The following is a 52,582-nucleotide window of genomic DNA, read 5'->3' on the forward strand; positions in this document are numbered from 1 at the left end:
TCGGCTTGCGCGCTCGCCTCTCGGCTCCCGCGCAAGACAAAACCATAACACCACATCCCTCGAGGTCGCAATGGGCAAGCCGCATTGAAGATCTGAAGGGTTGCTTCCACTGGCGAAACCCATTGCCAAAACTACGTTTCAGTTGGAGGTCACCGCGATGCCAACGCGTTTCACCGAACAAAGCCAGCGTTTCCGCCCCAACTCAAACGAAGAGCAGGTGCTGCAAAAAGCACGGGAACACTTCGAAGCCACGCTGATTGGCGTCCAGGGGGAACTCGCCGGCAGCGTTGCCGCGATGGAACATCGCCGCGCTGACGACGCCCTCAACTACGGGGAGATCTTCCTGCGGGACAACGTTCCCGTGATGATCTACCTGATGCTGGAGGGCCGCTTCGCCATCGTGAAGCAGTTTTTGAGCGTCAGCCTTCAGCTCCAAAGCACCAACGTTCAAACCCGCGGTGTCTTCCCCACCAGCTTTGTGGAGGAAGAGGGAGAACTGGTTGCCGACTATGGCCAGCGCTCGATCGGTCGCATCACCTCAGTGGATGCAAGCCTCTGGTGGCCGATTCTCTGCTGGATCTACGTCAAACGCAGTGGGGACATCGACTTCGGTCGCAGTCCGGAAGTGCAACGCGGTTTGCAACTGCTGCTCGATCTGGTTCTTCACCCCAGCTTCGAGGGCACACCGGTGCTGTTCGTTCCCGACTGCGCGTTCATGATTGATCGCCCCATGGACGTGTGGGGCGCTCCACTGGAAGTGGAAGTGCTGCTCTTCGCAGCGCTGCGCAGCTGCGTTGGGCTGATGGAAATCTGCCAACGCCACGAGAACAGCGTTCTTCTAGGGGAACGATTACGGCTGAGCCGGCAATGGACCCATGACTTGCGGCAGTTCCTGCTGAAGCACTACTGGGTGACCAGCAAAACGATGCAAGTGCTTCGGCGACGCCCCACGGAGCAGTACGGCGAAAACCAGCACCACAACGAATTCAACGTTCAACCCCAGGTCATCCCCGACTGGTTGCAGGACTGGCTCGAGAACCGTGGCGGTTACATGATCGGCAACATGCGCACCGGACGACCGGATTTCCGCTTCTACTCCTTGGGAAATTCCCTGGCATCGCTGTTCGGGTTGCTGACCGCGCCACAGCAACGGGCCCTGTTCCGACTGGTGCTCCACAACCGTGACCACCTCATGGCTCAGATGCCGATGCGCATCTGTCATCCCCCCATGGAGGGCGTGGAATGGGAGAACAAAACGGGCTCCGACCCCAAGAACTGGCCCTGGAGTTATCACAACGGTGGCCACTGGCCGAGCCTGCTCTGGTTTTTTGGTGCATCCATCCTTCTGCACGAACGGCTGAATCCCCAGGCCGACGTGTTGCTGATGGGGCAAATGAAAACGCTGTTGGACGAGTGCTACTGGAGCCATCTCAACCAACTGCCCCGTCAGCAGTGGGCTGAATATTTCGATGGCCCCACAGGAACCTGGGTTGGACAGCAATCACGCACCTATCAGACCTGGACCATCGTTGGTTTTCTGCTGATGCACCACTTTCTCCACGTCAACCCAGACGACGTGCTGATGCTCAACCTCGACGAATCGATGGGTCACTGACGAACCACCGCAGCCATGGCACAAAAAAACCCCGGCTCTGGGAGCCGGGGTCCATCAGCTGAGCTCGAAGAACGGATCAGAACAGTCCGAGGGTGAGGGACTTGTCGATCGGAAGTGCTGCACCAATACCGAGGTAGATGGTGACAAGGGTTCCTGTCAGGAAGACAGTCATCGCCACGGGACGACGGAAAGGGTTCTGGAACTTGTTGAAGCTCTCGATGAAAGGAACAAGCATCAGCCCCAGGGGAACGAGGGTTTGCAGAGCAATACCCAGAAGCTTGTTGGGAACAACCCGCAGAATCTGGAACACGGGGTAGAGGTACCACTCAGGAAGAATTTCCAGAGGGGTGGCGAAGGGATCAGCCTTGTCAGCGAGCATGGCTGGATCCAGGACTGCCAGACCAACGACACAGGCGATGGTGCCGAGGATCACCACCGGGAAGATGTAGAGGAGATCGTTAGGCCAGGCAGGCTCGCCGTAATAGTTGTGACCCATGCCCTTGGCGAGCTTGGCCCGCATCTTGGGGTCAGAGAGATCAGGCTTCTTGAGAATGTGCATCGTTTAGTCCAGGTGTTGAGGGAACAGTAGGAACGCAGATCACAAGGGACCAGAAATGCCCTGCTTCCGAATCATCAGGAAGTGCATGAGCATGAACACCGCCAGCAGCCAGGGCATCACGAAAGTGTGAAGGCTGTAGAAGCGAGTGAGCGTGGCCTGACCAACGCTTTCGCCACCGCGAAGCAGTTCCACCATGAAATCGCCAACAACAGGGATGGCAGCAGGGACGCCGGAAACGATCTTCACAGCCCAGTAACCAACCTGGTCCCAGGGAAGGGAGTAACCGGTCACACCGAAGGACACGGTGATGACAGCCATGGTCACGCCGGTGACCCAAGTGAGCTCACGGGGACGCTTGAAGCCGCCGGTGAGGTACACGCGGAACACGTGAAGGATGAGCATCAACACCATCATTGATGCGCTCCAGCGGTGCACAGAGCGGATCAGCCAACCGAAGCTGACGTCGGTCATCAGGTATTCGACCGACTTGTAAGCCTCAGCAACGGTGGGCTTGTAATAGAAGGTCATCGCGAACCCAGTCGCGAACTGGATCAGGAAGCACACCAACGTGATGCCCCCCAGGCAATAAAAGATGTTGACGTGGGGGGGCACGTACTTAGAACCAATGTCGTCAGCAATGTCCTGGATTTCCAGACGTTCCTGGAACCAGTCGTAAACCGGTGATGAGTTCGCCATGCACAAGCGGGCTCGAGTTGCGAAAGTCTACTGAGCACGCTTCTGCCACTGAGGCGAACCCACCGCGATGTATCCAACTGTTAACGATCTTTCAGACTGGCTGCGGCGCAAAGGTTTTCAGGCGCTGAGGCAACTGATCGCAGCGTCTCTTTGCTGCTTTTTGGTGCTGGGCAGCGCCTGCACAGCCGTTGCACTTAGCGACACACAACAGCTCGTGGTGGACAGCTGGCGGCTTGTGAACCAGGGCTTTTGGAACCCAGAGCAACTTGATGCGGTGCGTTGGAAGCGTCAACGGCAGAGGGCCATGGAACGCAGCATCGAGAGCAGCAACGATGCCTATGCAGCCATCGAATCGATGCTGGCTCAGCTGGGCGACCCCTACACGCGACTGCTTCGTCCAGAGGACTACACGGCGCTGAAGAACAGCACCAACGGCAGCCTCAGCGGTGTGGGCTTGCAACTCGGGCCGGATGAAGGCGGCAAGGGTGTTGTGGTGATTTCTGCCCTCGAGGGTTCACCGGCCGGCGAGGCGGAAATCACCAGTGGAACGCAGTTGCTGTCTGTTGATGGCCGGGACGTGGTGGATCTGGGTCTGGAGGGAACCGTGGCAGCGCTGCGAGGAGACGTGGGTTCGCAGGTGGTGTTGACGCTGGACAACGGCAGCGGAGAAACAAACGAGCTGACCCTGGAACGCCGCAGCGTGGACCTCAGGCCGGTGCGCACAAGGCGCTTGCGCAGCGGCAGTCACACCCTTGGCTATCTGCGGATCACCCAGTTCAGCGAAGGAGTCCCCGAACAGGTGAAAGAAGCCCTCACAGAACTGCAGAACAAGGAGATCGAAGGATTGGTGCTCGACCTCCGCAACAACTCAGGCGGATTGGTGAGCGCTGGATTAGCGGTTGCCGACGACTTCCTTTCCGGTGGCGCCATCGTTGAAACCCGCAATCGCGAGGGCATCAATGACACCATCCAGGCCAGTCTCCAGACGGTGTACGACGGACCGATGGTCACCCTCGTGAATGGAGGGACGGCCAGTGCGAGTGAAATCCTGGCTGGAGCCCTTCAGGACAACGAACGCGCCACCCTTCTCGGAGGACAGACGTTCGGCAAAGGGCTGATTCAAACGCTGAGCAACCTCAGCGATGGCAGCGGCCTCGCCGTGACCGTTGCTGGCTATGTGACACCGAGTGGACGAGACATCCAAGGGGAAGGCATCGCTCCCGATCGTGGATTGTCAGATCCGGAACCCCTGAACCCCGGCGGTGACGGTGATCGCTGGCTCTCGGAAGCTGAGCAATGGATGGAGGCCCTGCTGGAACAACCCGCTGAAGAGACCGAGGCATGAGCCAGCGGACCTATCACGACCCTCTGCATCGCGGCATTGGTCTTGACCGCCAAGCCCCAGCCGAGGGGATGGTGATGGACCTGGTGGACACGGCGCCGTTCCAGCGCCTGCGACGCATCCGCCAGCTGGGTCCGGCCTACCTCACCTTTCACAGCGCTGAATCCAGTCGATTCACCCACTCGCTGGGGGTCTTCCATCTGGCACGCCGTGCGTTTGAGCGGATGCTGCCGTTGGCACCCGAGTTGGAGACGTATCGGGGGCTGCTCTACGGAGCTGCTTTGCTCCATGACATTGGCCATGGCCCCCTCAGCCACACCGGCGAAGAGATGTTTGGCCTGCACCATGAAGCGTGGTCAGCGCGGGTGATCCGGCATCACCCAGAGATCCATGACTGTCTGGAGAGCCATGCATCCGGCACGGCTGAGGAGGTGGCGAACCTGCTGGAGCATGGACGCAGCCCTCACCCCCTGATCAAACACCTGGTTAGCAGTCAGCTGGATTGCGACCGACTGGATTACCTCCTGCGCGACAGCTACAGCACCGGAACGCGCTACGGGCAACTGGATCTCGACCGCATCCTGGGAGCGCTGACCCTGGCCCCTGACGGGGACATGGCCATTCATCCCAAGGGTCTGATGGCTGTGGAGCACTACCTGGTGGTGAGAAACCTCATGTACAGGAGCGTCTACAACCACCGGTTGAATGTGGTGTGCAACTGGCTGCTGGAAAAACTGATCCTGACAGCACGACAACTGGGGCCTGACCAGGTGTGGGCTGATGAGGTGATGGCCACCTGGCTCTGGCAACCAGACCAGATCCGCTTGGAGGACTTCCTCGCTAACGATGACCAACGCACCGGCTACCACCTCCAGCGTTGGCAAGCCGAAGCGCCAGCAGCCCTGGCTGAACTGAGTGGGCGTTTCCTAGATCGACGCCTGCTCAAAGCAACGGCCGTTGAACATCTTTCCCCGGCGGATCAACTGCAATTGCTCGCAACAGCAAGGCGCCTGGCCGATCGTCATGGCCACGACCCGGAACTCTGCTGCGGATTGCGTCATCAACAGCTGCGCGGGTACCACCCCTATCGAGGCGGCTTGCGCCTCTGGGACGGGCAACAACTCCAAGCCCTGGAGAAAGCCTCTCCCCTTGTCGCAAGTCTGGCGACCCCGGCGGCAACCTCCTGGTTGATTCACCCCCGCGACATCAGCAACGAACTCAGGCAGGAGATGGACGTTGAATGGCCCCGAGCAGCAGCAGCGTGAAGCAGCCATGACCTTGAGGCTTCCCGACCAGCGCCTTGATCACTGGAGGGATCGTTTGCCGGATCTGCTGAGCAGGTGTTCCCAGCCGATTGTTGATCTCGATTGCGGGGACTGGGTCCTGACCTGCAGCGACCTCGCTGATTTGTGCGCCGCCGTGAGCGAGGCAGGCCATCAACTCGGACGCATCACCGGCCAGGCAGCCAAGACCGTTGTGAGTGCTTCAGCCTTGGGACTTGACGCAAGCCGGTCCAACACGCCGTCCAGCCGTGAACTCCAGCCCAATCCTGTGGCGAAAGCCCCTTCCGAGCTGTTGTTTCACCACGGAACCCTGCGCTCCGGTGACCATCTCCAAAGCGAACGCACCATCCTTCTCTATGGCGATGTGAATCCCGGAGCGCGGATCAGTTCAGCCGCTGATGTTTTGGTGTGGGGTCGCCTGCGGGGCGTGGCCCATGCCGGATGTGAGGGGTCAACAACCGCGAAAATCGTTGCCCTGCAGCTGCGGCCACTGCAACTGAGGATTGCTGACGTTGTCGCCCGAGGCCCCGAGGATCTGCCCCAGGCGGGTTTGGCCGAACAGGCCGAGCTCAAGGATGGCGTAATCGCCATTGAACCCGCCGTCATCCAGAGCTTTCAAAAACGCTGACGTCGTTGTCAGGCCGAAAAGCCAGATTATTCTGGCCGCACCAAAGCAGAACCCTGGTGTCGACGACCCGAACCATCCTCATCTGTTCTGGCAAGGGCGGTGTCGGAAAAACAACGACCACGGCCAACCTTGGGATCGCCCTTGCCCGCCAAGGCGCCAAGACCGTGGTTCTAGACGCGGACTTCGGTCTGAGGAACCTCGATCTGCTCCTGGGCCTGGAGAACCGCATCGTCTACACCGCTCAGGAGGTGCTGGCCGAGACCTGCCGGCTGGAGCAAGCCCTGGTGAAGCACAAGCAGGAGCCCAATCTGGCCCTGCTCCCTGCGGGCAACCCTCGGATGCTCGAGTGGCTCAAGCCCAAGGACATGCAGGCCATCGTTGCTCTGCTGGAACGCCAGTTCGATTACGTGTTGATCGACTGCCCGGCAGGCATCGAAGACGGGTTCAAAAATGCCGCGGCCGCAGCTCGAGAAGCAGTGGTGATCACCACCCCGGAAGTGGCCGCCGTGCGGGACGCTGATCGGGTGATCGGGCTTCTAAACACCCAGGGCGTGCAGCCTGTGCAGCTCGTGCTCAACAGGGTGCGGCCGAAGATGATGTCGAACCAGGAAATGCTTTCGGTGGACGATGTCACCGACATCCTGGCGTTACCTCTTCTGGGGCTTGTTTTTGAAGACGAACAGGTGATCGTGAGCACCAACCGCGGTGAACCCTTGACCCTGAGTGATTCCTCGTCCCCAGCGGCCCAGGCCTACGGCAACATCGCTCAACGGCTTCAGGGTGAAGACATTCCTCTGATGGACCCCTCCCAGGCCCGCCGCGGCCTCCGCGCCAGGATGCGCAAGCTGATGCAAACCCGGATTTTCTGAGGCGATGACACTCAAGGAATTCATCGACAAACTCCTGCGCCGTCAGCCCGCCAGTGCAGAAACAGCCAAAGAGCGCCTCCAGTTGGTGCTGGCCCACGACCGCAGCGACCTCAATCCTGAGCTGCTCGAACAAATGCGCCGCGAGATTCTCGAAGTGGTGGCCCGCTACGTGGAGATCGACCTCGCTGAAGGTGATGTGAGTCTCGAGACGGAAGATCGCGTCACCGCCCTGGTGGCCAACCTGCCAATCCGTCGCCCGATCGCCCAACCCGCGAAGGTGGAACCCTCTGAGCAGCAACCTGCTCAAGCTTGAAACCTCGAATCCCGGACTTCCTCACCCCCGCTGAACAGCGAGTAGTGCTGTTGTTGCTTGAAGGCCTCAACAACCGAGCCATCGCCCAGCGGTTGGTGATCAGTCATCGCACCGTTGAGTGCCATATCAGCAGGGCACTCCGGAAAAGCGGATGTCGCAATCGACTCGAGCTGGTGCTTTGGCTGATCAGCGATCAAGACCCCGCCTTGAATCGCCTGGCAGCCGGTACGATGCAGCCCATGCCGGCTTAGCTCAGCGGTAGAGCAGCGCTTTTGTAAAGCGAAGGCCATCGGTTCAAATCCGTTAGCCGGCTTGATCTGGATCAGGGCGACGTACTGCGGTCTGATTCGCCCGCCAGCAGCCAGATGAAGAACACCCCCAACAACCAGGGGAGAAGATTCAGTTGAAGCGTCCAGGTGAAGACCGCTTCGAGGGGTTCCAGAACCCAATGAAGCAAGGCCATCACCAGCAGGCAGAGTCCAAAAAGCGAGATCACTCGAGCACCTCAACCCCTGCTGGAATCACAGCACCCCGGCGCACCAGGCGCCAGCGTCCTTCCTCCACCCAGGCCAACACCGTGCTGGCCTGGCCCGAGGGTTGAGGCCAGGGCTGGGGACCCAGCTGCGCGACATCAGGGAAAACCAGAGCCGCCTCTGCTGAGGTCATGCTGGCGGATTCACCGGAGCGATTGGCACTGGTGGTGGCCAACGGCCCGCTGATCTGAAGCAGCGCGCGGGTCTGCTCACAGGCCGGAATGCGGCAGCCCAGGGTTGTTCCACCTGGGTTGAGATACCGGCCTGCACCACCATCACGGGCAGGCAACACCAGCGTGAGCGCTCCAGGCCAATAGCGCTCAGCCAACGCTTCAACCTCCCGATGGCAGGAACCCTCAACCTCGTGCAGCAAGTCATTGACGGATGCACCCATCAGAATGAGGGGCTTATCGGCTGGTCGGCATTTCAAGCGCCAGAGGGTCTGGGCTTGATCGGGCAGCACCGCCAGGCCAGGCAGCGTGTCGGTGGGAATGATCGCGGCTTCACCGGCACGAAGCCGCAGCGTCAGGTCGGAAGCGGCCAGAACCGGAGCAGGCATGAATCCTTCCTTCATCGCAGGCGTTGCATCAGCTTGATGCGGCAGGTTTGCAAGCAAGCGCAAAGCGAAGGGTCCCCTCAAGATCAGCGGCCGCTCTGACCTCCACCAAGCCGGCATCCCGCAGCAGCTGCGTCACCTGAGCGCTCTGGTCGTGGTGGTGTTCGAGCAGAAGCCAACCTCCGGGCGACAGCCCCGTTAGGGCGCCATCCACCACGCTGCGGATCGCATCCAAGCCATCTGCTCCCCCAAGCAACGCCAAGTGAGGTTCGTGGTCGCGCACCACACCCTCAAGACCGTCGACCACAGCACAAGGGATGTATGGAGGATTGCTGACCACCAAATCCAGGCTTCCCCACCAGCTCTTGAGGGGAGACCACCACGACCCGAGGTGCAGCGAACAGTTGTGATGCGGGGCGCAACGCTCAAGATTGCGTTCTGCCAACTGCAAGGCATCGGAACTGAGGTCGACGCCATGCCCTGGTGCCATGGGCCAGGCACGGGCTAGAGCCACAGCGATGGCTCCTGAACCAGTGCCGAGGTCAGCCCAACGAGCGGGAGGGGTGGCTTTGAACTGGCTCATGGCCAGATCCACCAGCAGTTCCGTTTCCTGACGGGGAATCAATGCGGCAGGCGACGACTCAAGCAGCACATCCCGCCAGGGACAGAGCCCAACCAGGTGCTGGAGGGGAACATTCCCATGAAGGTGACGCTCCCACAGCTCAGAGAGCACCTCTAGGGACTGCTCCAGGGCGACGGTGCGCGTGGGGTCCAGCAACAGCCGTTGCAGGCTGGCCCAACGAAGACCAGCGGCCAGATCAAGCAGCCAATCCAGATCTGCCGCGGTGCCACCTCGGGCGAGTTGTTGGCGCCGCCACTGCAACACATCAGTGCCGGCAACGGTTGTGCAGTCTCTCAATGCCGAGGCTTGCGCCAATGCAATCCAGATTCACACAGCAGTTCGCGCCGACACTCAAGCGCCAAAAGCTGGGGGGCCAGCTCAGCGGGGGAGCACTGCAAACGAAGCACCAGCTGATCAAAGGTCGCCCCTGAGCCAATGGCCTCCATCAACCGTTGATGCTTGCCGCGTGACTCCTCTGACCTCAAGGGGCCCTCGCCAATGGAAGCAAGCAGATCCTCAGGGTGAATCAAGGCAGTCGCACTATCCCGAAGCAGGGCATTGCTGCCCCGACAGGACCAACGGCGGGCATCCCCCGGAACCACCCATATGGGGCACTGCATCCGACTCGCCCAGCGGGCCGAAATCAGTGCTCCGCTGCGTTGCGGACACTCCACCACCACGAGCGCCTGGGCAAAGGCCACCAACCAACGGTTCCGCGCCGCGAAGTGCCCTGGGCGCACACGGCAGCCGGACCGACTCGGACTGATCAACAGCCCTTGCCTGCCGACCTGCTGTTGCAACGATCGGTGGTGGGCTGGATAGACACGGTCCAAGGGTGTCCCCAACACCGCGATGGGTGCACCGTTTCTGGCCAAACAGCCACGATGGGCTGCAGCATCAATCCCTTCCGCAAGACCACTAAGGACGGGCCAACCCGCCTCGGCCAGACCACGGCCCAGTTCTTCAGCCATGGCAAGACCATGGTCCGAGGCGGAACGCGTGCCCACCACTGCGATGGCTGTGCGGGCATGGATGTGCCGAAGCAGCGATCGATCCCCTTCGACGTAGAGCCCGGAAGGGGATGCCTGCACATCATCCAAGCAAGGAGGCCAACCAGGATCACCCGGCAAAAGGGCACAAGCAGGCACGTCAAGCTTCGGAGCAGCCCCGTGCTCGAACCTGTAACGCTCAACGTCGCGCAAACAGTGCGCCGGCCAAGCCAGCGCCTGGCCCAAGCGTTCGATCGGCCACCCCCAGAGCTGATCAGGGCCGATGGCTTGGTCGCGGCAAAGCCTGCGCAGATCAGCCATGCGGGCGTTGCCCAAGCCAAGGCAAAAGGTCCAGAGCCACCACCACCCCCGCACCAGCACTGAGCAAGTACATGTGTACTAGCACGGCAGCGGTGGCTCAGGGTTCGATTCAGAGCGATTGGCGCACCAGCTGATCCATCACCTCCTGCAGCTGCGCCGGCACGCGCCTGAGTACGCGCCCCTCACGCACCATCACCAGATTCACCGACGCCTCCGCAACCACCGCGTCTCCGCAGACAAAGCGTGAGATCCATGGCCAGCGCACCCCCTGCTGACCAGGGCATCGGCTTTCAACACACACTTCGTCGCCGTGCCGGAGCGGCTGGCGGTAATCCAGGTGAAGGGACACCACCGGCATATCGACACCCATCGCGGTCATGGCGGCATAGCCAAGGCCCGCAGCCTCGAGGGCCTCAACCCTGGCTTCCTCAAGCCACTGCACATAGGCCCCATGCCACATCACACCGGCGTAATCGGTGTGCTGCGGGAGCACACGCTTGGTAAGGGTGTACATGATCCGCGTAACGCTGTGACATCAGCTTCTCTCCATGGAGGCAACCACCCATAGGCTTCCGCAGAGGCTGCTTCTTCTCCCTGTGTTCAGGAACCTTCTGATTGCCGACTCGGGCAAGGGTCATGTCGAGGAAATGATCCGAATGCTCCAGGACATTCCCAGCTTGAAGGCCGCAAAAATCAATTTGCTGCATGTGGTCTCGGAACAAAGCAAGGCGCAATCCGACGGCCATCGCGACGAAGCAGAAAACCTCTTGAGCAGCGCAATCACGCGGATGGGACTCAGCCCATCAAGCGTGAGCACCTTGATTCGCGAGGGCGACGCCAAGCAGACCGTGCTCAAGGTTGCCGATGAGGTTCAGGCCGATCTGATCGTGATGGGATCCCGCGGACTGGGACGCCTTCAATCGATCCTGGCCAACAGCACCAGCCAATACGTCTTTCAACTGTCCACGCGGCCGATGCTGCTGGTGCGGGATGACCTCTACGTGAAGCATGTAAACCGCGTGATGGTGACGATCGACGGAACAGGCGTTGGAGACGACGCTCTGCGCACGGCCTGCGAACTGGTGCGTGAAATCCCTGGCGGAACCCTCACGGGTGTTCATGTCGTACGCCAGGAGTCCGCACCCTCCCGGGGAGGCCGCACAAAAGCAGACGAGGTTCTTGATGCCGCTGTTCAGCGGGCCAGGGGTTTCGGCGTCGACATGAAAGCCATCCACACCGAAGGGAAGGACATCGGTCGCAGCGTTTGCCAGGCTGCATCGAAGTGCAACGCCGACCTGGTGGTCATCGCCTCTCAGGATCGACGTCCTCTTGTGGCCAGAGGGCTGGTGGATTTGGACAAGCTTCTGGGCGGATCAGTCAGCGACTACATCCGAGTGCACGCACCAGCCCCTGTGCTGCTGGTGCGTGAGCCTGAACAGAGCTGAATCAGGCCTCTTTGTTCTGCGTGCCGATGTAGAGCACGATCAGGAAGATCGCCGGAACCAGGATGAACAGGAGGCTGGCGACGAATCCGAGATCGTTGGTTTCCATGGCCGTTGGAGGGGTCCAGGCGAAGGTATCACCGACAAGAGGCCTGGGGAGCGTCTGCCCTAGGCCTCGTCACCGGCGGTAGCAGCCTTGGCATCTCGGCCGTCGCCATCGCCCCCATCCTGATCGTCCTCATCCAGCTCAGTGGCCGGAGGCGCTGGCCATGCCGTGGGACCCGCCGGCAGCGGGGCCTGCCTGGCCGCAGCCAATCTCGAATCAGCATTGGCGAGCCTCACCTGAGGCCGGGTGAGAACCATGAGGGACTTCTCCACCAGGGCCTGGCATGCCAGGCGCCACTCCTGGGGCCTGCGGCGCAACTTGCTGTCTTCGACGGCAGTGCGTGCCGTCAGCGCATCGGCGTTGTCTTCGTCCACCACGGAAACGAAGCAGGTGATGCACTGACCACACCCTCCGCAATTGCCCAGCTGCCCCTTCAGGCCGTAGAGCTCGATCCCCTCGCGACGGGCCACCTCACGCAGATTCTCACCGGGGTAACACTCCACATCACGCCCTTCGCGAACAAACCGGATAACGGGCATGAGCTCACAAGCAACCAACCCCCATCATGGGCTGAAGCATTGCGTTTTGTGAACAGCAGGGTCCTGACTTTCATGTCACTGACCGTTGCGGGCAGGTCACTTTTCCCCCGCCCTATGGACTGAAGCCCTTACGATCGCCCATGTCTGACTGCATAAGCAGTCTTGTCCCCCGAACCTGACCCATGGGATTGCCCTGGTATCGGGTGCACACCGTTGTCATTAATGACCCGGGCCGCCTTCTGGCTGTGCACCTCATGCATACAGCCCTCGTAGCCGGCTGGGCCGGCTCCATGGCTCTCTATGAGCTGGCCATTTTCGATCCGTCTGATCCTGTCCTGAACCCGATGTGGCGTCAGGGCATGTTCGTGATGCCTTTCATGTCCCGCCTGGGCGTAACCGGCAGCTGGGGTGGATGGAGCATCACCGGTGAAACGGGTGTTGATCCCGGCTTCTGGAGTTTCGAGGGCGTCGCTGCCGCTCACATCGTTTTCTCCGGCCTAATGATGCTGGCCGCCATCTGGCACTGGACCTACTGGGATCTTGAGATCTGGCAGGATCCCCGCACCGGCGAGCCTGCTCTCGACCTGCCGAAGATCTTCGGCATCCACCTGCTTCTCGCTGGACTCGGCTGCTTCGGCTTCGGAGCTTTCCACCTCACTGGGGTCTTCGGTCCAGGAATGTGGATCTCTGACCCTTATGCACTAACAGGTCATCTCGAGGCGGTTCAACCATCTTGGGGACCCGAAGGTTTCAACCCCTTCAATCCCGGTGGAATCGTTGCCCACCACATTGCTGCTGGCATCGTCGGCATCATTGCCGGCATCTTCCACATCACCACGCGTCCGCCCGAGCGTCTCTACAAAGCGCTCCGGATGGGCAACATCGAAACCGTTCTGGCCAGCGCCATCGCAGCTGTGTTCTTTGCCGCTTTCATCGTGGCTGGAACCATGTGGTACGGCTCTGCTGCGACTCCCGTCGAGCTGTTTGGCCCCACCCGTTACCAGTGGGATCAGAGCTACTTCAAGACTGAGATCAACCGTCGCGTACAAACCGCGATCGACGATGGCGCTACTCAGGAAGAAGCCTTCGAAGCCATCCCTGAGAAGCTCGCCTTCTACGACTACGTCGGTAACAGCCCTGCCAAGGGCGGTCTGTTCCGCGTGGGTCCGATGGTGAACGGTGATGGTCTGGCAACCGCTTGGGTTGGTCACATCGCATTCAGCGACAAAGAAGGTCGCAACCTCGAAGTCCGTCGTCTGCCGAACTTCTTCGAGAACTTCCCTGTCGTTCTGGAAGATGAGCAGGGCATCGTCCGTGCCGACATTCCTTACCGTCGTGCGGAAGCCAAGTTCTCCTTCGAACAACAGGGCGTGACCGCCAAGGTGTTCGGTGGTGCCCTGGACGGCCAGACCTTCACTGACCCTGCCGACGTGAAGCGCCTTGCCCGTAAGGCTCAGCTGGGTGAAGCCTTCGACTTCGACCGTGAGACCTACAACTCTGACGGCACGTTCCGCAGCTCGCCACGCGGCTGGTTCACCTTCGGCCACGCCACCTTCGCGCTGCTGTTCTTCTTCGGCCACATCTGGCACGGTGCCCGCACCCTGTACCGCGACGTGTTCGCTGGTATTGATCCCGACCTCGGAGATCAGGTGGAGTTTGGCCTCTTCGCCAAGCTCGGTGACAAAACCACCCGTCGCCTGCCCGAGGGCTACGTTCCCCCCGCTGGAACTCCCCTCAACTGATCGCCCTCTAGGAACAACACGATGGAAAGCTTCGCTTACGTCCTCATCCTTACCCTCGCGATTGCCACTCTCTTCTTCGCAATCGCCTTCCGCGATCCGCCGAAAATCGGTAAGTGATTTGATCTCCCAAAACCCTGCCTCGGCGGGGTTTTTTTATGCTTTCCATCACCCACCGTCGCAAGCCGGTCTCGCCCGCGCGAGCGGATCACAGCAGTCTCACGTCAGCAACAGCCATCGACGCAATCCTCAAATGAGACTGATGTCCACTAGGCCCTTCTCAAGTCTCAAATCAGTGTCTACAGTTGGTGCAACTAATTGATGCCCTCGGGGATGCAGTGCCCCTCCTGCCAAAACACAGATAGTCGCGTTCTCGAATCAAGGGCAGCGGATGGTGGACGCAGCGTGAGACGACGGCGTGAATGCCTCAACTGTGAATTTCGCTTCACCACCTATGAACGGGTGGAGACCGTTCCGATCACGGTGATCAAACGCAACGGCAACCGGGAAATCTTCAGTCGCAGCAAGTTGCTGCACGGCTTGAATCGAGCTTGCGAGAAAACGGGCTTGGAAACCTCTCGGCTCGAATCCCTCGTGGAAGAACTCGAACTGAAACTCCAGCAACGCACCGGCAAGGAAGTGAGCAGCACCGAGATCGGTGAATTCGTGCTGAAGGATCTCAAACAGATCAGCGAAGTGGCCTACATCCGGTTCGCCTCCGTCTACCGCCAGTTCCGAGGCATCGACGACTTCGTCTCGACCCTGGAAACACTGAACGCCGATCAGGAACAGAACCATCTGGCCACTGTTCGTTGAATCGGTTTGCTGAACCAGTGCGCTGAATCGGTTCGTTGAACCCGTGCAGGGCATCGCTGCGCAAGAAAGCCGTCGGTCGTGTCTGTAAAGTCAGTAGTTCTCCGTGAAACGTCGGCGGGCGTTCCATGCGATTTTTTCGAACTACCCACCTGAGGTAGACCGCCAGCCCCCCATGTCTGCGACTCCGACAGAAGATCAGATCCAGGATCAGGTTCAGGACGCGAACGCCACAGAAGCCTCTGCAGAAACCGCCGCCGCCGAACAGGCGTTTGAGGGTGAGGACCTGAGCATTCCTGAAGACGTCCCCACAGCGGATGATCCAACCAGCCGCGCCGCCAGCCGCAGCCTGGACGACGCAGGATTCACCCTGGATGAGTTCGCGGCTCTCCTCAGCAAGTACGACTACAACTTCAAGCCTGGCGACATCGTCAACGGCACGGTCTTCGCCCTGGAATCGAAGGGCGCCATGATCGATATCGGCGCCAAGACGGCTGCCTTCATGCCTCTGCAAGAGGTGTCGATCAACCGGGTCGAGGGTCTGAGCGACGTGCTCCAGCCCGGTGAGATCCGTGAGTTCTTCATCATGAGTGAGGAGAACGAAGATGGTCAGCTGGCGCTGTCGATCCGTCGGATCGAATACCAGCGGGCATGGGAGCGGGTTCGCCAGCTCCAGAAAGAAGACGCCACCATCTACTCCGAAGTGTTTGCCACCAACCGTGGTGGTGCCTTGGTGCGCGTGGAAGGTCTGCGGGGCTTCATCCCCGGATCCCACATCAGCACCCGCAAGCCGAAGGAAGAACTGGTTGCCGACTTCCTGCCTCTGAAGTTCCTCGAGGTGGACGAAGAGCGCAACCGCCTGGTGCTCAGCCACCGCCGCGCCCTGGTGGAGCGGAAGATGAATCGCCTGGAAGTGGGCGAAGTTGTGGTGGGTACCGTCCGCGGCATCAAGCCCTACGGCGCCTTCATCGACATCGGTGGTGTCAGCGGTCTGCTGCACATTTCCGAGATCAGCCACGAGCACATCGAGACCCCCCACTCGGTGCTGAACGTGAATGATCAGATGAAAGTGATGATCATCGATCTAGATGCCGAGCGCGGCCGGATTTCGTTGTCCACGAAGGCTCTCGAGCCCGAACCCGGCGACATGCTCACCGACCCCCAGAAGGTGTTCGAGAAGGCCGAGGAAATGGCTGCTCGCTACAAGCAGATGCTGATGGAGCAGGCCGAAGAGGGCGAAGATCCGATCAGCTCCATGATGATCTGAGCCTGATGGCCCAACTACTGCTGAAGGGACATCCCATCGGCAATTTCCAAGGGGTGCTGTTCGATAAGGACGGCACCCTTTCCCATAGCGAGCCGCATCTGCTGGCCTTGGCAGACGCACGCATCAACAAAGCCGTCAAGGTTGCTCAGGAACAAGCCCCTGCGCTGCACCCCTCTGAGCTGAGCCACACCCTGCGCAGAGCGTTTGGTGTTGATCGAGGCATGCTCGATCCCGGCGGAACACTGGCGGTTGCCTCCAGGCAGGACAACATCGCCTCGACTGCAACGGTGTTCTGCCTGATGGGCTGCTCATGGCCCCAGGCTCTCTCCCTGGCCCACACCTGCTTCGACGCGGTTGACCAGGAGGGCCTGATCGACTCAACCCCAAGCCCGTTGATCAACGGGGCTGGGCAACTGCTGCAGGACCTGCACCAGCAGGGCATCACCGCAGCTGTGATCAGCAACGACACCCATTCCGGCATTGAAGACTTCCTGGCTCACCATCAGCTCGGCGCAGGCATTGCCGGCATCTGGAGTGCTGACGACCATCCGCGCAAACCCGATCCACAGGCCGTTCTGGAGCTGTGCAACAGGCTTGGCCTGCCACCCCAACGGTGTGCCTTGGTTGGCGATGCGGAGACCGACCTCCAAATGGCCCTCGAAGCCGGTATCGGCGGCGTGATCGGCTTCACCGGTGGCTGGAAGAGTGCTCCGAAACTGCCATCAGCCCAGCATCTGCTCCACAGCTGGGATCACCTCTCCGTAAGCACCAACTCGTAAAGTCGCCCGATCTGGAGCGCCGAATGAGCCGTTACGTCTTTACGTCTGAGTCCGTAACCGAAGGGCATCCCGACAAGATCTGCGACCAGGTGAGCGACGCCGTTCTAGACGCTCTGCTGGCCCAGGATCCCGCCAGCCGTGTGGCTTGCGAGACCGTTGTGAACACCGGCCTCTGCATGATCACCGGTGAGGTGACCTCCAAGGCGCAGGTGGATTTCATCCACCTGGTGCGCAACGTGATCAAGGAGATCGGTTACAGCGGCGCCCGGGCCGGTGGCTTCGATGCCAACAGCTGTGCGGTGCTGGTGGCCCTCGACCAACAGTCCCCCGACATCGCCCAGGGCGTGAACGAGGCCGACGACCACGCCGGTGATCCCCTTGATCTGGTGGGCGCCGGCGACCAGGGAATCATGTTCGGCTACGCCTGCAACGAGACGCCCGAGCTGATGCCGTTGCCGATCAGCCTGGCCCACAGGCTGTCGCGCCGCCTGGCCGAAGTGCGCCACAACGGAACCCTGGGTTACCTGCTTCCCGATGGCAAAACCCAGGTGAGCGTCGTCTACGAAAACGACAAGCCCGTCTCGATCGACACGATCCTGATCTCCACCCAGCACACCGCTGAAGTGGACGGGATCAGTGATGAGCAGGGCATCCGCGAGCGCATCACCGAAGACCTCTGGACCCATGTAGTGGAGCCGGCGACCGCCGATCTGGCCCTCAAGCCCTCCCGCGAGGCCACCAAGTATCTGGTGAACCCCACCGGCAAGTTCGTGGTGGGCGGTCCTCAGGGCGATGCCGGCCTCACCGGCCGCAAGATCATCGTGGACACCTACGGCGGCTATGCCCGCCACGGCGGTGGTGCTTTCTCTGGCAAGGACCCCACGAAAGTGGACCGTTCAGCCGCCTACGCCGCGCGCTACGTGGCCAAATGCCTTGTGGCCGCAGGGCTCGCCGAACGGGCCGAAGTGCAGCTGAGCTACGCCATCGGCGTGGCCAAGCCCGTTTCGATCCTGGTGGAATCCTTCGGCACCAGCGCACTGGCCAACGATGCCCTCACCGCCTTGGTGCAGGAGCACTTCGATCTGCGCCCCGGCGCCATCATCGAGACCTTCGGCCTGCGCAACCTGCCCCAGCAACGTGGTGGCCGCTTCTATCAGGACACTGCGGCGTACGGCCATTTCGGGCGCAACGACCTCAACGCCCCCTGGGAAGACGTGACAGCGAAAAGCCAGGAGCTGAAGCAGGTCGCCGCGGCCTGAAGCCATGACGGATTCACCGCTGGTGCTCGGAATCGACCTGGGCACCAGCGGAATCCGCACAGCCGTTGTTGCCGCTAACGGCGCGGTTCTCGACAGCAGATGCCAGGCCTACGGCGGAGACTTCACCAACCCCCACAGCTGGCGCGAAGGCTGTGGAAATCTGATCAGGGCAATCCCAGCCCAGCTGCGATCCCAGCTGCAAGCACTCGCCGTGGATGGCACCTCCGGCACGCTGCTGGCCTGTGATCACGATGGTTCCCCACTGGGGGAAGCACTGGCCTACTCCCAGAGCTGCCCTGAGCTGCAGTCAGCCCTGCAGCCTTTGGTGGATCCCGGTAGTCCAGCCGCCAGCTGCAGCGGCAGCCTGGCCCGGGCCTTGCGGCTCCTCAACTGCCATGGCGAGGCGATCCTGCTGCGGCATCAGGCCGACTGGATCAGCGGATGGCTGCTGAACGATTGGCGCTGGGGAGAAGAAGGCAACAACCTGCGTCTGGGTTGGGATCTGATCACCAACAGCTGGCCAGCCCGTTTTGCCGAACAGTCCTGGCGGCAGGCACTGCCTGAAATCCGTCCCAGCGGCAGCATTCTCGGGACGATCGCACCGGAGCAGGCGAAGGCCTTGGGCCTGGAGAACGATCTGATCGTCGTTGCCGGCACAACGGATTCCAATGCCGCCGTGCTCGCCGCCGATCCCGGTCCCGGAGATGGGATCACCGTGCTGGGAACCACCCTGGTGATGAAGTGCTTCACCGAGACGCCCCTGCACGCCCCGGGCGTCACCAGCCATCGCGTGGGCGGACGCTGGCTCTGTGGAGGCGCCTCCAATGCAGGGGCCGGTGTGCTGCGGCGTTTTTACAGCGACGAGCAACTCAGCGAACTGAGCCGCCAGATCAACCCAGACACCGACAGCGGACTCCGCCTTCGGCCGCTTCCCGCCCCGGGGGAACGTTTCCCAGTCGATGATCCAGAGCTGCAGCCGGTGCTTGAACCACGGCCGGTGAGCGATGCCATGTATCTGCATGGACTGCTGGAAGGTCTCGCCGAGATCGAAGCGCAGGGTTGGCAGCGCCTGAACGAGCTGGGTGCTGCTGCACCCAGGCGGATCATCAGCATCGGCGGTGGAGCGCGCAATCCCCAATGGCGACGGCTCCGGGAACGCCGCCTCGGCTGCGCCGTAACGAGTTGCCAAACTCCCCCTGCTGCAGGGGTGGCGCGACTGGCCCAACAGGGCCTGGTCGGGTGAGAATTCCGGCATCACGCCCCACCCCCATGCCCACCAAGCTCCGCGATGGTCTGGCCATCGGCCTTTTCGTCGTTCTGGCCGGGTACGTGGGCTTCAGTGGCATTCGCCTCGGCCTTTTGTTGATCGAGCGCTTCGCTTGAGCCGATCACTGCAAAGATTGCACTCACCTGTTTGATCCCAATGCCTGCAGACCCCCTCACTGATGCCGTCAGCACACGGATCTGCAAACACATGAACGACGACCATGCCGAAGCGGTGCTCGCCTACGCCAAGCACTACGGCGGCGTCAGCAATCCCGCTGCAGCGCGCATGGTGTCTGTGAAAGCAGAAACCATGGAACTGGAGGTGGATGGCGCCAGCGTCAGCATTGCCTTCGATCACACCCTCACCGACAGCGAAGACGCTCACCGCACCTTGGTGGCCATGCTGCGGGCGATGCCCAAAGAAGGCGCCTGATCTCGGAGCGATTCAACCCAACAGTGGAACGCTCGTTGCAGCGACAGACCTGCTGTGCATCGCGCACTCCTGGCATTTGCCCAAACCCTTCTGATCGAGCCCCTCTGCCCGATCTGCGATGGACCTTGGGACAGCCCGCTGCCGCAGACGGCTCCCTGCACCACGTGCCTCGATGCCCTTGCCGTGGTGTGCTCTCGGGCCTTACGCAGGCAATTTGCGCCAGCTGCTGCTGAAGCTGCGTCAACCGCACCAATGCAAAGCGCTTGCGGCCTTGGTTCAGCTGCGGTCTGAGCGCTTCACCCTGCCTGCAACAGCAGTGCTGGTGCCGATTCCAAGCTGGAAGCGGCAACGATCCAACCCCCTGCCGCAGCGCATTGCCCTGGGATTGGGCCGGCCGACGGCAGCGCTGCTGCACCGCACCCGTGCCGGGTTGAGCCAACACCATCTGAACAGACGCCAACGCCAAACCAACCTGATCGGGGCGTTCCAGGCCTTCCCCATGGACAAACAAGGAGCCCACAGCTCGGTCTGGCTCGTGGACGACATCCTCACAACCGGGTCCACCGCATCGGCTGCCCGTCAGGCCCTTGAAGCTGCTGGCCACCGCGTGGCTGGATTGATCTGCCTGGGACGAACCCCCGCAAGGGAGCGCAGGCGGTGATTTAAGATTCCTGTGTCGCTTCCGCGGCGCGCCGGGATAGCTCAGTTGGTAGAGCAGGCGACTGAAAATCGCCGTGTCCCCAGTTCAAATCTGGGTCCTGGCATTTCCCGAAAACGCCTAAAAAGGCACGTGAAAGCACCATATCTGGTGTTATTACGTGCCTTTTTAGTGCCTCAAGCACCCGATTGAATTTTGCCGTAACGGTAGGGGAGCACGCCCTTTCGGTCAGACGGGGAAAGGTCCCCAGATTTCCCCTACCCAAGGGCAAAAAAAGACCCCTGGAGTGCCCACACCCCAGAGGTCCCGTCCTCTCGTTCTGACGCACCATCACCTTCCTCCTGGTCTTCTCCGGTGAGGAGTAGGAGAACCGTCAGAAAAGGTGGTGAGGACCGCTCATGGTTCGGTCGTCCGTAAGCAATAAAAAAGGCGGCAGGGAATGCCGCCCAATCGGGGTATGAATGCGTCGAACCGGGAGGTCCATGACCAGCATCGCCGGTGCAAAGGAAGCGTCGAGAGCGCTTTTTACAAACTGCCAAAAAAGTGGGGGTGTTCCCTAAGCACCCCCGCGTTCGACGCATCGCCCCCTTTCACCGAAAAGGAAGCAACCAGAGAATGACGCGAGGGATGGCAACACAACGTCGCTATAACGACTAAACGACCACTTGGGTCACGGGACGCACAAAAAAGGAGGGTTCCCTAGTCCCTCCCAAGAAGACGCATTCACCCCTCCAGAGAGGGTTGATGGAATTTTCACGCCCCTGGAGTGCTGCCGCCATGCGTAGAAGCGCGCATTTAAAAGGGGGGTGCGGGACCCCCCTGAAGGTCGTTGAGACCTGGTTACTGCTTCAGCGGTCTCTGACCTCATTCCTGTTCTAAGGGGGTTCAGAGCACTGGGGCATGAGCGGAACTACCCCTTTCTGCGCCCCATAGACACAAAAAAAGGACCGGTATCCCTATCGGTCCTTCGGGAACTGAAAGTGCCGCTGGGCGGGACGACGCCAAGCGACAACCACCCTCACTGATGAAGGGGGACTGCCGTGGGTACCGTGAGCGTTTTCCAAGAAAAGACCCAGGAGTGTTTGACCTCCTGGGTTCCTCGCTCTCATGCGATGCAACTTGTCTAACACCGCCTAATAAGCATTTGTGCTTACGGGTTGCCGAACCGCTGGGGCGTCCAGTGCTCACACCTGAAGAAGCGCGAGCGCCAAGCAGGAACAATGTGCTGCCACACACGGCAAATGCCGCTGAAACCAGGTTCTCCCTGGAAGTTCTGGCAATTGACGCACCTAGCAGACATGTCAGGAAAGTGACGATCTTTGAACTGTCTAATCCCAGCAAAAGCAAGACGGCAGACGCTGCTTCAAGGTTCTTCAGCAGAAACGCCCCAGTCAGGCGTCTTCAGAGGTTTCCAACCCTGCCTCTAAAGATGCCTACCCATGAAGAAGGGCGGGAGTTACCCGCCCCTTGGCACCTAACCCCGTCCTAATGAAGTGCGGTTCCGTAGGTGTCGTGCTCTTTTTCTAGGAATGCCGCCAAGGGACGACATCCGCAAATAGACCTACTCAGGGTTCGGCAGTTGCACCCCACAGCGGTCTCGTCTTCTTCCACCCCTGCGTCTGGAGAGACCTCCACAACTGCTCTGCAGCGTCTTTCCTCAGATATCGGCGCTCCTTGAGCAGCGGTGGACCTTCGGGCATCTGACGCCCTCGGTCGATAAAGACCTTGGGATCCCTTACCCAGGCGGAGTTGTCCTGGTGAAACCGCCAGACCCAATGGTCGTTGGCATCGATCAACCATCCCTCTTGCATCACGCCACCTCCGGGCACCAACCCATTTCCGCTTCCCTACGGACCATCCAGTTGCGACACCTCTTCGTCAGGTGCTCGCCGTGTGGCACCTGACGACGCTGAAGACCACAGGTCAGCAACGTGTGGCAGTGCTGGTCGCAGACATAGGAGAAGTGCTGGCAGGTCATGCAGACGCACGAGGACCTGGTCTGCTTCAAACCATCCACAAAATCCCATTCCTCTTCCGACATCGAACCCTCCTCATGAGTAGTTCATATGTTCTACTCCAGGTTTGCGGGGATTGGTCAAGGGGGGGAAATCGGAAGATTCAGTCGCTCCAGAGGAGATGGATACGGAACCATCGCGTCAGCAATGGGGATGACGACATCGATGGTTCGTCGGATCATTCGACAACAGGGAGAGGTGCCGTGCTGAAGATCCTTTTGGGTGTTGGTCTGGGGTTCCTCCTCTTCACCAACCAAGACGCGAGGCAGATCACTGCTGACCTACTCAGGGCAACTGGTGATGCCATTGCTCCTGCAGATGAGGACAGGACGCTCGAAGACCGAATCAACGAGGTGCTGGTAGGTGACTAGTCGCCCCACTCCTCAACGACTTTTTTTTGCCTTAGGCGGCAGTTCGTACAAGTCACCTCATCAAGGGCAAACGATGAAGGCAACTGCAATGCCCTACCGCAGATAACGCATTGGGTACTGCTGACGGGATGGGCGTGATCACCTTCTCTCCAGTGCCCATCCCTCATTGACCAAAAGATGCGGTGCCCAGTCTTCGCATGACGACCGGAAGGATCTGTGCCTCAGAGCACCATCGGAGCAAATCTTGGCGTTAAGACTTTCTGTGGAAAAAGGTGTGGATAAGTGTAAAGAACATTGTAGCGGGGGTTACAACTTACGTACTGAGCATCCCAAGAGAACAGCGAATGAGGGCATTACTCCTTCTGCTTCTGTCAGCGATGCCTGCGAGTGCAGAACCACTGCCCTTGGTCTGCGAAGTAACCAGCGAAGAGGTCCCCACCATTTCCATTCGATTGGAAGAGCGAACACCTACGGCACTTCGAGGAGTTCTGATCCAGGACGCCGCCAATTCAGGCACTGCTCTGCTGTTTGAGAACGACCTTGTATGGAACCCGCACAAGCGAGACCCCAAACCCCAGGACGTCAATCGAGTGATTTTTGTTGGGTTGGACAATGCGCTCCTTTTTTGTCGAACAGAGGAGTTCGCTCCAAATCGAGAACTCCTGAAAGCAGCAGCGGGGTTCTGGACCATCTCTGCGCAATGCCTTGGTGGTCGGGTTGTGCGCGGTTAAAACCACTCCCAACCAGTTCGGTATCGCAAGGACACTCAATTCAGCATTTCTTCCGTGAATCTTCGGGGAGCATTGGCACAACAGGGATCTCACGTCCTTAGGGTGCGCACATACTTGCCATACCCCTCATGTGCCCGCCTGACCTTTCCAGTCTCAAGTAGGGCGATGACGGTGATTTGTCCCCTCACGACACCCTGAACCTGGTGGAGAGATTGACCAGAGCAGAACAGGAGTCAAAAGGGGAAGACAGAACGACTCTGAACTCCAGTCCCCTGCCGCTGGATTCAGACTCTGCGGATATTCCCTGACACCCGAGGGACCAATGGAGGCAGCGCAAACCGAAGAAACCATCCGCTCTCTCCTAACCGACTTGAAGGAGGACAAGGTGGAGTCACTCCTGGTTCAGTGCGCTGACTGGGGGATCAACATACGGATGTTCCTGAACGGAGACGTCGTCGAACTGGATTTAATGAAGAACTACGAGGGGTATGAGGTGACCTTTGTTGACGACAGGGACAAACAACCTGCTCAGATAGACGAATTATCAGACCTAATCCAACTCCTTCAGATCTCTTAAATTCAACAATGGGCGTGATCCAATATCTCTTATGAATGCACTTCCTCTGGAGGCAGTACAGGACCCAAAATTAAGCAGAAAGAACTGTCATATCCATCCCAAAGATTAGATCCATAAGTAAATCTCCCTTTATCTTCATTTACTTGCTTTTCCTGTCTCAGCAGATACTCTTCCGTGAAATCAGAGGGACTTTTATGTCTGGAGGATCAGGGTTTAACCCCTCACCTGAACAACTCCAAGCGATTATCGACACTGGAATCTGGTGGAATCACAAGGTCCAAGAACTCAGAGACGCTGAGCGGTTCGAGGATGCGTACGCTCTTCTTCAGGAGTTTGATGTAATTACATCTCGATCACTGGAAGGCAGTGATTAAAAAAGCGCCTACGGCAGATATCGGCGGTGCTTAATCACCAAAGCGTCTGCCCGTAGATCTCCATGGACCTATCGAAGATCCTTCTTGTAGTGCGATCCAAATACCTCTTGTGAATGCCTTTCATCACTTTCCCTTGGTCTTGTTTGCGTAGGCCTCCTGGATCAGTTCCTCCATCAGGTCATCTGGTTTGATCCTCTTCTGACGCACGCTCTTCTTGATCGCAGGAAACTCAGGGCAGGACAGAGCGGGGAAATCTGCCTTCGCCTCTTTGAACAGGTTGCGGATAAGGGTCTTGTATTGCCTTCTGGTCTCTTCTCCTGAATTGCCCTTCGCTTCACAGTTCTCCCTGACGAGACGGAAGAACTCCAAAAAGTCGTTGCTCGTGATCGCCTGAATGCTTTTGACCGTCGCCCAAGGTTGAACGCCTATGCCTGTGGTCCCGTTCCAAAGGTTCCTCTTGTCGCTCAACCAGCGGTTTTGGTTATTCCGTGGTTCCAGTTCCGCCTTGGCATACCAACGCTCCCAATAGACCGACAGAGCGTGTTGCTTCTCCACTTCCCGCACTTGGGACTGTGAAAGAAGGTCCTGCCACTTCTTTTGAGAGGCAGCGACCGCGACCTTTGCTGCTTCCCAAGGGTCAGTGGTGCCGCAAGTCCCCTCTATATAGATGCGCTTTCCCTGCCCCCGATTGGTTTTGCCAGCAAACGGACGAGGGTCATCTGCTTTCTCCGGCAGGAAGCGCCACTGGAGGTTCTTGGTCTTTCTGCTGTTCGCGCTGGGTTTCTGACGGACGACCGATAGAGAGGTGTGGGGGATATTCCCTTTGCCCCCCAGGTCGCGCACCACGTTGAGGGTGTGAAGGGTGCCGTCGATCCATTCCTGCGGCAGCGACCGTCCCATAGAGTTCCCCTACCGAAACACCTTCCAGGAGTGGTTCGGACCTACCGCAAATCATCCCAATGGTATGGGAGCGGTATGGGAGCAGCAAGCAAAAACGCCCATACAGGGCATTTTCAGTATCGCTGCTATACAGATTGAGCGTTTTAAGGGGCGAATTGTCGCAACGCCCCCAGTTCAAATCTGGGTCCTGGCATCACATCGATGCCAAAACTGCCGTGTCATTCATCTCTCCAGATGCAGGCACAGATCGCGTTTTCGACAACGCTGACAGTTTTGCAATGGTGTTTGACCGCACCTGGAAGCAACTGCGAAGCAGCAACAAGGCTGAACTCAGCCAGGAGGAGCATCTCGAAGCAGTGCTCGAGGCGATGGCTGATCATCCCTTTCTGATCAGTTCCCCAGACATGGCACGCCAGGTGGCTGCCTTCCGGATCAGGTTGCTGGAACTGGCCTGATCAGGCGGAGAGCAGATCGATCTGGGGATCATCCACATATTCCGTGTCATCGCTGAGGGTCTCATCACTGAAGGCCTCGTCCTCGACTCGGTCGTCATCCATCTCCCCCCCCATCTCCATTTCAGGAGCTTCTGGGCTGTCGTGATCGTGCTCTGCTGAAGCCTCGTCGGCGTGGGAATCAGCGTGAAGCTCCACCACCTCGCCTGGGCTCAGACGATCCCGAAGCATCCGCACCTTTTCTTCGCTGGCCAGGAGCAGTTCGCCGGCGTCATCACTGACCGCGACGATCTCCGCATCTTCCAGCTGCTGGCCCTCAACGGCGACCAACCGCGCCTCCAGCTCCATCAAGCGGTCCGCCAGCGTTTCCACCACCTCACTGAGACTGAGCAGATGGGTGCACAGCTGTTGCTCGAACGCGGTGCGCGGGGAGGTGGTGGTCACCGGGCTGGCCTCGTGTTGAGAAATTTCGCTGATGGTATCGATGCTGAGCTTCGTGTCCACGGCTCTGGTAGAAGCCACGACTGGCCTACATTCCCCAGGGCTTTCGAGCGGTTGAAGAGATGTCCAGGCTGAAGACGGGGCTGAAGGTCAGCGCCTGGATCGCCATCTTCATTGTTGCCGTCGTTTATCTGCAGCGATACGGCATCGCACCGCTGCAAAGCGCCGTGAATGACATGGGCATCTGGGCCCCACTCGGCCTGTTCCTGCTGCGGGGGGTGAGCATCATCCTGCCGGCGCTGCCCAGTTCGGTGTATTCCCTTCTGGCCGGCTCGCTTCTTGGCTTCAAAGCGGGCTACCTCACGATCATCCTTTCGGACCTGGTGTTCTGCAGCGCGGCCTTCTTCATTGCCCGCCGCTGGGGACGCGGACCGGTGAGCCGTCTGGTGGGGGCCAGCGCGATGAAACGCATCGATGGCTTCAGCAAGAACCAGCTGGCGGGCAACTTCTTCTTGATGACAGGCCTGCTGATGACCGGGCTGTTTGATTTCCTCAGCTATGCCATCGGGATCAGCCGCACCCACTGGCGTCTATTCGCTCCGGCACTGCTGATCAGCGTGCTGATCAGCGATTCGATCCTCGTGGCCGTCGGAGCAGGCGCCGCTCAGGGCGCCAGCCTCACCTTGGGCTTGGCTCTACTGGCCATGTTTGCTCTGGCCACCATCACCGGCTTGCTGAAAAAGAAATCCTCAGAGGCACCCTCCAACACCCACTCCTGACAGGAGCCCTGGGGGATGACAGCCGATCCATGTCGATTCCCACGAACCGCTGACTGGGTCGAGGAAATTCCTGGACACTGGTTACATTCGAGTTGATCGGCGTTTCTCGATGAGCGCACTGGCAGATCCGAGAATTGCCACCCTGCAGAACCAGGCCGGCAGCAGCGGTGAGCTGGATCTACCGGTCGGAGACGGTTGTTTTCGGATCAACCTCCGCGATGAAAACATCGCGCTCTGGCAGGAGACATTTGATCAACACACCACGGCGGCCAACCTTCTGCTGGCTTGCGAAGAAAGCAATGGAGACCTCAAGGACACCCGCCTGACCTGGGTGGTGGGATCTGCCATCCGCACAGCGACGGCATCAAGCCCAGACGCCGTCGGCTGGCTGTTAACGCAGTTGGGGGTACCAACTGAACTCACGGAAGCAGCCATCAGCCGTTGTCCTGGCCTGGGGGACGACCTGGTGTGGGCTTTTTACCTGGAACGCCACGGCTGGCTGATTGCCACACCGGTGGCCAGCGTTAACCCTTGAACCTTCAAAACACCGACTTCAAAACCCTGGTGCAGACCGCCCAGGTTCAAGGGCTGAGCCTCAACCAAGATTTGCCGCAGGCCACACGCCGCATTCTTGAGCGTGCTGATCAAGCCCAACGCCAGCTCACGAGTGAGGAGCTGACGACGATCTGCCAGGCCTCCGGCATTGATCAGTCGCTCCCCAGCAGCCTGATCCAACGATCGGATCACCTGGTGAACCAGGCCCGGGCACAGCTGCTTGCAACCCAACCGCATCTGGTGCAACTGGGCGGAGCTCTTCACCCGCAGGACAGGGCAGAGGCCTGCTGGCGGGACTGCTGGAACTTTCTACGCGTGGTCATCTACGCGGTGGCCTGCAACCAGAGCTGCTTTACAAACCCGAGCGGCATGGCCGCCCTGAGAGAGCTGTACAGACGAATGAACGTGCCCATCGAGGGGATGAACATCGCCCTCATTCAGCTCAAAAAGCGTGCGCTGGAAGGGGTCTCGCGATCGAACGACCGACAGCTGATCAGCGACTGCTTCCAACACCTGAGAGATCAGCTCAACAAAACTGCAGTTAAGAGCTGATAAGCGGCTGGCCTGAAAACAGTTTCTTCAAGGGAAGATTCCGGCAAGTATTTCTACTCACGGCGCACGCCATGGCCATCCCGCTCCTTGGGTACCCGCTCAGCACGCAGAACGGTCGGGTGAGCAATCTCGCCGGAGACAACAGCACCGTTCAGAGCCAGCTCTATCCCTCCTCTGCTGCAGGTGACGACACCAACCGCAGCGACATGGATGCCGTGATCGAACAGGCCTACCGCCAGGTCTTCTTCCATGCGATGCGCAGTGATCGCGAACCATTCCTGGAATCACAACTCCGCAGCGGCAACATCACGGTGCGGGATTTCATCCGAGGCCTGCTGCTCTCGGAACGCTTCCAGCAGGGCTACTACCAGTGCAGCTCCAACTACCGGATGGTGGATCAGGTGGTGGGACGGGTGCTCGGCCGCCCGACCCATGGCGACGCCGAACGCCGCGCCTGGTCGATCGTGATCGGCGAAAAGGGCTTCACAGCCTTTGTCGACGCAGTGCTCGACAGCCCTGAATACATGGAGAGCTTCGGCTACGACCTGGTTCCTCAGCAACGCTCGCGGGTGTTGCCGGGTCGATCCCTGGGCGAGACCCCGATCTACCAGCAATTCCCTCGCTACGGGGCCGACTGGCGCGATGCCTTGCAGGATCGAGCTCCCAGCGACCAGGCCGCTCAGATGCAGCAGCTGGAGATGTCATCGGCCTGGGTCAATGGCCAACCTCCTGCCTTCGCCCTCAAGCTCTGGCTGGGCCTGGCGGTTGTCGGCGGATTCGAGCTGGGCCGTGTGGTCCTTACCATCGCCTTCTCGATGCTTCGCAGCTGACTTCCTTGACGGCGCTTTCCAACCCCCTGAATCTGGACACCTGGCAGCCGCCGGAACAGACCCTGGCCTCAGGGTCACTGGATGGCTCGGTTGATGCTCGGGGGGCCGATTGGAGGGGGGTGACTGTTGGAAAGGGCGACCTGCGTGGCGCCAATCTCTGTCGCGCTGATCTGAGGGGAGCCGACCTCTCCAGCTGCCAGCTGGAAGGAGCCGACCTGCGCCTGGCGCGCTACGACGCCAGCACCCGCGTACCGGAAGGCTTTGATCTGCTCAGCAGCGGGGCGGTCGGCCCCAAAGCAAGGCTGAGTGGTGTGTTCTTGAACAGCACCGATCTGCGCGGCATGGATCTGCGCGGCGCCGTGCTGATGGGGGCCTATCTCAGCGGGGCTGACCTGAGTGGTGCCCTGCTCGACAACGTTCGACTGGTGGGATCGGATCTTCGTCACGCGATCCTTAGGGGTGCCATGTGCCGGGGGACCCGCTTTGGCACGTGCCAGCTGGACTTTGCCGACTTTCGCGGCGCCGACCTCTCCGAAGCAGGGCTGGAGAGTGCGGAATCGATCAAAGGAGCCGATTTCTCCCTCACCAAAGGGCTCAATGGGCAGCGAGATGCGCTCTTGGCCCGCCCCTTCGAAGAACTCGACTGCTGGAATCCCCTGACGCGGAGCACCACACGCGACAGCCTCGAATCCTTGTCGTGAGAAGGATTACCCCGATCCACCACCCGAAAACCGGGGACCAAATCGTCATGTCACGCAACATTCGGACACATTTGATTGAGCTTTATAAAGAACCCGCTCCAGGCCACCACTTCTGAATGACCATGGCGTGACGCACACGTCAGGTTGTCCATGCCCTTCGGTCCTGCCTCTCTGCTCGGGGTCGAGCGTTTCTCGCAAGAGAGCGAAGCTCCTCTGGAACTTATCCCTGGTGATGACGACGCCAAGAAGGAACAAATCATCCGCGCCGTTTACAAGCAGGTGCTGGGCAATGCCTATGTGATGGAGAGCGAGCGTCAGCTCGTGGCTGAGTCCCAGTTCAAGCTGGGCGAAATCAGCGTGAGAGAGCTGGTGCGCCGCATCGCCAAGAGCGAGCTGTACCGCGATCGCTTCTTCGACGCCTGCTCTCGCTACCGCTACATCGAGCTGGCCTTCCGTCACCTGCTGGGACGCGCACCCGTGGACTTCGATGAGATGCGTGCTCACGCCGAACGGCTCGACAGCCATGGCTATGAAGCCGACATCGACAGCTTCATCGACAGCGCCGACTACCAGGACACCTACGGCGAGTGGACCGTTCCCTTCCAGCGGGGCTGGAAGACTGAATCCTGCACCACCCTGCAGGAGTTCACCTGGAGCTTCCAGCTGCTGCGTGGCAACAGCAGCAGCAGCCTGAAAGGCGATCTTTCTGGGATCAGCAGCAAGCTCGGCGGCAACGCCTACCAGAACCGCCCGATGGCGGTGGTGCCCCCCTCCTCCACCGAAGCCACCGGCTGGAGCTTCCGTCCCTCCAAGAACCTGCAGGACGCCCCCACCCGCCATGGCGTGGGTGCCGGCGAACAGGGCAAGACCTACCGGGTGGAAGTCACCGGCTACAGCGCCAACAACGTGCGCCGGATCTCCCGCTACACCCGCTCCAACCGGGTGTACTTCGTGCCCTTCGACAAGCTCTCCGAGCAGTTCAAGCGCATCCATGCCGAAGGCGGCAAGATCGCCAGCATCACGCCTGTGAACTGAGTTCTCTCACTAATCAGATAGGCGGCTGCCCGGGCGTTCGCGCATGACCCCGCACTGCCGCCTCTGATCCGAACTCACTAAGCAACACCTTTCCTCCCCTCACCCGCCTCCCACCATGTCTGCCTCACAAGGCTTCGGCGCCGCCTCCCTCAACGATGCTCCCGTCTCCTTCAGCCGGACTCGCAACGCATCCGCAAAAGCAGCCCTGAGCAACGGCGAATTCCTGCGCCAATCCTGCGCTTCGATGAAGATCGCCATCGGGCCCCGCAATCATGAGGATTGCCCCCATGGCGTCACAGCGCAGCGCTACGCACCGGACGACTCCGCCGCCCTGGCCACTGCCATCAGTGCCGCCTACCGCCAGGTGTTTGGCAACGCTCATGTGATGGACAACGAGCGTTCGGCTGAGCTGGAAGCCCGCTACGGCAATGGTGAACTCACCACCCGCGATTTCGTTCGCGGCCTGGCCAAAACCTCCTTCTACAAAGCCCGCTTTTTCGAAGGTGTTGCCCCTCAGCGCGGCATCGAACTGAACCTGAAGCACCTGCTGGGCCGTCCTCCCTTGGATCAGGCTGAGATGTCGGCGCACATCTCACTGCTGGCCAGCGCTGGCCACGACGCCGTGATCGATTTCATCGTCGATGGCGCTGAATACGCCGAGGTGTTTGGTGACGATGTGGTGCCTTACACCCGCTCCTTCACGTCCGCCGCTGGCATCCCCAACAACAGCTTCGCCCGCATGGCGACGCTCGAGCGAGGCTTCGCCATCAGCGACAACGCCATCGGCAGCAGCAGCCAACTCGCCAATGCGTTGGCTCGGAACACCACGGCTTACATCCAGCTGCCTTCCGGAGCCAGCTTCACCGGCGGCGCCCAATCCAGTGGCCTGGGCACTACGGCTCAATTCGCTGCCAAGAAGCGCGCCAGCAGCGATGGTGGAGATTCCACCCCGATCCGCAACGATGCCTACGTCGGTTTCGGCCTGGGACAGCGGGAGCAGGAAGTGTTCCAACGCTGCCCGGGCGACAGCGCCGATCAGATCAATGGTCTGATTCGCGCCACCTACCGCCAGGTGATGGGCAACCCCCACCTGATGGAGTCGGAGCGAGCAATGACTGCTGAAAGCCGATACGCCGAGGGCTATCTCAGCACAAGAGAACTGGTGCGGGCGATCGCTCTCTCCCCTGAGTACAGCCGCCGTTTCTTCGAAACCAACGCCCCTTACCGCTTCGTTGAGCTCAACTTCAAGCACTTCCTGGGCCGGGCACCCAAGTCTCAGGCCGAGCTGAGTGAGCACATCCAGATCCTGGCCAACGACGGCTACGAGGCAGAGATCAACAGCTACCTCGACAGCGCTGAGTACCAGAACACCTTCGGTGAAGACACGGTGCCCTACATGCGCATCCTCAGCGAAGAAGGTCGGGCACAGGTGGCCTTCAACCGTCACCTCTCGCTGGCTGAAGGTTTTGCAGCCAGCGATGCCGTTCTCAACAGCGCATCCCTGGTGACCTCCATGGCCACCAACTCCGTCCCCAGTGGCTGGAGAACCACCACGAGCCGGACCAACCGGAACGGTGCTGTGGCCGGATCTCCCTCTGCAACCACGAAGCGTTTCCGCATCGTGGTGCAGGCTCAGCCCCGCGGCGGACGCCAGCGCACGCCGAATGCGAGCTACCTCGTCTCCGGCAAGGACATGAGCAGCCAGATGAAGTACATCCACGCCCGCGGCGGTCGGATCGTCTCCATCACCGAAGTGATGTGATCACGCGGGTCATCGCGACCCGCTTCACACCACCCCCCTCCCTCAAGGGGCCCCATCAGCCTCACTTCGATGCCGGCCCCTTTCGACGCACCTCCCCTCAACCCATGACCACTGCCACCCTGGCCACACCCGCCAACCAAGATCGCAGCCACGCTGAAGACATCATCCGTGCCGTGTACCGGCAGGTCTTCGGCAACCGCCACCTGATGGAGCTGGACGTTCAGCCCTCCATCGAAGCTCTCTTCATCAACGGCGACCTCACTGTTCAGGGTCTGGTCACAGCACTGGCGCAGTCGGAGAGCTACCGGCGGCTGTTCCTTGAGACGAACAACCCCTATCGCTTCGTTGAACTGAACTTCAAGCACCTGCTTGGTCGTCCTCCCCGGGATCAGGCTGAAATCAGTGAGCACGTGCGTCGCCTGGCCGACGAAGGTTTCGAAGCCGAAATCGCGAGCTACACCTACAGCGACGAGTATCTGAACAATTTCGGGATCGACTCGGTTCCCTACGCCCGTACCCAAACGAGCGTCGACGGCGAAAGCACCGTGGCCTACCAGCGCAACCAGGCCATGGATCCTGGCTTCGCTGGGTTCGATGCCGATCAAGGCTCTGTGCTGCAGGTGAGCCTGGCCTCCAACTCGAATCCCACGGCAGCGGGCACCAGAAAAGTGGTGGGCGGCGGCAACCGCTTCACCATCCTCTGGACCTCCCGGGTTCAACTGGGTGCCGTGCGTCGCTCTGCCCAGCGTTCGGTGGTGAGCTACGCCTCCCTGTCCCGCACCATTCAGAGCATCCAGGCTCAGGGCGGGAACATTCTTTCTATTGCGAACGCTTAATCCTTGTGCTGATCCGGCCCTTGCGGCCGGATCAGTCCGTCATGATTGGGGCCTGAAACGTCTGGACCCAATCGGTGAATCCAGGGAGATTTCATCTCCTGAAACCGCCAGCCTTTGAATCATGCCCATCCTTCGTCAACCCACCAACAGCCAGCCGGGATCGAATCAGGGCTTTCAGTCTTCTGTCTCCTCCGTTCCTGTTGCCATGTCGATGATGATCGACTCCATGGTGAACATGGTGCAGAACAGCCGTCCTGATCTGAAGGCTGAGACCGACTCCAGCACCAAATGAACATCGAGCAATTTGTTGCTCAAAGCGAGGGAACGTGGCGATCAATGCGATCCGGCCACTCCCTCGCTTTTCAGCAATTTGAAGAAGTCCTCAGTGAAGTTCAAATATCACGGATTGAATCTTCCGATCAAGAGATCAACAACCTGATTCAATCGTCGAGCCTGAGTGAAGGTTCAAAGGTTTCGGCACCGTTTCGAATGACCTGGGCTGCCGAAAGCGATTGGGAACCTGATGATCCAAATGAGGTGTCATCCGGCTCATGCCTGATTGTGCCCATTCCAAGCGATGACAGCAAAGGCTTTCTGCTTCGGAGTGTTGGCTATGCAGAAGCAGCTCCAGCGGAATCCAGCTACAGCTTTCTCAGCGACGGAACCTTTCTGCTCACCACCCAATACGAGCAATCCATCGCCGAAGAACGCATCTGGTTTGTCTCGGAACATGTTCGCTGCCGCTCTTCCGTGCTCCGCACATCGGCTGGATCAGGTGTGTTGCAAACGTCCTTTGCTTCTGAAGTGCGGCGCCTGAGCAGCTGATCCCACACCAATGTCAGACAACAACGAAGCTCTGCTTCTCTTCGCCAAAACTCTCGCAGGGCACTACAGCAATCTCCAACAGTCTCAGGAGAATCCCAAGGATTTCGCTCACATCAATATCTTTTTTCGCCCGCTTCCCTGGGATGTTCTGAAAGCACCAGGATTTTATTCAGAGCAAAGTTATGACCATGATCCTTGGCGGCCCTATCGGCAAGGCATTCATCGATTGCTGCCGGCCGAGGGTGAGACGTTCATCGTTGAGAACTACGGATTCGCTGATCCCATCCGGTTGGCTGGCGCAGGCCAACGCCCTGAACTCCTCAACAGCCTCAAGCCTGAGTCTCTGAAGCCACGTTGTGGCTGTGGGATGCACTTTCGCGAGGTTGAATCCGGTCGATACCTGGGTGAAGTGGAACCTGGCAAGAACTGCATGGTTCCCCGGGATGGCCGGCTGACGTATTTGGTGAGCGAAGTGGATGTCAACGCCACAGACTGGATCAGTCGCGATCGAGGCTTTGACCCCGACACGGATGAGCAGCGCTGGGGCTCCGAACATGGGCCGCTGCGGTTCAAACGTGTGGCTCACCTCGGGAACGAGCTGGACCAGAACTGGCTCCAGTGGTGAGCAACCTCCTCGTCTGAGCGGCTAGACGATGTCTGCAATTGAGGCCGAGAAACAACTGAAAACCTGGATCCGGTCGCAGCATCTGATTTGCGAAGGAACCGATTTCATCTTTGAAACGGTGGATCAAACCCACCTCGAAAAATTCGAGCGTTGCATTGAAGCCATCGGTGGACGGGTGCGAAAAATTGCAGCTGCCGGCAACTGGCCGATGGGGCCAAGGCGCACCTTCAAAATCCTGCGTGCCATAGCAGCAGTTCCCAGACCCGGTGGTGAGTCACTTGTGACCTATTGGGCCAAACGCGGCACCACACGCACCCGCTATGCGGAGATCAGCTGAAGCTATCAATCATCAAACCAGCCAAACCAGGTGGGTTTGCTGAAGTCAGACACCTGACTCCAACTGCGCAACAGCGTGAGCGAATCAATGGCAAAACCCTGAGCTTGGGCCAAGCCAATCACCTCATCTTGGTTCCGTGCTGATTTCACCTGGTCCTTAAGATCAGGCCGTGTTTTCACCAGCTGGATAAACGACGCCAAAGCCGCATCTTTCTCTGCATCCGTCAGGCTGGCTGCCGGGGCGCTAACCGGCTGGGCAACGGACTGATCACGGGTTACTGCAAAATCTGCAGGGCCAAGCATTCCCTCGGATTCAGCACCATCCATCAACAGCGCACGCCAGCGGGACAATTGACGAAACGCCCAGCTCCAATGGGCTGGATCGGCCCGGTGAACGGAAGCCAGATCGGCATCGGAGGTCTGCAACCAGTCCATGGCCAGATATCTTCCCCATTCCGCCAAGGTGATCGCGTAGCCGCGGATGTTGGCGTAGGCAACGATGTCGTAATGGGAGCCAAGCGTCTTGATTCCCGTGGCTAGCCCGTGATCATCCGCAATTGCCTGGACGAAACGCTCAAGTTCAGAGTTAGCCATCATCAACACTCCTGAATCCAGAGGGCAAAATTAACCTTTTCACAGATCATCTGCAGCACCAAAGGACCTCCAGGGCACTGAAGAATTCGCCAGGGCACCTTTGATTCTGTTACGCCCGAATCCACCAGAATCTTGGGGGGACGCGTCGCCTGCTCAAGCGGGATAATTGAGGCAGCCAAAGGGCTTTCGGCCTGCTTCAACAATCCATTGAGATCATCAAGCGAGGCAATTTTATTCAACGCCGATCCGGATTGATGCAATTCAACAAATCGACGGATTTCTTGAGCTGCGCTTTCGGCAACGGCCATTCGGCTTAAGCTTTTGCTGGACGGGATCATAAGCCAAATGAACCATCCTCAGGTTTTTCAAATTTTTGATCGGCAATGAGCGAACGCTTCGACACTCTTTTCGCCGGAATGAGTGAAGAGACGGCGATGGAAACGTTGCTCAAGCCGCCCGCCGAGCTCAAGAATCCTGGCCTAAAATATCTCGCCGCAACCCGTCTTGGCGCCTGCCAATCACCCGAGTCCCTTCAGAGACTCCTGGCAGCCGGAGCCAACGATTCCGACGACCTCTACGAACGCATCACCCGGCGCAAGGCCCTCGAAGCCCTGGGCCGACGCAAAGACCGCTCAGCACTTCCCGTTCTTCTTGCTGCCCTACAGGCCGATGACGAACCCACCGTCGTCAATGCGGCTGATGCCATCGCCCGGCTGGGTACACCCCTAAATAAGGAGGAGCAAACGGCACTTGTGCAAGCGCTTCAGGGCCCCGACAACCAACGCCGGGCGGTGCTTCAGGCCTTCTGCCGCTTGGGCATGAACGATGCCAGCGGCCAGATCGATCATTGCCGCAACGACAGCAATCCCCTGGTGGCGGGAGCGGCCCATGCCTATGCCGTTCGGGTGCTGGGCGACCAGCAAGGCCTTCATCCGCTTATGGAGCAGCTCCGGGATGACAACCCCGGGCGACGACGAGCCGCCGTGATCGATCTGGGCGATGCGGGCCGAATCGAAGCCCTGGCGGCGTTGATCCGTTGCCCGGTCTCGATGCCCCTGCGCGCCAAGAGTGCATTTCAGATGGCCACCAGCCAAGCGGGCGCCATTGATCCTGATGCGACAGATCTGTTGAAAGAGCTGCTTCAGGACGATCCAAGGCAGCTGAATCTGGACGGCATTCCCGAAACCGCTGCCGATCCCAAAGCCATCAAGGAGGGACTGCAGCATCGGGACGAAGCCCGCCAGTACGCCGCCGCTAAAGCTCTGATGGCGATGCCCAGGGCAGCGCAACTGGATCAGATCGATGCACTGCGCTCCAGCCTCGGCAGCGACTACGGCGTCCATTACCTGCTGGCGAGCTGCACCGGGCTGCTGGAGCTGCATGAACGCAGCGACCTTGTGCGAGAGGCACTGGCGGAAACAGCACCGCAATACGCGAAGTCCCGAATCGCGGGCGCCTGGAGCTGCCTGCGGCTGAAGCTGCGGGATCAAACATCACTGCTTGAAGAGGTTGGCCGCAGCCATCCCTGGCAGCCGCTGCAGTGGAGCTGCCGTGAAGTGACACTTCTTCTCTCTTAAATCGAAGCCACTTCGCACTTCCGTTTTTCTTTCTTTTTTGCAGTGCAAATTTGTATTGAGAAGCCTGAAGCAATTGCCCCCATGACTCGGCGGGCGGCGTACGGTCCCGGGGTGATGCATCGCATCTACCCCCCTCTCCTAAGCATTTGATTATGCTCGACGCATTCTCTAGGCAGGCTGTTTCCGCTGATTCCAGCGGCAGCTTCATCGGTGGCGCTCAGCTGAACGACCTGAAGGCTTTCATCGCCGCAGGCAACAAGCGTCTGGACGCCGTGAACGCCATCACCGCTAACGCTTCCTGCGTGGTGTCCGACTCCGTTGCAGGCATCTGCTGCGAGAACACCGGCCTGACCGCCCCCAACGGTGGTGTGTACACCAACCGCAAGATGGCTGCTTGCCTGCGTGATGCTGAGATCATCATGCGCTACGTCTCCTATGCCCTGCTGGCTGGTGACGCTTCCGTGCTGCAGGACCGCTGCCTGAACGGTCTGCGCGAGACCTATGCCGCTCTGGGCGTTCCTTCCGGTTCCGCTTCCCGCGCTGTGGCCATCATGAAGGCCTCCGCCTGTGCGCACATCACCAACACCAACAACACCACTGGTGAGAAGCGCAAGATGCCTGTGACCGAGGGCGACTGCAACGCACTCTCCGCTGAGGCTGCTTCCTACTTCGACATGGTGATCAGCGCCATCAGCTGAACCGCCTGAGATTTTCAAGCACAACCTTCTTTTAAATCAATGAAGTCCGTTCTCACCACCGTCATCGGCGCCGCAGACAGCGGCTCCCGTTTCCCCACCAGCTCCGACCTGGAGTCTGTGCAGGGTTCCCTGCAGCGTGCAGCCGCCCGTCTCGAGGCTGCTGAGAAAATCGCTCAGAACTACGACGCCATCGCTCAGCGCGCTGTCGACGCCGTCTACACCCAGTACCCCAACGGTGCCACCGGCCGTCAGCCCCGCCAGTGCGCCACCGAAGGCAAGGAGAAGTGCAAGCGCGACTTCGTCCACTACCTGCGTCTGATCAACTACTCCCTGGTTGTTGGCGGCACCGGCCCTCTGGACGAACTGGCCATCAACGGTCAGCGTGAGGTCTACAAGGCCCTCAGCATCGACCCCGGCACCTACGTTGCTGGTTTCACCCAAATGCGTAACGACGGCTGCGCTCCTCGTGACCTGAGCCCCCAGGCTCTGACCGAGTACAACGCTGCTCTGGACTACGTGATCAACTCCCTCGCCTGATTCTCAGCCGAGAGATTCGATTCGAACTCCATTGCAGGGGGCGGTTCATCCGCCCCCTTTTTTCATGCTCAACCAGCGGTGGCGTTGCAGGCGGCTCGCGCACGCATCGCCACGAAGGGCTCAGGGTCATCCAGGGCCGACGCCAACTGCGCGGGAGATGCCACCATCGCAGCGGCATAGCGGGCTTCCCAGAACGGCGTGGCGTGCGGATCAAGCCATGACGCCACCGTTGTGTCTGGATCCTTCAGGAGCTTCAAACCGGCCATGGCTAACACAGCTGCCGGCTTGGATTTCATGAATTGCGGCCGGCGTGTGGTGATGGCCTCCGCAAGGATGGATTCGATCAGGCTGAGGGCCTCATCAGGCCAGGGACCGATCCTTGAAAACAGGCGGATGAAAAAGTAATGCGCCCCATAGTCGTTGTGGGCCTCGGCATTCCATCGCTGCTCCAGAGCCGGCCAGAGCTGCTCCGCTGAATGGTTCTGCAAGGTCTGGAGTGCGAGGTAACTACGACTGAAATCCGTGCCGAAGAATTCCTGAATCAGGAAATCGGCTGAGGGCGGCTGGTCGTAGGCGTGCACCAGTTCCAAGGCTTCCGGTCGATCGACGATCAAGCCATCAAGCAGGTCGATCAGATCAAGACCATCGTTCTGCAGCCGACTCTCAGGCCAGAGCGCACGCAACGCCCGCATCCGAAACACCGGCGAAACAGGTGCGCGCATGATCTGAGGCAGAAGCTCCGTTGCTCCGGCATTGATCGCGTCCTGAATCGCCGACTGGCGATCCATCTGATTGGGCAACAACGTCTGCTCGCCAAGAACAGAGACGTGGTCTCGGCTGCCACCCAGACGGATGCTGGCACTGATGGCCGCACCGCGGACCCCCGGCTGGTCCGAGGTTTGGAAGCTCGCAATCAACGGCTCCGCTTCGGAGACGTTCAACGCGGCAAGGCTCTGAATCAACACCCGTTGGTTCTGGGCTGGGTCTGACAACAGCTGCTGCAACGCCTCATGAACGGCGGCGTCTTGGCAGTTCAGCTGCTGAAGCGCAAAAGCAGAGTTCTCAACCAGATAGGGGTCGTCGCTGTTGAGGCAGTTGGCGATGGCAGCCATGGCCTCCTGACAGCCCAGCCGTCCCAACACTTCCACAGCCTTCCGCCGGGCCAATTTGCGTGGTTGCGCTTGCTCCGCATCCATCACCAAGGCGATCAACGCCGTTTCCGTTTCACGGCCCGGAAAGTTGATCAGATGGGCCGCCGCCATGTAGGGATCACTCTGTGACTCCAGCTCCTCGAGCGGAGTGCTCAGCAGGCGGATCGCATCGCCTTGGGACAGCCCCGGATGGATGTTGTCAAAAGCTCCGGTCAAGGCAGCACGCTCTTGGGGGGTTAATTCTGCAGGACCCCACAGGCCGCAGGGCGTGGATCTGCTCTCGTAAGGAAGATTGCGAAAGGCTCGAAAATCCCGGCAGCTGCGGCATCTTCAACGCAGTCACATCGCCTGCCATGGGACCCACCCTCGCCACATCAATTGCTGTACGAACAGGGATTGAGCCCGGTTCACGCCCTTGGACGGCACGCTCAGTGCGGGTGCCGTTTGCACAGCTCTGCCGCAGCATGCAGTCGATGCACAACCGTGGCCTTGCGATTGATTTAGTAGCGTTCTCCTACGGCTCCGCTGAAGCCAGCGCACCGGCCCCAGCAGCCGCACCCGTGGCCGCCGTTACAGAAGAGGCTCCCAAAGCTGCTGCCAAGAAGCCAGCCAAACGTGGCGGACGTCGCAAGCGCGGCTGAACTCAAGCCGGGCGATCAATCACCTGGAAGATGCCATCGGCCGGCCGGCCGGCCGTGAGTCCACTCCAATTGATCGCCTGCAGAAACCCGTCTGGATCGCGGGTTTCCACCACATCCACACCCCAGCCGCCCTGCTGAAGCGGGGCGCCGGGCGTTCCCTCGGAATCCTTACGACCACCAAGAGCCATGACGGCATGGTCGGTGGAATGCCCCTGATCAGCGCGGATCTTGCGCCAGGCCTGACTGATCTCTTCAGCCAACTGTGCTGGAGTCGCCGTTGACTCGAGGCTGATCTTCCAATGCGGGTGGCTGAGCGCTTCCGACGCTGTCACCGAATCGCACTGCTCCGCCAACGCCTTGGCCAGGGCATCAAAGGCAAGAGGAGGCACGGCGGAATCCTGGATCTGCAGGTTGTGGGAAAGGACGAATCGGGTCACAACAAACAGTGCAATCCGGTGACCTTAGCGATGGGAGAAACGGATAATGAATGGCTGCTTCAGCCTTGCCGTGACCGAATCGATGTCTCCCGTAAGCAGCCCTGAAACGATTCAGCTGAGCGAAGAGGAAGCCGAGCAACTGGCTGAAGAGCTGAAGCAACAACTGCGGCAGGGTGAGCGTCTCGCTGGTGACACCCAGGCGATCGAGCGCATGGTGGCCGGCCTGGGAGACCGGCGTGGACTGCTGCGCCTCACCTTTGCCGAAAGCCTCGGCACCGTTGGCGGTGCTGCCGTTCCAGCCCTTTGCACCGCGATGTGCGACCACGAGAACGTGACGGTGCGCCGCGCGGCCGCCAAGACGCTGACGTTGATTTCCGATCAACGCGCCCTTCCATTCCTGCTGAAGGCCCTGCTTAACGATGCCGATCCGGTCGTCCAGGGATCGGCCGTTGGCGCCATGGCAGCGATTGGCCCCGCTGCCGTTGACGGATTGCTCGACATCCTGGTGGACACCGGCAGCACGCCCATGCAGACGGGCCTGGCCAGCTGGGGCCTGGCTTTTGTGGGCGCACGGGCCCCGGAGGCCTTGCGCAAAGCTGCCCAATCCCCCCATGCCCAGATCCGCACGGCAGCCATCGCCGCCCTCGGAGATCAAATCCAGAACCTTGGTGATGAGGATGCGCGTCAACTGCTCACCAATGCCCTGAAAGATCCGGATGAAGACGTGCGCGCTGAAGCGACAACCCTGATGGGCAAGCTCAACGAAAGCGAATGGGCCACCCCACTGCTGCTGCCGAACCTGAGGGACGAAGCGGCACTGGTTCGCAAAAATGCTGCGTTATCGCTAATGAAACTGGAGGATCCTTCCGTGATCAGCCAACTCGAGGAGTGCATGGAGACGGAAAGCGACCCGTCAGTCGCTGTGGTGCTGAAACTTGCTGTGAATCAGCTCAGCCGCGACGATTGAACACAAGCGCTTGCGTCGTTCACGTAATGTCACATCCGTGGTGTTCGCGTCGAGCACTGCATGCGCAACTACGGGACGAAGGCTGAGGGGCCTTTGTCCCGTATTTTTTGCCTAGCGGCTGCTCTCCAGCCGGCCGAGGGAAGCTTCCACCATCTGCCGGCACAGCGGATCGGTGGAGGGATCAGCCAGCACCTCTCTGAGACAGGCTTCTGCACTGGGATCAGGAATTTCAGCCAACGCCATGGCAGCTGACTGCACATGGGCGATGTTGTCTCCCTTACAGATCTGAATCAGCAACGGAAGCGCTTGAACACCCACCTGGCCAAGGGCCATCACCGCCGACTGCGACACCACGGGGGAGTCGTCCGACAGTGCCTTCTCCAGCACAGCCATCGCGGCAGGGGAGAAGGTCTGATCCGGGTAGTTGGATGCAATCTGGGCGTAGGCCTTCACGCAGCTGGCGCGCACCGTGCCGTCCGTGCTGACTTCAAACAGCTCCGCCAGGGGTTGCAGTGCTGTGGCACCAAAGGCTCCAAGCCCGCGCACAGCAGCGCGACGCAAGGAGACATCGGGTTGATCCAATAGCGAGATCAGGCGTGGCATCGACTCGTTTGGCCAATGGTCAACCATCGCCAAATAGGCCTGGGTCTGCAGATGGGGGTTGGGATGGGCCAGATCCGCAAACAACGCATCCAGATCCGGACGTTCAACCTGCGACTGCGAAGTCATCAGAACTTAAAAACTGCAAAGCCCCCTGAACATCAGGGTTCTTTGCAGCCTAAGTGGAGCACTGCTGCCAATGAACATCATTCAAGTTGAACGACATTCGTCGACATGAGCATAAAAAAGGAGGCCTTTCGGCCTCCTGATTCCTATGAATGAGTGACGCGAAACAGGACTCAGGAAAGAGCGTTGATCACGTAGTCCAGGTAGGACTTGAACTCGTTCAGAGCCTGGGGGCTCATATCGCGAGGAGCGCAAGCGCGATCGCGGGTGTAGGTGAGAGCTTCGACGTAAGGGCCGGTGGGCAGACCCAGGGTGCGGTACACCTCACGAGCGCCGGCGATGCCCCACTCGTCCAGAGGGCCGGTGCCGCCGACAACCAGGCAGTAGTTGATCAGGCGCAGGTAGTGGCCCAGATCGCGGTAGCACTTGTCCACCTTGGTCTGGTTCTCACCAGCCTCACCGGGCTGCTTGAGGTAGGGGTACTTGTTGAAGCAGGCATCGCCGGCTTCCTTGGTCACAGCGTCGAGGCCAGCAGCCAGCTTTTCAGCGGCTTCGAGGCGAGCGGCGGCGCGTTGGATGTTGCCCTGGACGGCCTCGAGGTCGTTCTGGGAGGGGAAGCGACCTGCTGCGTCAGCAGCGGTCACAACGGTGGTGACGACGGATTTCATCGTGGAGATCCTTTAGATGGAGGTTGGTGTTGAGGAAATGGGAAAACCCGATTGACTCAGGCGACGGCGCTGATCACGCGATCGAAGTAAGAGGCAGCCTCAGCAACAAGAGCGGAGCAATCGCCTTGGATGGTCTCCATCTTGCGGAACTTGGTGCCGCCGTTAGCCGGGGTGTTGGTCTCGCCGATGTGGGCGGTGGCGGAGGCCTTCATGATGGCCACAGCGCGGGCAGCGGACTGGGTTGGAACGCCCAGAGCGATGTAAGTCTCCTTGAGGCCGTTCAGGCAGCGGTCATCCAGCACGGATGCATCGCCAGCCAGCAGGGCGTAGGAGATGTAACGAAGAACGATTTCACCGTCACGCAGGCAAGCAGCCATGCGGCGGTTGGGGTAGCAGTTACCACCTGCCTGGATCAGGCCGGTGTTCTCGCAGATCATGCCGGTGACTGCATCGGACACGATGCAGGAGGCATTAGAGGTGATGGCGTTGACAGCGTCCAGACGCTTGTTGCCTTCAGCAACGTACTGACGGAGGGCGGCGATATCGCCAGCACCCACAGCAGAAGTTTTGGCGTCAGCGCTGACGACGGAACGGGAGAATGCGTCGAGCATTGGAAAGCCAGACAAGGGGGAGGGAATGCTTCTCGACTACCAGGTGAGAAACGACGGCACTTTCCTCAAAAAGAGAATCGAGCTGAACGTTTCAGGCTTGGCCTGCGAAGCGCCCTAAAAAAGTAACTGGGTCAACGGGCCACCCCTGCGAAAGGGGGCTGTTCACGCAACGGTTCGTCACTTAGCCGACAAATATTGCGAGTTGATGCAGAACTCCCCAGCGGCGATAGGGCCATCTGGCGAGGAATCAGAGGGCTTTTCCGGCTTGCATTCAGGTTTTTCGACCCACATCTATTAATTAGTGGGTCACCGTAGAGGCATCACCAGCAGATTCCTGATGCGGCTTACCCTCGTGCCACCGCAGAGCACCGATGGCCGAACCCACGCTGCAAGAACTGAACGATTCGATTGCCGAACTCGAGGCGTATCGCAACCGCCTGCGCGAGGACGTGATCGCCATGGGGAAAAAGCTGAAGCTGCCGCAGAAGCGAATCGACGCGACTGTTGCTGAGCATGCGGAACTGCAACGCCTGGAAGAGGTGCTGGAGCAACTGCTCAAGCAGCAAGAGATCATGACCAACGCCTGAGCGATGACGTCATTTGTGCCGCCAATGACCATGGCGGACTTCCTCCAGGCCAGCCGCGGCACCTGGTTGAACCGCCGCTCGATTCATCACCTCGACCATCAGGACGATGAAGCGGCTGATTCCAATCTGGTGATCGAGCCATTCGATGCCTCCGACCCCGTTGTGCAGCGGGTCTGCGACGCACTGCAGGTGGCGACAGACCGCGCCGCCGGTGGAGGCCGCTTCTGGTGGGAAAGCAACCTCAAAAAGGCGGTTCGAAACGACGACTACGCCGCCGTCATCGTCGATGTGCCTGAACAGGACAACCCCCGTAAGGGCTTTTTGCTTCGAGACGTGGGTTACGTCGAGAAGAAATCGGTGGTGAGCACTTACACCTTCGCCGAGGACGGCGTTCTCACCATCACAACCCGATACGACACGAACGTGGGAACAGAGCGTTGCTGGTTCGTGACCGATCAGGTGCGCATGCGCGTGAGTTCCGTGCAGTGCCTGGATGGGGTGTCGATGACGACGTACTGCACTGAACTGCGCTGCCCCAGCGACGACGACATCAAGGCCATGGCCGACAAGGCCCGCCAGGTCGCTGACTCACCCATGCTGGAGACAACACACTGATGTTCGATTCCTTCCTCAACCAACTGCATCAGGGCATTCAGGACCGGGGCGGCCAACCCGCTTCTGTACCCGAGGGATTGCAACACTGCCAATCCAGCAAAAGTGGCGGCAAGATCGAAAGCTGGCTCTGGAGTGTTCCAGGCTTCCGCCGTTGGCGCGTTACCCGGCTCGATGCCGGCGACAGCCTGCAGGTTCTCAATTCAGTGGCCTATCCCGAGCACGGTCTGGACCACCCGCTCATGGGGGTGGACCTGCTCTGGTTCGGCGCCCGGCAGAAATTGGTGGCCGTTCTCGACTTTCAACCGCTGATTCAGGACAAGGAGTACCTGGAGCGCCACTTCACAGGCCTCAGGGCGCTGCACGAGCAGTTCCCCCAGCTGAATGGTGAGGAGACCATGCGCTCCTTCGATCCCAACCAATACTTCTCTCCTTGGTTGCTGTTCTGCCGCGGCGGTGCTGACGAAGCGGAGGGATCGCTTCCTCAAGCTTTCGATGCTTTCCTCTCGGCCTACTGGTCGATGCATGACCAGGCCAAGGGGCAATCAGCACTGGCGGCATCCGAGGTGGAACGCCTCCAGAACGCCTACGACGTTTACAGCGCAGAACGCGATCCCGCCCACGGCTTGTTCACCAGCCATTTCGGCAAGGACTGGTCCGACCGATTCCTGCACGAATTCCTCTTCCCCGCCAGTCAGCCCGCATGAGCCTCCCCCTCCGCACGTCGAGTCTTGAACCCGTCCAGATCCCTGGATGGCGCTGGCAGCCTTTTCTCGACACCGCCGTCGCCGCTCTGGCCCCTCTGCAGCCGAAGCCTTATCCGGTGGCAGAACGATTCCTGCAGAAAGAGGGGAGCACGGGATCCAAGGCGAAACCCGTCCCCGTCAGCACGGCCACCTGGGCCTGCTCAACCGAAAAGCTGCGCCAGGTGCGCTGTGCCTGTGTTGAAGCCGGTGCCGCTGCATCGGTACTCAATTTCGTGATCAACCCCAGCAGCCGTTTTGATCTTCCGTTCTTCGGTGCCGATCTGGTGACGCTGCCCAACGGGCACTTGCTTGCTCTTGACCTGCAGCCTGTCGACAAGACAGATCCCGATCACACGGGACCGGTCTGGCAGCGACTGATGCCCCTGTTCGAGCGCTGGCGCGCCGAACTGCCCGACGGGGGACCCATCCCTGACGAGGCACAGCCCTATTTCTCACCTGCCTTTCTCTGGACCCGGATCCCGCTGGGGGAAGAAGGTGATGCGCTGATTGACCGCGTGATCCGTCCGGCCTTTGCGGACTACCTCCAGCTCTACCTGGCGTTGGTGGAGGAGGCACAGGCCGTAAATGATGAGCGTGCGGCACTCCTGCTTTCGGGCCAGAAGCGCTACACGGCCTATCGCGCCGAGAAAGATCCAGCCCGCGGCATGTTGACGCGCTTCTACGGCAGCGAATGGACGGAGTCGTACATCCACGGCGTGCTGTTTGACCTCGAAGAAGCCGCCGCCACTTCCTTGTCGCCGCAAGGGAGTTAAGCATTATGAACAGCTTTCGGGAGGCTCCCGAGCAGTTGGTCAGAATCGCGGACGTCGGGATCGAGGCAATAGCCTTTCGCCATCCCTCCAAGTCTGAAATTCCCTTCCAGACGTAGTTCACAGGAACAACAACCATGTTCGACGCCTTCACCAAGGTTGTCGCCCAGGCCGACGCCCGGGGACAATTCATCAGCACCAGCGAGATCGACGCCCTCGCTGCCATGGTTTCCGACAGCAACAAGCGTCTGGATGCCGTTAACCGCATCTCCAGCAACGCTTCCACCATCGTTGCCTCCGCTGCCCGCCAGCTGTTCGCTCAGCAGCCTGCTCTGATCGCCCCCGGCGGCAACGCTTACACCTCCCGCCGCATGGCTGCTTGCCTGCGCGACATGGAGATCATCCTTCGCTACGTCACCTATTCCGCTTTCACCGGCGACGCTTCCGTGATGGAGGACCGCTGCCTGAACGGCCTGCGTGAGACCTACCTGGCCCTCGGCACCCCCGGTGCTTCTGTTGCCGCAGGCGTGAACCTGATGAAGGACGCCGCTCTGGCCATCGTCAACGACAAAGCTGGCATCGCCGCTGGTGACTGCGCCTCCCTGAGCAGCGAAATCGGCACCTACTTCGACCGCGCCGCCGCCTCCGTCGCCTGATCGGCGCCTGGATTCGACGTCTTTCATTCCCATAACGATCAATGAAAACTCCCCTCACCGAAGCTGTTGCAGCAGCTGATTCCCAGGGCCGCTTCCTGAGCAACACCGAAGTTCAGGCTGCCTCCGGTCGCTTCAACCGTGCCAAGGCCAGCCTCGAGGCTGCCAAGGCTCTCACCAGCAAGGCTGATTCCCTGGTGAACGGCGCTGCCCAGGCCGTGTACACCAAGTTCCCCTACACCACCCAGATGGAGGGGTCCAACTACTCCGCCACTGCGGAAGGCAAGGCCAAGTGCTCCCGTGACGTGGGCTACTACCTGCGCATGATCACCTACTGCCTCGTGGCAGGTGGCACCGGCCCCATGGACGACTACCTGATCGCTGGTCTAGACGAGATCAACCGCACCTTCGAGCTCTCCCCGTCCTGGTACGTGGAAGCTCTGAAGCACATCAAGGCCAACCACGGCCTCAGCGGCGACGCTGCTACCGAAGCCAACAGCTACATCGATTACGCCATCAACGCCCTGATCTGATCAGCTGACGTTGCATTCCAAGCCCCCCTCGGGGGGCTTTTTTTATTGTTCTTTTTCGGCCCCATCAGAGCGCTGTGATCACCCCCAACGTTCGGCGTTTTCTCAACCTGCTCTGCGGCGAATACAGCAATCAGCAGCAAGCCTTCGACAACCCACCCCTGTATGCCCACATCTTTCTGAGGTATCGCCCGCTCATACAGCTCCATCCAGGGTCGATCCTGCTCGAACAGACCTATGCCGTTGATCCCAAGCATCCCTATCGGTTGCGCATGATCCGCGCTGAAGAGCAGACCTCCGGCGCCATCAAGCTCTGGAATCACATCTTCCGCGATCCGGAACGCTTCGCCGGAGCCACGTTTGATCCGCAACTGCGTCTTGCCATTCAGGACAGCGACCTGATCAGCCTGGATCAGTGCCACTACCAAGTGCTCGAACAGCCAGACGGCTACCACGGCGCCATGGAACCAGGCTGCAAATGCATCGTGCAACGGAATGGCAGGGATACCGTTCTGGTGAGCAGCTTTCATTTGAAGGGAGACTCCCTTGCGACCCTCGATCGCGGTCATGACCCGGAAACGAATGAGCGTTGCTGGGGCTCAGTGGCAGGACCGTTCCGGTTCAAACGAACTGAAAGCTGGACAGCCGACATGGCATCGGCCTGGGTGTGATGGAACCGCTGAGTGAAACGCAGGTGATCCAAAACCTCCGTCAGACGGAGGACCCTTCTGCGCAGTACTACGCCGCCTGGTGGCTCGGAAAAATGCGCAGCCAGCATCCCGATGCCATCCCTCTTCTGCTCAGGGCTCTTGAAGCACTGGATGCCACGCCGATTGATCCAGAACAGCGCGGTGTCGCTCTCAACGCGATCCGTGCTCTCGGTTTGCTCAGGGATACGAGAGCAGAACAACCTCTTCTGGCGCTGCTGCACTCCAACGATTACACCGTCCGGGAGGAGGTGGTCCGCACGCTTGGTGCCATGGGCAGCTGCGGGGCTGTTGAGGGCATCCGCGCCTTGCTGGCCAGTGGATTGGAGGGAGCAGGAGCTGAGCAACCCTCATCCCCCTTGCTCAACGAACCCTGTGAAGCGCTGCTGGAAGCCCTGGGTGACATCGGTGATGGCAGCAGTAGCAATCTCGCCGTGATTCAGCCGTTCACGGAGCACCCTCGGCCCTTGATCCGTTCAGCGGCCTGCCGAGCCTTGCTGCAGCTGACCGGTCGTGATCAATGGGGGATGGAACTGAAAAATCTGCTGAACCACCCAGAACCCCTGGTGCGCCGTGGCGCGCTGCTCGACCTCGGCGCCACTGGCTGGCTCGCCGCCGTGCCCTCGATCCGCTCGGCTGCGGTGGAACCCAGCCTCAAGTTGGTTGCACTCCGAGAGGTGGCGGAACGCAACGTCGACCCCGATGACGTTCTCGACGCAATGGACAGACTGCTCTGATGACCACAACAGCATTGGACCAGGCGCTTCAGACGCTCGAGCGGGCCACCAGTACTCCTGAGCTGGTCAAAGCAACGCAAGCCCTTTGTGCACTGAACGACCTTGAGGCCGCCAAACCGCTCGTGAAGGTGCTGGGGTTCAACAATCCAGCGGTGGCAGCCGTGGCAACACAGGGGCTGATTCAACTGGGACGGGACACCATTCCCATCCTTCTGGTGAGCCTGGATGCCCGCAATTACGGCGCACGGGCATGGGTGGTGAAGGTGATTGCCGCCCTGCGGGATCCACGGGGTCTTGACCTCCTGGAGCATGCCCTTCAGGCCGACATCGCTCCGAGCGTGCGGCGCTCCGCAACCCGTGGCCTGGCGGACTTGGAGTTCAGTGAAGACGCAGCGCACGATCAGCTTGTGCGCTGTTTCGAGGGACTGCTCAAAGCTGTGCGAGACGACGAGTGGGTGGTGCGTTATGCAGCGGCCTACGGACTCGAGCAACGCTTGAACAGCGCAGCTGTGTCAGCGCACCTCGCCGAACAGGGCCTGGCCGCACTGAACCAGCTCGCATCCGATGCGGAAGGTGTCAGGGTGGTGCAGCTGCGGGCTCTGAAAGCCCTCCAACGCCTCAACGCCGGATGACCCAGAAACTGTTGTTCGTCTGCCTCGGCAACATCTGCCGCTCACCGGCAGCCGAAGGCGTCTTCCTGCATCTGCTTGAAGAGCGTGGCCTCAGTGATCAGTTCGTGGTGGATTCCGCCGGAACGGGCGGATGGCATGTGGGCAACCCGGCAGACCGACGCATGCAGGCTGCCGCCAACCGCCGCGGCATCAACCTCCCCAGCCGAGCAAGGCAGATCAGCCTCGACGATTTCTCGAGTTTCGATCTGGTGCTGACCATGGACGACGACAATCTCGCAGCCGTCCAGGGACTGGCTCGCGAAGCCGGGCCCCAAGCAACGGCCAGAATCAAGCCCATGCTCAGCTACGCCGGCCGGTTCTCTGAAACGGAAGTACCGGATCCCTATTACGGGGGCGAGTCGGGCTTCGAGCATGTGCTCGACCTGCTCGAGGATGCCTGCGCCAACCTGCTCGACGAGCTCAGCCCGCCGGCGTAGGCCAGGCTTCTTCAGCCACCCGAGACCGGAACTGCCCCACCAGGGCATCGATCACAGCCTCGATGCTCATGCCATCGGTCACGAGCTCAACGGCATCGTCCGCCTGCACCAGAGGAGCCTCCTCACGGGTGCTGTCGAGGTGATCCCGTTCGGCGATCTGTGCTTCAAGCTCAGATCGCTCAGGCACCGGGAAGCCCCGCTGGTCCAGATCCAGAGCTCGGCGCCGGGCCCGTTCGCCCACCGTGGCCGTAAGGAACACCTTCAGATCCGCATCCGGGAAAACAGCGGTGCCGATGTCGCGGCCTTCTGCCACCAAACCACCCTTGGCACCCATCGCTTTCTGTTGAGCGGTCAGCGCTTGCCTGACGCAACGGTGGGCGGCCACGGCCGAAACCGACGCGGTGACCTCCGGCGAGCGAATCGCGTCACTCACGTCCTGCCCATTCACCAACACCTGCTGGCCACCACCGGGCAGCGACCGCAGCTGAAGATCGAGGTCGTTCAACAGCGGTGCAATCGACGCCGCATCCTGCGGGTCCACACCGTTCTGTTGCACCAACCAGGTCACCGACCGATACATCGCACCGGTGTCGAGGTAAACCAGCCCCATCCGCTCAGCAAAGGCCCGAGTCACGGTGCTTTTGCCAGCACCGGCAGGGCCATCGATGGCAACAAGAGGCTGGCGGGTCATCAGGAAGACGTGATCAATCAAACGGGTCGTCCCGCAACGCACCGCCGCGGCCAACAGTGAGATGGCCGTTTCAGCGCCACAGGGCTGAAGGGTGCGGGGATCGACCCTCTCTACATACTCCACTTCAAGTCCTGCTTCAGCGAGGCTCTGACGCACCGAAGTCTCAGGATCACTGGGATCGGCACGACGCAGTGCCGCCGGCAGAGCAGCGGCTCGAGCCCGATCAACAGAAGAGAGGTATTGGTTACGGGAACTCAACGCCAAACCATCGGATTCACGAACGGTGGGAACGCCCTGCACCGCCACGCCCAGATCAAGATCGGCCACGAGCCGGCGCAGAATCACCAGCTGCTGCCAGTCCTTCTCACCCAGCCAAAGGCAGGACGGCTCCACCAGCTGCAGCAGTCGGGCAACGACCGTGACCACACCATCAAAGTGACCGGGACGGGAGGCTCCACAAAGATGGGTCTGCAGGCCTACCGGTGCTGAACGCGACACCGCCGACTGAGGTCCACCGGGATAGACCGTGTCGACCGCCGGAGCCCAAAGGGCATGGGCGCCACAACGTTCGGCTAAATCGCGATCCGCTTCGAGGGTTCGCGGGTAGCGATCAAAGTCTTCAGCTGGCCCGAATTGGAGTGGGTTAACGAACACACTCACCAGCACAGGACCCCGTGCTGCAGCGAGGCGGATCAGCTCACCGTGACCCTGGTGCAACCCCCCCATGGTGGGCACGAATTGCAGAGGTCCACCGAGGTTGGCCCGGAAGCGTTCCAGCTCGGCCTGGGTGGAGAGAACGACGCAGCTCAGCGCAGCACCTCAAGCTTGACCTGGGCAATTCCAGAGGCTGTCAGTCCCAGTTCAGAGGCGGCGCCGTGGCCCAGGTCGATCACCCGGTGATCAATGAAAGGTCCGCGATCGTTGATGCGGATCACGGCGGTGCGCCCGTTCCAGAGGTTGGTGACGCGCACTTTTGTTCCAAAGGGAAGCGTGCGGTGGGCCGCCGTCATCGTGCCGCGCTTGTAAATCTCACCGTTGGCCGTGAGGTTGCCGTAAAAACCGGGGCCGTACCAACTGGCCTCACCAGTGATGACCTTCACCACTTCTGGAACGACCTTCAGCTTCGGCTTGGGGAGTTCAGGGGAAGGAGGTGCAAGAACCGGTTTGACCTCTGCCGGAGGAAGCGTTGCCTGCAGCCCAGGGGTCTGGGGCTCGACCACAAGATTCAGAGGGTCAAGGGGCTCTGCACCGTTGAGCGAAAGGAAATCGCTGGCCACGACAGGCAGGAGGGCCGCACTGCCTGAGATCGCTCCGGAGAGCGTGGCCAACGTCAGGAGGACTCGCATGCAGAAGGGCGTGGCCAAGGTCTGGGAACTGAGCGCGCAGTTCTCGGCCGTTGGCGGGCTTCACAAAAAAGATTGCTGCGAACTTAAAAAGGGTGCTCTTGGAAAGAAACTGGGCGCCATCACCGCGATCGGCACAGCCACCCAGGCCCGCCTCTTTCGCTAAA

68 protein-coding genes and 2 tRNA genes are annotated in these 52,582 nt (G+C 60.1%); 49 read left to right on the plus strand and 21 right to left on the minus strand.

Going from position 1 to position 52,582, the window contains the following annotated elements:
- Positions 1–157: 157 nt before the first annotated feature.
- Positions 158–1,615 (plus strand): glycoside hydrolase 100 family protein, encoded by a 1,458-nt coding sequence (locus DXY33_RS06680; RefSeq protein WP_115132383.1) that lies wholly within the window; start codon positions 158–160, stop codon positions 1,613–1,615.
- A gap of 76 nt (positions 1,616–1,691) precedes the next feature.
- Here the strand turns inward: DXY33_RS06680 and petD are convergent, their stop codons facing one another.
- A complete protein-coding gene (gene petD, locus DXY33_RS06685; RefSeq protein WP_006851144.1) occupies positions 1,692–2,174 on the minus strand; it encodes a cytochrome b6-f complex subunit IV in 483 nt (160 codons plus the stop codon).
- A gap of 39 nt (positions 2,175–2,213) precedes the next feature.
- Positions 2,214–2,870, minus strand: a complete 657-nt coding sequence (petB, locus tag DXY33_RS06690; RefSeq protein ID WP_011363493.1) for a cytochrome b6 — start codon at positions 2,868–2,870, stop codon at positions 2,214–2,216.
- Positions 2,871–2,937: 67 nt separating this feature from the next.
- Between petB and ctpZ the strand changes: the two genes are divergently transcribed.
- The 7 genes from ctpZ to DXY33_RS06725 all read left to right on the plus strand — a co-directional run bounded on the left by ctpZ (position 2,938) and on the right by DXY33_RS06725 (position 7,618).
- A complete protein-coding gene (gene ctpZ, locus DXY33_RS06695; protein WP_115132278.1) occupies positions 2,938–4,215 on the plus strand; it encodes a carboxyl-terminal processing protease CtpZ in 1,278 nt (425 codons plus the stop codon).
- Positions 4,212–5,477 (plus strand): HD domain-containing protein, encoded by a 1,266-nt coding sequence (locus DXY33_RS06700; RefSeq protein WP_115132279.1) that lies wholly within the window; start codon positions 4,212–4,214, stop codon positions 5,475–5,477. The genes ctpZ and DXY33_RS06700 overlap by 4 nt, the downstream gene beginning before the upstream one ends.
- A gap of 7 nt (positions 5,478–5,484) precedes the next feature.
- Positions 5,485–6,123, plus strand: coding sequence for a septum site-determining protein MinC (minC, locus tag DXY33_RS06705; RefSeq protein ID WP_115132384.1), 639 nt, complete (start codon positions 5,485–5,487; stop codon positions 6,121–6,123).
- A gap of 56 nt (positions 6,124–6,179) precedes the next feature.
- Positions 6,180–6,992 (plus strand): septum site-determining protein MinD, encoded by an 813-nt coding sequence (gene minD / locus DXY33_RS06710; RefSeq protein ID WP_006849989.1) that lies wholly within the window; start codon positions 6,180–6,182, stop codon positions 6,990–6,992.
- Between the two features lie 4 nt (positions 6,993–6,996).
- Positions 6,997–7,305, plus strand: a complete 309-nt coding sequence (gene minE, locus DXY33_RS06715) for a cell division topological specificity factor MinE (RefSeq protein ID WP_006851856.1) — start codon at positions 6,997–6,999, stop codon at positions 7,303–7,305.
- Positions 7,302–7,556 (plus strand): helix-turn-helix transcriptional regulator, encoded by a 255-nt coding sequence (locus DXY33_RS06720; RefSeq protein ID WP_371634667.1) that lies wholly within the window; start codon positions 7,302–7,304, stop codon positions 7,554–7,556. The genes minE and DXY33_RS06720 overlap by 4 nt, the downstream gene beginning before the upstream one ends.
- A tRNA-Thr gene (locus DXY33_RS06725) sits at positions 7,547–7,618 on the plus strand. Before DXY33_RS06720 ends, DXY33_RS06725 begins: the two co-directional genes overlap by 10 nt.
- Positions 7,619–7,627: 9 nt before the next feature.
- Here the strand turns inward: DXY33_RS06725 and DXY33_RS12295 are convergent.
- The 5 genes from DXY33_RS12295 to DXY33_RS06745 are packed head-to-tail and all read right to left on the minus strand — an operon-like array spanning position 7,628 to position 10,840.
- Entirely contained in the window at positions 7,628–7,801 is a 174-nt protein-coding gene (locus DXY33_RS12295) for a hypothetical protein (protein ID WP_170950980.1), read from the minus strand.
- Positions 7,798–8,412 (minus strand): L-threonylcarbamoyladenylate synthase, encoded by a 615-nt coding sequence (locus tag DXY33_RS06730; protein ID WP_244275911.1) that lies wholly within the window; start codon positions 8,410–8,412, stop codon positions 7,798–7,800. The genes DXY33_RS12295 and DXY33_RS06730 overlap by 4 nt, the downstream gene beginning before the upstream one ends.
- Positions 8,413–8,425: 13 nt before the next feature.
- Positions 8,426–9,313, minus strand: a complete 888-nt coding sequence (prmC, locus tag DXY33_RS06735; RefSeq protein WP_244275913.1) for a peptide chain release factor N(5)-glutamine methyltransferase — start codon at positions 9,311–9,313, stop codon at positions 8,426–8,428.
- Positions 9,310–10,380 (minus strand): DNA-processing protein DprA, encoded by a 1,071-nt coding sequence (locus DXY33_RS06740; RefSeq protein ID WP_371634670.1) that lies wholly within the window; start codon positions 10,378–10,380, stop codon positions 9,310–9,312. The genes prmC and DXY33_RS06740 overlap by 4 nt, the downstream gene beginning before the upstream one ends.
- 55 nt (positions 10,381–10,435) lie before the next feature.
- Complete coding sequence (locus DXY33_RS06745) at positions 10,436–10,840, minus strand: thioesterase family protein (RefSeq protein ID WP_115132281.1); 405 nt, start codon at positions 10,838–10,840, stop codon at positions 10,436–10,438.
- An 82-nt stretch (positions 10,841–10,922) separates the two neighbouring features.
- On the opposite strand from DXY33_RS06745, the gene DXY33_RS06750 reads away from it, so the two are divergent.
- The gene (locus tag DXY33_RS06750; RefSeq protein WP_115132282.1) at positions 10,923–11,771 is read left to right on the plus strand and encodes a universal stress protein; all 849 of its coding nucleotides are present in this window, start codon (positions 10,923–10,925) and stop codon (positions 11,769–11,771) included.
- 1 nt (position 11,772) lies between these two features.
- On the opposite strand, the gene psbM is transcribed toward DXY33_RS06750, so the two are convergent.
- Positions 11,773–11,877 (minus strand): photosystem II reaction center protein PsbM, encoded by a 105-nt coding sequence (psbM, locus tag DXY33_RS06755; protein WP_115022976.1) that lies wholly within the window; start codon positions 11,875–11,877, stop codon positions 11,773–11,775.
- Between the two features lie 59 nt (positions 11,878–11,936).
- Positions 11,937–12,413, minus strand: a complete 477-nt coding sequence (locus tag DXY33_RS06760; RefSeq protein WP_115132283.1) for a 2Fe-2S iron-sulfur cluster-binding protein — start codon at positions 12,411–12,413, stop codon at positions 11,937–11,939.
- A gap of 182 nt (positions 12,414–12,595) precedes the next feature.
- Here DXY33_RS06760 and psbB point away from each other — a divergent pair, with 182 nt between their 5' ends.
- The 10 genes from psbB (at position 12,596) to DXY33_RS06810 (ending at position 20,733) form a co-directional block, all read left to right on the plus strand.
- Entirely contained in the window at positions 12,596–14,155 is a 1,560-nt protein-coding gene (psbB, locus tag DXY33_RS06765; protein ID WP_115132284.1) for a photosystem II chlorophyll-binding protein CP47, read from the plus strand.
- A gap of 21 nt (positions 14,156–14,176) precedes the next feature.
- The gene (locus DXY33_RS06770; RefSeq protein ID WP_011128841.1) at positions 14,177–14,272 is read left to right on the plus strand and encodes a photosystem II reaction center protein T; all 96 of its coding nucleotides are present in this window, start codon (positions 14,177–14,179) and stop codon (positions 14,270–14,272) included.
- A gap of 213 nt (positions 14,273–14,485) precedes the next feature.
- Positions 14,486–14,968 (plus strand): transcriptional regulator NrdR, encoded by a 483-nt coding sequence (gene nrdR, locus DXY33_RS06775; RefSeq protein WP_115132285.1) that lies wholly within the window; start codon positions 14,486–14,488, stop codon positions 14,966–14,968.
- A 172-nt stretch (positions 14,969–15,140) separates the two neighbouring features.
- Positions 15,141–16,232 carry a 30S ribosomal protein S1 gene (locus DXY33_RS06780; RefSeq protein ID WP_115010536.1) on the plus strand — a complete coding sequence of 364 codons (1,092 nt, stop codon included), beginning with the start codon at positions 15,141–15,143 and terminating at the stop codon, positions 16,230–16,232.
- A gap of 5 nt (positions 16,233–16,237) precedes the next feature.
- Complete coding sequence (locus DXY33_RS06785) at positions 16,238–17,011, plus strand: HAD family hydrolase (RefSeq protein WP_115132286.1); 774 nt, start codon at positions 16,238–16,240, stop codon at positions 17,009–17,011.
- Positions 17,012–17,034: 23 nt separating this feature from the next.
- Entirely contained in the window at positions 17,035–18,270 is a 1,236-nt protein-coding gene (gene metK, locus DXY33_RS06790) for a methionine adenosyltransferase (RefSeq protein ID WP_114987395.1), read from the plus strand.
- 4 nt (positions 18,271–18,274) lie between these two features.
- Positions 18,275–19,513 (plus strand): FGGY-family carbohydrate kinase, encoded by a 1,239-nt coding sequence (locus DXY33_RS06795; protein WP_115132287.1) that lies wholly within the window; start codon positions 18,275–18,277, stop codon positions 19,511–19,513.
- Between the two features lie 180 nt (positions 19,514–19,693).
- Positions 19,694–19,969 carry a DUF2470 domain-containing protein gene (locus DXY33_RS06800; protein ID WP_011363472.1) on the plus strand — a complete coding sequence of 92 codons (276 nt, stop codon included), beginning with the start codon at positions 19,694–19,696 and terminating at the stop codon, positions 19,967–19,969.
- A gap of 118 nt (positions 19,970–20,087) precedes the next feature.
- Positions 20,088–20,630 (plus strand): ComF family protein, encoded by a 543-nt coding sequence (locus tag DXY33_RS06805; RefSeq protein WP_244275915.1) that lies wholly within the window; start codon positions 20,088–20,090, stop codon positions 20,628–20,630.
- A 30-nt stretch (positions 20,631–20,660) separates the two neighbouring features.
- Positions 20,661–20,733: transfer RNA gene (locus DXY33_RS06810), tRNA-Phe, on the plus strand.
- A gap of 1,459 nt (positions 20,734–22,192) precedes the next feature.
- Here the strand turns inward: DXY33_RS06810 and DXY33_RS06815 are convergent.
- Positions 22,193–22,456, minus strand: coding sequence for a DUF1651 domain-containing protein (locus tag DXY33_RS06815; protein ID WP_371634673.1), 264 nt, complete (start codon positions 22,454–22,456; stop codon positions 22,193–22,195).
- Positions 22,457–22,509: 53 nt separating this feature from the next.
- Between DXY33_RS06815 and DXY33_RS12935 the strand changes: the two genes are divergently transcribed.
- Positions 22,510–23,013: a hypothetical protein gene (locus DXY33_RS12935; protein WP_170950979.1), complete on the plus strand. Its 504-nt coding sequence runs from the start codon at positions 22,510–22,512 to the stop codon at positions 23,011–23,013.
- Between the two features lie 1,805 nt (positions 23,014–24,818).
- On the opposite strand, the gene DXY33_RS06840 is transcribed toward DXY33_RS12935, so the two are convergent.
- Positions 24,819–25,595 carry a hypothetical protein gene (locus DXY33_RS06840; RefSeq protein WP_115132294.1) on the minus strand — a complete coding sequence of 259 codons (777 nt, stop codon included), beginning with the start codon at positions 25,593–25,595 and terminating at the stop codon, positions 24,819–24,821.
- Positions 25,596–25,810: 215 nt separating this feature from the next.
- On the opposite strand from DXY33_RS06840, the gene DXY33_RS06845 reads away from it, so the two are divergent.
- Positions 25,811–26,050, plus strand: a complete 240-nt coding sequence (locus tag DXY33_RS06845; protein ID WP_114987387.1) for a hypothetical protein — start codon at positions 25,811–25,813, stop codon at positions 26,048–26,050.
- Here the strand turns inward: DXY33_RS06845 and DXY33_RS06850 are convergent, their stop codons facing one another.
- Positions 26,051–26,491 (minus strand): hypothetical protein, encoded by a 441-nt coding sequence (locus DXY33_RS06850; protein ID WP_244275917.1) that lies wholly within the window; start codon positions 26,489–26,491, stop codon positions 26,051–26,053.
- A 119-nt stretch (positions 26,492–26,610) separates the two neighbouring features.
- On the opposite strand from DXY33_RS06850, the gene DXY33_RS06855 reads away from it, so the two are divergent.
- From DXY33_RS06855 to DXY33_RS06905, 12 genes are all read left to right on the plus strand, one after another.
- Entirely contained in the window at positions 26,611–27,267 is a 657-nt protein-coding gene (locus tag DXY33_RS06855) for a TVP38/TMEM64 family protein (RefSeq protein WP_115132296.1), read from the plus strand.
- 109 nt (positions 27,268–27,376) lie between these two features.
- Positions 27,377–27,802 (plus strand): hypothetical protein, encoded by a 426-nt coding sequence (locus tag DXY33_RS06860; RefSeq protein ID WP_115132297.1) that lies wholly within the window; start codon positions 27,377–27,379, stop codon positions 27,800–27,802.
- A complete protein-coding gene (locus DXY33_RS06865; protein WP_115132298.1) occupies positions 27,799–28,374 on the plus strand; it encodes a phycobilisome polypeptide in 576 nt (191 codons plus the stop codon). The genes DXY33_RS06860 and DXY33_RS06865 overlap by 4 nt, the downstream gene beginning before the upstream one ends.
- Before the next feature lie 71 nt (positions 28,375–28,445).
- On the plus strand, positions 28,446–29,204 hold the full coding sequence (locus DXY33_RS06870; protein WP_115010521.1) for a phycobilisome rod-core linker polypeptide: 759 nt from the start codon (positions 28,446–28,448) through the stop codon (positions 29,202–29,204).
- A gap of 5 nt (positions 29,205–29,209) precedes the next feature.
- Positions 29,210–29,905, plus strand: a complete 696-nt coding sequence (locus DXY33_RS06875) for a pentapeptide repeat-containing protein (protein WP_244275919.1) — start codon at positions 29,210–29,212, stop codon at positions 29,903–29,905.
- 150 nt (positions 29,906–30,055) lie between these two features.
- Entirely contained in the window at positions 30,056–30,940 is an 885-nt protein-coding gene (locus tag DXY33_RS06880; protein WP_114987441.1) for a phycobilisome linker polypeptide, read from the plus strand.
- A 115-nt stretch (positions 30,941–31,055) separates the two neighbouring features.
- Positions 31,056–32,702: a phycobilisome rod-core linker polypeptide gene (locus tag DXY33_RS06885; protein WP_115132299.1), complete on the plus strand. Its 1,647-nt coding sequence runs from the start codon at positions 31,056–31,058 to the stop codon at positions 32,700–32,702.
- Between the two features lie 104 nt (positions 32,703–32,806).
- The gene (locus DXY33_RS06890) at positions 32,807–33,538 is read left to right on the plus strand and encodes a phycobilisome rod-core linker polypeptide (protein WP_115132300.1); all 732 of its coding nucleotides are present in this window, start codon (positions 32,807–32,809) and stop codon (positions 33,536–33,538) included.
- A gap of 121 nt (positions 33,539–33,659) precedes the next feature.
- Positions 33,660–33,830: a hypothetical protein gene (locus DXY33_RS12305; protein ID WP_170950981.1), complete on the plus strand. Its 171-nt coding sequence runs from the start codon at positions 33,660–33,662 to the stop codon at positions 33,828–33,830.
- Complete coding sequence (locus tag DXY33_RS06895) at positions 33,827–34,363, plus strand: phycobiliprotein lyase (protein WP_115132301.1); 537 nt, start codon at positions 33,827–33,829, stop codon at positions 34,361–34,363. Before DXY33_RS12305 ends, DXY33_RS06895 begins: the two co-directional genes overlap by 4 nt.
- 10 nt (positions 34,364–34,373) lie before the next feature.
- Entirely contained in the window at positions 34,374–34,988 is a 615-nt protein-coding gene (locus tag DXY33_RS06900; RefSeq protein ID WP_115132302.1) for a chromophore lyase CpcT/CpeT, read from the plus strand.
- 28 nt (positions 34,989–35,016) lie between these two features.
- Positions 35,017–35,325 (plus strand): CpeR family transcriptional regulator, encoded by a 309-nt coding sequence (locus DXY33_RS06905; RefSeq protein WP_115132303.1) that lies wholly within the window; start codon positions 35,017–35,019, stop codon positions 35,323–35,325.
- Positions 35,326–35,330: 5 nt separating this feature from the next.
- On the opposite strand, the gene DXY33_RS06910 is transcribed toward DXY33_RS06905, so the two are convergent.
- The gene (locus DXY33_RS06910; protein WP_115132389.1) at positions 35,331–35,918 is read right to left on the minus strand and encodes a Nif11-like leader peptide family natural product precursor; all 588 of its coding nucleotides are present in this window, start codon (positions 35,916–35,918) and stop codon (positions 35,331–35,333) included.
- Between the two features lie 2 nt (positions 35,919–35,920).
- On the minus strand, positions 35,921–36,226 hold the full coding sequence (locus DXY33_RS06915; protein WP_115132304.1) for a hypothetical protein: 306 nt from the start codon (positions 36,224–36,226) through the stop codon (positions 35,921–35,923).
- A gap of 75 nt (positions 36,227–36,301) precedes the next feature.
- Between DXY33_RS06915 and DXY33_RS06920 the strand changes: the two genes are divergently transcribed.
- The 3 genes from DXY33_RS06920 to mpeA all read left to right on the plus strand — a co-directional run bounded on the left by DXY33_RS06920 (position 36,302) and on the right by mpeA (position 38,730).
- The gene (locus DXY33_RS06920) at positions 36,302–37,495 is read left to right on the plus strand and encodes a HEAT repeat domain-containing protein (RefSeq protein WP_115132305.1); all 1,194 of its coding nucleotides are present in this window, start codon (positions 36,302–36,304) and stop codon (positions 37,493–37,495) included.
- Between the two features lie 152 nt (positions 37,496–37,647).
- Positions 37,648–38,193, plus strand: coding sequence for a bleomycin hydrolase (locus DXY33_RS06925; RefSeq protein WP_115132306.1), 546 nt, complete (start codon positions 37,648–37,650; stop codon positions 38,191–38,193).
- A 39-nt stretch (positions 38,194–38,232) separates the two neighbouring features.
- Positions 38,233–38,730 carry a class 2 C-phycoerythrin subunit alpha gene (gene mpeA / locus DXY33_RS06930; protein WP_043695066.1) on the plus strand — a complete coding sequence of 166 codons (498 nt, stop codon included), beginning with the start codon at positions 38,233–38,235 and terminating at the stop codon, positions 38,728–38,730.
- Positions 38,731–38,798: 68 nt separating this feature from the next.
- Here mpeA and DXY33_RS06935 read toward each other — a convergent pair whose 3' ends face one another.
- Entirely contained in the window at positions 38,799–40,097 is a 1,299-nt protein-coding gene (locus DXY33_RS06935) for a HEAT repeat domain-containing protein (RefSeq protein ID WP_115132307.1), read from the minus strand.
- 137 nt (positions 40,098–40,234) lie between these two features.
- Here DXY33_RS06935 and DXY33_RS06940 point away from each other — a divergent pair, with 137 nt between their 5' ends.
- Positions 40,235–40,522: a M15 family metallopeptidase gene (locus tag DXY33_RS06940; protein ID WP_136975437.1), complete on the plus strand. Its 288-nt coding sequence runs from the start codon at positions 40,235–40,237 to the stop codon at positions 40,520–40,522.
- Between the two features lie 2 nt (positions 40,523–40,524).
- Here DXY33_RS06940 and DXY33_RS06945 read toward each other — a convergent pair whose 3' ends face one another.
- A complete protein-coding gene (locus DXY33_RS06945) occupies positions 40,525–40,959 on the minus strand; it encodes a DUF2656 family protein (protein ID WP_115132309.1) in 435 nt (144 codons plus the stop codon).
- 82 nt (positions 40,960–41,041) lie between these two features.
- Between DXY33_RS06945 and DXY33_RS06950 the strand changes: the two genes are divergently transcribed.
- Positions 41,042–41,926, plus strand: a complete 885-nt coding sequence (locus DXY33_RS06950) for a HEAT repeat domain-containing protein (RefSeq protein WP_244275921.1) — start codon at positions 41,042–41,044, stop codon at positions 41,924–41,926.
- A 111-nt stretch (positions 41,927–42,037) separates the two neighbouring features.
- Here the strand turns inward: DXY33_RS06950 and DXY33_RS06955 are convergent, their stop codons facing one another.
- From DXY33_RS06955 to cpeB, 3 genes are all read right to left on the minus strand, one after another.
- Positions 42,038–42,655, minus strand: a complete 618-nt coding sequence (locus tag DXY33_RS06955) for a HEAT repeat domain-containing protein (protein ID WP_115132311.1) — start codon at positions 42,653–42,655, stop codon at positions 42,038–42,040.
- 170 nt (positions 42,656–42,825) lie between these two features.
- Positions 42,826–43,320, minus strand: a complete 495-nt coding sequence (cpeA, locus tag DXY33_RS06960; protein WP_011932400.1) for a class 1 C-phycoerythrin subunit alpha — start codon at positions 43,318–43,320, stop codon at positions 42,826–42,828.
- Between the two features lie 56 nt (positions 43,321–43,376).
- Positions 43,377–43,931, minus strand: coding sequence for a class 1 C-phycoerythrin subunit beta (gene cpeB / locus DXY33_RS06965; protein ID WP_115132312.1), 555 nt, complete (start codon positions 43,929–43,931; stop codon positions 43,377–43,379).
- Positions 43,932–44,302: 371 nt separating this feature from the next.
- On the opposite strand from cpeB, the gene DXY33_RS06970 reads away from it, so the two are divergent.
- The 10 genes from DXY33_RS06970 (at position 44,303) to DXY33_RS07015 (ending at position 50,381) form a co-directional block, all read left to right on the plus strand.
- Complete coding sequence (locus DXY33_RS06970; protein ID WP_114987342.1) at positions 44,303–44,518, plus strand: hypothetical protein; 216 nt, start codon at positions 44,303–44,305, stop codon at positions 44,516–44,518.
- A gap of 3 nt (positions 44,519–44,521) precedes the next feature.
- Positions 44,522–45,133, plus strand: coding sequence for a phycobiliprotein lyase (locus DXY33_RS06975; RefSeq protein WP_115132313.1), 612 nt, complete (start codon positions 44,522–44,524; stop codon positions 45,131–45,133).
- Complete coding sequence (locus tag DXY33_RS06980; RefSeq protein WP_115132314.1) at positions 45,133–45,837, plus strand: 15,16-dihydrobiliverdin:ferredoxin oxidoreductase; 705 nt, start codon at positions 45,133–45,135, stop codon at positions 45,835–45,837. Before DXY33_RS06975 ends, DXY33_RS06980 begins: the two co-directional genes overlap by 1 nt.
- Entirely contained in the window at positions 45,834–46,649 is an 816-nt protein-coding gene (locus DXY33_RS06985; protein WP_115132315.1) for a phycoerythrobilin:ferredoxin oxidoreductase, read from the plus strand. Before DXY33_RS06980 ends, DXY33_RS06985 begins: the two co-directional genes overlap by 4 nt.
- Before the next feature lie 134 nt (positions 46,650–46,783).
- Positions 46,784–47,302: a phycocyanin subunit beta gene (locus DXY33_RS06990; protein ID WP_114987333.1), complete on the plus strand. Its 519-nt coding sequence runs from the start codon at positions 46,784–46,786 to the stop codon at positions 47,300–47,302.
- Between the two features lie 41 nt (positions 47,303–47,343).
- A complete protein-coding gene (gene cpcA / locus DXY33_RS06995) occupies positions 47,344–47,832 on the plus strand; it encodes a phycocyanin subunit alpha (RefSeq protein WP_115010503.1) in 489 nt (162 codons plus the stop codon).
- Between the two features lie 74 nt (positions 47,833–47,906).
- On the plus strand, positions 47,907–48,500 hold the full coding sequence (locus DXY33_RS07000) for a chromophore lyase CpcT/CpeT (protein WP_115132316.1): 594 nt from the start codon (positions 47,907–47,909) through the stop codon (positions 48,498–48,500).
- Positions 48,500–49,273 (plus strand): HEAT repeat domain-containing protein, encoded by a 774-nt coding sequence (locus DXY33_RS07005; RefSeq protein WP_115132317.1) that lies wholly within the window; start codon positions 48,500–48,502, stop codon positions 49,271–49,273. Before DXY33_RS07000 ends, DXY33_RS07005 begins: the two co-directional genes overlap by 1 nt.
- Positions 49,273–49,905 (plus strand): HEAT repeat domain-containing protein, encoded by a 633-nt coding sequence (locus DXY33_RS07010; protein ID WP_115132318.1) that lies wholly within the window; start codon positions 49,273–49,275, stop codon positions 49,903–49,905. Before DXY33_RS07005 ends, DXY33_RS07010 begins: the two co-directional genes overlap by 1 nt.
- A complete protein-coding gene (locus tag DXY33_RS07015) occupies positions 49,902–50,381 on the plus strand; it encodes a low molecular weight protein-tyrosine-phosphatase (protein WP_115132319.1) in 480 nt (159 codons plus the stop codon). The genes DXY33_RS07010 and DXY33_RS07015 overlap by 4 nt, the downstream gene beginning before the upstream one ends.
- Here DXY33_RS07015 and DXY33_RS07020 read toward each other — a convergent pair.
- Together DXY33_RS07020 and DXY33_RS07025 are read right to left on the minus strand one after the other, a co-directional pair.
- On the minus strand, positions 50,365–51,882 hold the full coding sequence (locus DXY33_RS07020) for a bifunctional pantoate--beta-alanine ligase/(d)CMP kinase (RefSeq protein WP_115132320.1): 1,518 nt from the start codon (positions 51,880–51,882) through the stop codon (positions 50,365–50,367). The genes DXY33_RS07015 and DXY33_RS07020 overlap by 17 nt on opposite strands.
- On the minus strand, positions 51,879–52,418 hold the full coding sequence (locus tag DXY33_RS07025; protein WP_115132321.1) for a septal ring lytic transglycosylase RlpA family protein: 540 nt from the start codon (positions 52,416–52,418) through the stop codon (positions 51,879–51,881). The genes DXY33_RS07020 and DXY33_RS07025 overlap by 4 nt, the downstream gene beginning before the upstream one ends.
- Between DXY33_RS07025 and DXY33_RS12310 the strand changes: the two genes are divergently transcribed.
- On the plus strand, positions 52,417–52,581 hold the full coding sequence (locus DXY33_RS12310; protein WP_170950982.1) for a hypothetical protein: 165 nt from the start codon (positions 52,417–52,419) through the stop codon (positions 52,579–52,581). The two genes, DXY33_RS07025 and DXY33_RS12310, sit on opposite strands and share 2 nt — an antisense overlap.
- Position 52,582: the final 1 nt, after the last annotated feature.

The sequence above is a fragment of the Synechococcus sp. N26 genome (assembly GCF_900473975.1).
In the GTDB taxonomy this organism is placed as follows: domain Bacteria; phylum Cyanobacteriota; class Cyanobacteriia; order PCC-6307; family Cyanobiaceae; genus Parasynechococcus.

What these genes read in the sequence shown, in the direction of transcription:
- DXY33_RS06680 (WP_115132383.1), top strand. Translation starts at nt 158, where the DNA reads ATGCCAACGCGTTTCACCGAACAAAGCCAGCGTTTCCGCCCCAACTCA.
- petD (WP_006851144.1), bottom strand. Translation starts at nt 2,174, where the DNA reads ATGCACATTCTCAAGAAGCCTGATCTCTCTGACCCCAAGATGCGGGCC.
- petB (WP_011363493.1), bottom strand. Translation starts at nt 2,870, where the DNA reads ATGGCGAACTCATCACCGGTTTACGACTGGTTCCAGGAACGTCTGGAA.
- ctpZ (WP_115132278.1), top strand. Translation starts at nt 2,938, where the DNA reads ATGTATCCAACTGTTAACGATCTTTCAGACTGGCTGCGGCGCAAAGGT.
- DXY33_RS06700 (WP_115132279.1), top strand. Translation starts at nt 4,212, where the DNA reads ATGAGCCAGCGGACCTATCACGACCCTCTGCATCGCGGCATTGGTCTT.
- minC (WP_115132384.1), top strand. Translation starts at nt 5,485, where the DNA reads ATGACCTTGAGGCTTCCCGACCAGCGCCTTGATCACTGGAGGGATCGT.
- minE (WP_006851856.1), top strand. Translation starts at nt 6,997, where the DNA reads ATGACACTCAAGGAATTCATCGACAAACTCCTGCGCCGTCAGCCCGCC.
- DXY33_RS06730 (WP_244275911.1), bottom strand. Translation starts at nt 8,412, where the DNA reads ATGAAGGAAGGATTCATGCCTGCTCCGGTTCTGGCCGCTTCCGACCTG.
- DXY33_RS06745 (WP_115132281.1), bottom strand. Translation starts at nt 10,840, where the DNA reads ATGTACACCCTTACCAAGCGTGTGCTCCCGCAGCACACCGATTACGCC.
- psbM (WP_115022976.1), bottom strand. Translation starts at nt 11,877, where the DNA reads ATGGAAACCAACGATCTCGGATTCGTCGCCAGCCTCCTGTTCATCCTG.
- DXY33_RS06760 (WP_115132283.1), bottom strand. Translation starts at nt 12,413, where the DNA reads ATGCCCGTTATCCGGTTTGTTCGCGAAGGGCGTGATGTGGAGTGTTAC.
- psbB (WP_115132284.1), top strand. Translation starts at nt 12,596, where the DNA reads ATGGGATTGCCCTGGTATCGGGTGCACACCGTTGTCATTAATGACCCG.
- DXY33_RS06770 (WP_011128841.1), top strand. Translation starts at nt 14,177, where the DNA reads ATGGAAAGCTTCGCTTACGTCCTCATCCTTACCCTCGCGATTGCCACT.
- nrdR (WP_115132285.1), top strand. Translation starts at nt 14,486, where the DNA reads ATGCAGTGCCCCTCCTGCCAAAACACAGATAGTCGCGTTCTCGAATCA.
- DXY33_RS06780 (WP_115010536.1), top strand. Translation starts at nt 15,141, where the DNA reads ATGTCTGCGACTCCGACAGAAGATCAGATCCAGGATCAGGTTCAGGAC.
- DXY33_RS06785 (WP_115132286.1), top strand. Translation starts at nt 16,238, where the DNA reads ATGGCCCAACTACTGCTGAAGGGACATCCCATCGGCAATTTCCAAGGG.
- metK (WP_114987395.1), top strand. Translation starts at nt 17,035, where the DNA reads ATGAGCCGTTACGTCTTTACGTCTGAGTCCGTAACCGAAGGGCATCCC.
- DXY33_RS06795 (WP_115132287.1), top strand. Translation starts at nt 18,275, where the DNA reads ATGACGGATTCACCGCTGGTGCTCGGAATCGACCTGGGCACCAGCGGA.
- DXY33_RS06800 (WP_011363472.1), top strand. Translation starts at nt 19,694, where the DNA reads ATGCCTGCAGACCCCCTCACTGATGCCGTCAGCACACGGATCTGCAAA.
- DXY33_RS06805 (WP_244275915.1), top strand. Translation starts at nt 20,088, where the DNA reads ATGGACCTTGGGACAGCCCGCTGCCGCAGACGGCTCCCTGCACCACGT.
- DXY33_RS06840 (WP_115132294.1), bottom strand. Translation starts at nt 25,595, where the DNA reads ATGGGACGGTCGCTGCCGCAGGAATGGATCGACGGCACCCTTCACACC.
- DXY33_RS06855 (WP_115132296.1), top strand. Translation starts at nt 26,611, where the DNA reads ATGTCCAGGCTGAAGACGGGGCTGAAGGTCAGCGCCTGGATCGCCATC.
- DXY33_RS06860 (WP_115132297.1), top strand. Translation starts at nt 27,377, where the DNA reads ATGAGCGCACTGGCAGATCCGAGAATTGCCACCCTGCAGAACCAGGCC.
- DXY33_RS06870 (WP_115010521.1), top strand. Translation starts at nt 28,446, where the DNA reads ATGGCCATCCCGCTCCTTGGGTACCCGCTCAGCACGCAGAACGGTCGG.
- DXY33_RS06880 (WP_114987441.1), top strand. Translation starts at nt 30,056, where the DNA reads ATGCCCTTCGGTCCTGCCTCTCTGCTCGGGGTCGAGCGTTTCTCGCAA.
- DXY33_RS06885 (WP_115132299.1), top strand. Translation starts at nt 31,056, where the DNA reads ATGTCTGCCTCACAAGGCTTCGGCGCCGCCTCCCTCAACGATGCTCCC.
- DXY33_RS06890 (WP_115132300.1), top strand. Translation starts at nt 32,807, where the DNA reads ATGACCACTGCCACCCTGGCCACACCCGCCAACCAAGATCGCAGCCAC.
- DXY33_RS12305 (WP_170950981.1), top strand. Translation starts at nt 33,660, where the DNA reads ATGCCCATCCTTCGTCAACCCACCAACAGCCAGCCGGGATCGAATCAG.
- DXY33_RS06895 (WP_115132301.1), top strand. Translation starts at nt 33,827, where the DNA reads ATGAACATCGAGCAATTTGTTGCTCAAAGCGAGGGAACGTGGCGATCA.
- DXY33_RS06900 (WP_115132302.1), top strand. Translation starts at nt 34,374, where the DNA reads ATGTCAGACAACAACGAAGCTCTGCTTCTCTTCGCCAAAACTCTCGCA.
- DXY33_RS06905 (WP_115132303.1), top strand. Translation starts at nt 35,017, where the DNA reads ATGTCTGCAATTGAGGCCGAGAAACAACTGAAAACCTGGATCCGGTCG.
- DXY33_RS06910 (WP_115132389.1), bottom strand. Translation starts at nt 35,918, where the DNA reads ATGGCTAACTCTGAACTTGAGCGTTTCGTCCAGGCAATTGCGGATGAT.
- DXY33_RS06915 (WP_115132304.1), bottom strand. Translation starts at nt 36,226, where the DNA reads ATGGCCGTTGCCGAAAGCGCAGCTCAAGAAATCCGTCGATTTGTTGAA.
- DXY33_RS06920 (WP_115132305.1), top strand. Translation starts at nt 36,302, where the DNA reads ATGAGCGAACGCTTCGACACTCTTTTCGCCGGAATGAGTGAAGAGACG.
- DXY33_RS06925 (WP_115132306.1), top strand. Translation starts at nt 37,648, where the DNA reads ATGCTCGACGCATTCTCTAGGCAGGCTGTTTCCGCTGATTCCAGCGGC.
- mpeA (WP_043695066.1), top strand. Translation starts at nt 38,233, where the DNA reads ATGAAGTCCGTTCTCACCACCGTCATCGGCGCCGCAGACAGCGGCTCC.
- DXY33_RS06940 (WP_136975437.1), top strand. Translation starts at nt 40,235, where the DNA reads ATGGGACCCACCCTCGCCACATCAATTGCTGTACGAACAGGGATTGAG.
- DXY33_RS06950 (WP_244275921.1), top strand. Translation starts at nt 41,042, where the DNA reads ATGTCTCCCGTAAGCAGCCCTGAAACGATTCAGCTGAGCGAAGAGGAA.
- DXY33_RS06955 (WP_115132311.1), bottom strand. Translation starts at nt 42,655, where the DNA reads ATGACTTCGCAGTCGCAGGTTGAACGTCCGGATCTGGATGCGTTGTTT.
- cpeA (WP_011932400.1), bottom strand. Translation starts at nt 43,320, where the DNA reads ATGAAATCCGTCGTCACCACCGTTGTGACCGCTGCTGACGCAGCAGGT.
- cpeB (WP_115132312.1), bottom strand. Translation starts at nt 43,931, where the DNA reads ATGCTCGACGCATTCTCCCGTTCCGTCGTCAGCGCTGACGCCAAAACT.
- DXY33_RS06970 (WP_114987342.1), top strand. Translation starts at nt 44,303, where the DNA reads ATGGCCGAACCCACGCTGCAAGAACTGAACGATTCGATTGCCGAACTC.
- DXY33_RS06975 (WP_115132313.1), top strand. Translation starts at nt 44,522, where the DNA reads ATGACGTCATTTGTGCCGCCAATGACCATGGCGGACTTCCTCCAGGCC.
- DXY33_RS06980 (WP_115132314.1), top strand. Translation starts at nt 45,133, where the DNA reads ATGTTCGATTCCTTCCTCAACCAACTGCATCAGGGCATTCAGGACCGG.
- DXY33_RS06985 (WP_115132315.1), top strand. Translation starts at nt 45,834, where the DNA reads ATGAGCCTCCCCCTCCGCACGTCGAGTCTTGAACCCGTCCAGATCCCT.
- DXY33_RS06990 (WP_114987333.1), top strand. Translation starts at nt 46,784, where the DNA reads ATGTTCGACGCCTTCACCAAGGTTGTCGCCCAGGCCGACGCCCGGGGA.
- cpcA (WP_115010503.1), top strand. Translation starts at nt 47,344, where the DNA reads ATGAAAACTCCCCTCACCGAAGCTGTTGCAGCAGCTGATTCCCAGGGC.
- DXY33_RS07005 (WP_115132317.1), top strand. Translation starts at nt 48,500, where the DNA reads ATGGAACCGCTGAGTGAAACGCAGGTGATCCAAAACCTCCGTCAGACG.
- DXY33_RS07010 (WP_115132318.1), top strand. Translation starts at nt 49,273, where the DNA reads ATGACCACAACAGCATTGGACCAGGCGCTTCAGACGCTCGAGCGGGCC.
- DXY33_RS07015 (WP_115132319.1), top strand. Translation starts at nt 49,902, where the DNA reads ATGACCCAGAAACTGTTGTTCGTCTGCCTCGGCAACATCTGCCGCTCA.
- DXY33_RS12310 (WP_170950982.1), top strand. Translation starts at nt 52,417, where the DNA reads ATGCAGAAGGGCGTGGCCAAGGTCTGGGAACTGAGCGCGCAGTTCTCG.
- DXY33_RS07025 (WP_115132321.1), bottom strand. Translation starts at nt 52,418, where the DNA reads ATGCGAGTCCTCCTGACGTTGGCCACGCTCTCCGGAGCGATCTCAGGC.